Below are 57,671 nucleotides of genomic sequence, written 5' to 3'. Positions count from 1 at the left end.
GCGCTTTTATGTATTATTGAGATAGAGGTACATATAAAAAGAGTACTCATCCGTGATAGAACCATAAAAAAACCGCAACCTATGCAGAATAAGTTACGGTTTTTATTAAGCTTTTAATGCTTACACTAGATATTTTATCAATCTAATTAACTGTCTAATAAGCTTAACTGATGTCTTAATTTTTCCAAGTCTTCCGGTGTATCAACACCATGCATAGGCAAGCTGTCCGCTAGTGCAACTTGGACTTTAACCCCTTGGTGCAAGAATCTTAGCTGTTCTAACTTTTCCCAACGCTCTAATGGCGACATGGGTAAATCAGCGTATTTAGCAAGTAAGCTTGCTCGATATACATACAAGCCAATATGACGCAAAGCAGGAAAGTCTACGGGCAAATAGCCTTCTTTAGAGTCAATGCCAGCAAAACCATCGCGATCCCAAGGCATGGGGGCTCGACTAAAATACAATGCTCGTTGCATCTCGTCACAAACCACTTTAACCACGTTCGGGTTAAAAAGATCAGCAACATCATCAATCACACAAGCCACCGTTGCCATCTCTGCCTCATTGTCTTGGCTCAAAGCCATCACACTGGAATGAATCAGCTCAATTGGCAGAAAAGGTTCATCACCTTGCACATTGACAATAATCTCATTGTCTTTCCAGCCCATTTTAGCGGCCACTTCGGCAAGGCGTTCTGTGCCATTTTCATGGTCATCACGAGTCATAATGACAGAGGCGCCAAATTCTGATGCTGCTTGATAAATAACCTCATGATCTGTTGCAACGGTTACCGTCTGAGCACCAGCCTTTAAAGACAATTCATAAACCCACTGTAATACTGGCTTACCACCTAGATCCGCCATCAGTTTTTTAGGAAAACGTTGAGACGCATAACGGGCAGGAATCACTATATGAAATTCTGGTAATCCTTGTGTATTTTTAGGTGTTGTCATTATTTTTCGAACTCCGGCTTCTGCGCCAATTCATACGCTTCTTCTAAGGACATACGTGTAGATAAAATAAGGTCAGCAACTTCCCTTGCCACTCCTTCTCCCGCGGCTTTATGTAAAACAATAGAGCAATGGCGATGCAATAGAAGGTGAGCGTCTGCAGGACACAAAGCCACACCGACCTTAGGCATCACTTGCAAATCAATGACATCATCACCGACATAAGCCGCTTCGGCAGGATCCAGATTCAAACGAGTGATTAAATCGTCAAACGCTTCCGCTTTATTATGGCAACCGGGATAAAAATGATCGACTTTTAGGTCTTTCATTCGAAGTCTCAAGGGTGCGGAATCTTTGGCCGTAATCACCGCGACTTGAATCCCCCACTTAGGCAGCAATTTCATTGCAACCCCATCTTTCACATTAAAGCATTTAATATTTTCGCCCTGATCGGTATACAACAAACGACCGTCTGTCAGTACGCCATCCACATCAAACACGACAAGTTTCAGTGACTGTAATTTGGCCACTAATGAATCATCATTCTGCAATGAGGGGTAAAAGGAAAGAAAAGTCGAATCCATTATTTAGGCACTCGTGTCTAATTCTTCAAACGTTTTGACCAGTTCGTCAAGCTGCTTCATCTGCTTCAAGAAAGGCGCCAATTTGCCTAATGGTAAAGCACAAGGCCCGTCACATTTTGCACTGTCTGGTGTTGGGTGAGTTTCTAGGAATAAACTCGACAAGCCTAAAGACATTCCAGCACGAGCAAGCTCTGTTACTTGAGCACGACGGCCATCGGCAGAATCTTCACGGCCGCCTGGCCGTTGTAAGGAATGCGTCACATCAAACATCACTGGATAACCCATTTTTTTCATTTCGCCAAAACCAAGCATGTCTACAACTAAGTTGTTGTAACCCATCATGGTGCCACGCTCACACAACATCAGCTGATCATTGCCTGCTTCTTGGCATTTCGTCAGTATGTGTTTCATTTCATGAGGCGCAAGGAATTGGGCTTTTTTGATGTTAATTACCGCTCCTGTTTTCGCCATCTCAACAACCAAATCCGTTTGACGAGATAAAAAAGCGGGCAACTGAATCACATCAGCTACTTCTGCCACCGGCGCACACTGATAACCTTCGTGAACATCTGTGATAACAGGCACACCAAAAGTGTCTTTGATTTCTTGAAGAATTTTCAAACCTTCTTCCATGCCAGGCCCACGGAAAGAATTGATGGAAGATCGGTTAGCTTTATCAAACGAGCCTTTAAACACATAAGGAATGTCTAATGCCTGCGTCACTTTTACATGCTCTTCTGCTACTCGCATTGCGAGATCACGAGATTCTAGAACATTAACGCCGCTGAATAACACAAACGGCAAATGGTTGGCTACTTCAACTTTGTTGCCGATTTTAATCACTTTGGATTCTTTAGACATGGTTGCTCCATTTAAATTTCAATTCGCACACTCTAAGTCAAACAGAGCAGCAAGATAGACATCAATATTTATCGATCGTAAATTTCTAAAATACCAGACACTTTTTGATCATCGTCCACAACAATTAATAAGGTGATCTTGTCGCGTAACATTTGCTCTTCAGCTTGTACTATCATGACATTTTCATTGATGGTTTTCGGATTTGGTGTCATTAAACTTGCCATGGTTTTCTGTATCATGCCTTCACTTTCTTTCAACATAGCACGACGCAAATCACCATCGGTAAAAATCCCTAATAATTTATCTTCATCTTGAATCAAAACCACACCCATGCGGCCATGGGTCATCACAGAAATGGCTTCTTTCAACGTAGCCGTTGACGAACATACAGGTAAGTTTTCCTTATGCATTAGGTCTTTCACACGCGTCAAGAGCTTACGCCCTAAGCTTCCGCCAGGATGAAAACGTGCAAAATCTTGCGGCTGAAAATCTCGACACTCCATCAAGGCAACGGCCAAAGCATCGCCCATTGCCGTTGTCATGGTTGTTGATGTGGTTGGTGCTAGATTATTCGGGCAGGTTTCTCTATCTACCGAAATATCCAACACACAATCGCAATGCTTGGCTAAGGTGGAATCCATGTTACCGACCAAAGCAACACTTGGATTACCAAAGCTTTTCAGTGAAGGTAACAGTCTCATCAACTCTTCGGTTTCACCCGAGTAACTGATTAACACCAACACATCTTCTGGTTGAATCATACCTAAATCGCCATGAAACGCTTCTCCAGGGTGAAGAAAAAAACTAGGCGTTCCTGTAGAAGCAAAAGTCGCTGCGATTTTTTTGCCTATCAAGCCTGATTTCCCCATTCCACAGATAATGGTTCTGCCTTTACTGGCAAGAATCATACGAACGGCTTTGGCAAATTCTTCTGTAACTTGATTCGATAAATTAGTAAGAGCTTGAGCTTGAATAGATAAGGTGCGCTGAGCACTTTGGATAAGGGCGTCTGAGTGGGTATTGTTAGTCGTTAGGTCGCTCATAAAGCCTCTCTGCTCTCCATAATGAACGTAAAGTTGCGTCATTATACAGAGTAGAAAGTAAATCGCCTACCAAAGAGCAAGCTTTCACAGCTTATTCTAGCGGTAGGCGAAACACATTAGCCTAAGCAGCTAAGGAATTGACCGCTCAAGGTGCTTAAGAATGTGAAGTAAGCATCTTTACTTAGAGGAATTTCACTGCCTAGAGGGTCTAAAACAGCCGTTTTCACGTTAGTGCCATCTAGCAAGGCTTTAACAATGCCTGGGCTAAATTGTGGTTCACTAAACACGCATTGAATTTTGTTTTCTTCAATTTGATGGCGAAGTTCTGCAACTTTCTTCGCTCCTGGTTTACGCTCTGGGCTCACTGATACTTCGCCAGAATTGTTCAAACCATAATGCTCTTCGAAGTAAGTATATGCGTCATGGAAAACGATATAAGGTACTTTAGAAACCTTATCAAAAGAGTGACGTATCTCGTCATCTTTTGCAGACAAACCTTTATCGAATGCTGCTAGGTTAGCTTTGTAATATTCTGCGTTTGCTGAATCTAAGTACACCATACGCATAGTCACAGCTTCCGCCAAGACTCGTGCATTATCAGGCGACAACCAAACATGTGGATCAACACCTTCATGGCTGTGACCTTCATGACCTTCATGCTCGTCGTGGTCGTGATCGTCATGCCCATCATGATCGTGGTCGTCATGCTCATCATGGTCGTGATCGTCATGCTCATCATGGCCGTGGTCGTCATGCTCATCATGATCGTCATGACCCTCTTCACCAAAGTTATGAAGCTCCACACCTTTCAGAGCAAGCCACTCAATAGAGGACTCTTCTTTTCCTGCGTTTTTAAGCGGTTTCTCTAGAAAGTTTTCTAGTGATTCACCCACCCAAACAACAGCATCTGCATTCGAAATTTTTCTAAGGTCAGATGGTCGTAACGCGAAGTCATGAGGTGATGCCGTGCTTGATACAATTTGTTGTATGTCCGCTTTATCGCCAGCAATGGCTGCCACAATCATGGAAACAGGACTAATACTTGTAACAATGGTTGGTTTTGCTAAAGCAAGAGGAGATAAGGCAGAAACGCCTAGCGCAAAAAAGAGTTTGTTCATTATTGGGTACCGGTTAAGATGTTATAACATAACGGTACGATATTAAAAAAAGAGATTCAAGTCATTTGACTAAAATCTCTTATAAATAAACCATTTTTAAGACACTAAAAAGGACAACAGTCAAACAAGTTGCAATGCTTCCAGCTCAATTGGTCGAACCATTAAACCCGCTCTTTGCCCGACAGGTAAATTCGTATTAGGGAAGACAATCGCATCTCCGTTTTTTTCAACCTGATACTGGCTCTTTTCGGAACGAGCTAAAACATAACCTTCCTCAAATTGAGTAAAGTTTTTCACATCATCAGCAATACTTAATTCATAGCTTTCATCGTCTTTTATTAGAGCCTCAAGTACTGAAAAAACCTGCAAAGTAGACAAAGGTTTTTGCGCCAAAACACCTTCTTGTAGCAATAAAACCAAACTGCGTTCTAGATCATCAAAGCGTGACAGATCATTTTGGCCAAACGGATGAACTTTCCCAAGCTCTACGGTAAAAGCATGAGCACCATGGGCAGCATGACTATAATAAGAAAAAGTCGTGGTTGGTTGATGGGATAGCAACACAGCTTCTATTCCGCTAGACGCTAAAAAGGCCAATTGCTCTTTGTCATAAACAGCCTTTTCGACAAATGGATGCACAACAAATTTTTCATGCATAGATCCTCGGATGGCAGTGTGCAAATCATAATGCAACCGGACTTGCTCTCCTTGCTGCTCTTCCTTTTGATAAAAATCACTGACGGCCAACTCAAGTTGTTGCGCCCTATCGGCTTCAAAACCTTCGTAGTTTTGCCAAGCTCCACTAAACAACCGATTCAGGTTCACTTCACAAAAGCGTTTTGAGCAGTTGGCAGCGATAGGATTTCCGATCAACACAAGAAGTCGAATATTTAATGTTAACTGACCTTCAAGAATCGACGTAACAAGATTATTGAGTAACTCTATCGGACCTGTTTCATTACCATGAATGCCGGCAGATAAAACAAGACTTGTAGAAGACGCCTCTGTTGGCTCAAGCCTTAAAATTCCAGTGTCTTCAACAAAGGCTGTGCCACTAGGAAAGGTAAAATGAAAAGGGGAAATTTCTTTTGGATTAGCCAAGGTTAATGCCAAAAAGTCATTATTCAAAATAGTCATTTTTTCCTTAAAGCCACTCTTAAAATAAAAAATAGGAAGCTTATCATACTGTTTTTTGCGATTTTCACACGAAACATTCAAGGTTTTCATGCATAAAACAAAATAATAGGTCGCTTTATTTATACTCCACTAGGCCAGAAACGAATGACAAGAAAACAGAAATCTTTTCTTTCAAGTAAAATGCCGATACCCTCTTTATTTACAGCAATGTTTTCAACCAATCGAGTACTTTATGCCAGTGAATGACGAAGTCATTATATTAGTCGATCAACACAACAACATCATTGGTGATGTACCACGACGCAAAATGGACTTTAGCACTGACTTCCATCGCGTAACCTACATTCTTGTGTTCAATAAAGCCGGAAACCTACTTGTTCAAAAAAGAGCCGCTGACAAAGCCTTTTGCCCAAACTTTTATGGCATAACAACCGGCGGAGTTGTGGAAAAAGGCGAATCCTACATAGACTCAGCACACCGCGAATTACAAGAAGAGCTTGGCTTTGATGCGCCATTAGAAAGCCAAGGTATTTTTCTCACCCAAGGAGAAGGGTTTAACATCTGGGGTAAAATCTTCGTGTGCCACTACGATCAAGAAGAGCATGGGGAGCTAACACTCCAACAAAAAGAAGTCGCTTCAATCCATGAAATGAGTATTGATGATATTCTCACCAACCCAAATAATTTGCCTTTCACGCCTGATTCTTTGGATGCTCTACAGCATTTCACAAGCCAACTAACCCAAGCTAAATCAGATGATCCGCTTTAGTCTTTTACTTTCACTCCTTTGGCTCGCTCTTCCGTCTCTTGCTCAAGAGCGCTGGCAAAGCGATCAATACATCCAAGACAGTTTCATTAAAATTGCATTGGGACGTGAATATAAAGAAACAAAATACCCAAAACTCATACGCTGGAATCAGCCTATAAAACTGTTCTTTGAAAGCGAAAGCGGAGACAGTGAACTTCAAAAAGAGTTACTAAGTGTCCACGCCAAGCACCTTTCGTCCATCACAGGTTTATCGATTGAATTTACAGACAATCCTAAAAAAGCAAACATGTTTGCCATCTTCACTCGCTACGAAAATATGGAAAACAAGGTTCAGCAGTATATTGGCGATCCTGAAAAAATTCGCGCGGCTTTGAACGAAGCGATATGTCTCGGCACATTCAGGCGCAACTCACGTTATGAAATAACTAAAGGCATCATTATTATCCCAGTGGACTATGCACGGGAAAAAGCTCGCTTTTTAGATTGTATCGTTGAGGAAATCACCCAGTTACTCGGACTGCCCAATGATTCTGACGATGTATTTCCCTCAATTTTTAATGACATTAGTATTGATACTTACCTAAGTCCTCTCGACTATATTTTGCTAAAAGCCCTGTATTCCTCTGAACTAAAACAAGGTATGGATGAAAAGCAAACCAAAGCGGCGTTCCCGTCCGTTTTAAAGAATTTACATGCCAATAAAAACATTGAGAATGCAGCCCAACAAGTGCAACTCCACAGCCTAAAAAGATATCTAGGTGATTGATTACCCTTATAAATAGCCATTAACAAACCCTGCTATAGATCAATATTATTGGTCTTTTCAACGGGCTTCTCATAAATTGTATTTATTCCCTCTGCTTTTCCCTTATAAGTTAGGTAAAATGCGCTCAATAAAATTCACATCGGAGAGTATTAATGTTTCCAGAACTCAAAAATGACCGCTTCTTGCGCGCATTGCTCAAACAGCCAGTCGACACAACCCCTGTATGGATGATGAGACAAGCTGGACGCTATTTACCAGAATATCGAGCAAGTCGAGCAACTGCTGGAGATTTTTTGAGCTTATGTAAAAACGACGCATTTGCCTGTGAAGTGACGCTACAGCCACTTAGACGATATGAATTAGATGCCGCGATTTTATTTTCAGACATCTTAACCATCCCTGATGAAATGGGCTTAGGCTTATATTTCGAAACAGGTGAAGGCCCAAAATTCAAACATAAAATCCGTACCAAAGCAGATGTTGAAGCTTTACCAATTACAACAGCAAACGACCTCGATTATGTGATGAAAGCTGTCACCACTATTCGTCATGCGTTAAACGGCGATGTGCCACTAATAGGCTTTTCTGGCAGTCCATGGACTTTAGCAACTTATATGGTTGAAGGTGGATCAAGCAAAGATTTCCGTCACATTAAAGCCATGATGTACCAATCTCCAGAGACGCTTCATGCCCTATTAAACAAATTGGCTGAATCAGTAACAGCCTACCTAAATGGGCAGATTTTAGCTGGCGCACAAGCCCTACAAATATTTGATACTTGGGGCGGTGTTTTGAGTGGCCCGATGTACCAGCAGTTCTCATTGCTCTACATGAAGCAAATCCTAGATGGCCTTATCCATGAACATAATGGGCAAAAAATCCCAGTGATCTTGTTCACTAAAAATGGCGGCCAATGGTTAGAAAACATGGCAGCCACTGGTCCAGATGCATTAGGTTTAGATTGGACAACTGATATTTCTGAAGCTCGTGCTCGCGTTGGCGATAAAGTGGCATTACAAGGAAACATCGATCCTAGCGTGCTTTATGCAGATCAGAGTGTCATCGAGCGTGAAGTGGAAAACGTACTATCGGGATTTGGTCATGGTACTGGCCATGTATTTAATCTTGGTCACGGCATACATCAGTTCGTCAACCCTGATCACCCAAAATACCTAATTGACGCTGTGCATAAATTGGGGGAAAAGTATCATCAGCCTGAGTTTGATGACCTAGACGCGATGAATGGCCTTTAGTAAATAACACTAGAAAGAAGCTTCATAAACATCAAGTATGTAGCGCCTTTAATAAGAGAGTGGTATTTTAAATCCAAAGAATACTTTTTATTCCTATGGAGAGCAGAAATGAAATTAATTACAGCCATTATTAAACCCTTCAAACTAGATGAAGTACGTGAGGCATTATCCGAAATAGGAATTAATGGCATCACAGTAACAGAAGTGAAAGGTTTTGGTCGTCAACGAGGCCACACTGAACTTTATCGTGGCGCTGAGTATGTGGTTGATTTTTTACCTAAAGTTAAACTAGAACTTGCCATAGAAAGCGATCAAGTTGAACGCGCGATCGAAGTAATACAAAACAGCGCGAACACAGGAAAAATTGGTGACGGTAAAATTTTCGTTACCACTCTTGAGCAAGTTATCCGAATCCGTACAGGCGAAACTGGAAACGAAGCGATTTAACACTTCATTTTCAGAACCAAAAGTACGATCAGAATCGCAATAAAAAAGAGGCTTAAGCCTCTTTTTTATTGATCCGAATCCATTCTCAAAAACAGCCTCGCATTACCCTTTATCTGGAACCTTAATAGATAAAGTGCCTAGGTAACGGTTTTGACGTAATTCGATTTGACGGAAAATCGCAATAACAACAATACTGATCAACAAATATATGCCACCAGCCGCCAAGAAAATTTCCATCGGCGTATAGGTTCTTGCGATGATGGTTCTTGCCATACCGGTCAAGTCCAAAATGGTAATAGTACTTGCCAACGCACTGCCCTTTAGCATCAAGATAATCTCGTTACCGTAAGCAGGTAAAACAATACCAAAGGCCCGAGGCAAAAGAATACGACGGTACATTTGTACTTTCGTCATACCGACTACTTTACAAGCCTCAACTTCACCTTGAGGAATGGCTTGAATCGCGCCTCTGAAAATCTCTGCCGTATAAGCAGACGTATTCAAAGTGAAAGCAATAATAGCGCACCAAAAAGGTTCTCTTAGGATAGGCCAAAAGATACTTTCTCGTACTACATCAAATTGCGACGCACCGTAATAAACCAAAAAGATTTGCACCAACAAAGGCGTACCACGGAAAAAGAAGATATAAGCAAAAGGAAATGCTCTTATCCAAGCAACAGGGGAAATTCTCGCTAAAGCAATTGGCAAGGCCAATATTCCACCTAACACAACAGATAAAACCACTAACTGTAAACTAACCCAAGCGCCACTTAACAAACGGGGAAAGTATTCAACAACAACTGAAAAGTCCATTCATTATCCCCTTGTTAAACCGCGACTGGCTCGTTTTTCTAAGTAAGAAACCAAAACCATAGAAACAATGGTTAAAGCCAAATACATGAAAGCGGCCACCAAATAAAACAAAAACGCTTCTTTCGTACTGCTAACGGCAATGTTAGCTTTACGCATGATGTCATCAAGACCAACAACAGAAACAAGCGCGGTGTCTTTCAGCAAGACTAGAAATAAATTACCAATACCTGGCAAGGCAATACGCCAAACCTGCGGTAAAATAATGCGATAAAACTTACGAACAGGCCCCATACCTAAAGCAATTGCTGCTTCATGCTGCCCTTTAGGGATTGACTGTAAAGCGCCTCGGAAAACTTCTGTCGCATAAGCTCCAAAGGTTAAACCAAGTGCTGTAACACCCGCGGCAAACGCACCTACTTCAATGTATTCGTCATAGCCAAATACGCTGGCAATGGCCATCAAAACACTGGTGGCGCCAAAGTAAATAATAAGAACCGTTAATAGTTCAGGAATACCACGAATAATGGTTGTGTAGCCATGAGCAATCCATCGGAAGAGTTTAATCGAGGACAATTTGGCGGAAGCACCCAACAACCCAAGAATTAAACCGACAAACAGAGAAGACAATGCTAGCTCTAAGGTAACGACAGCACCTTGCAGCAGCTGGTCACCGAATCCATGAAGATCAATCATAGTTTTTTCTCAGAGTAAGCGAAAAAGAGGTTCCTCGGCTTTTACACACCGAGGAACTTTATATGGAGACTTAAATTAACAAGTCACCCTTAGTAGATAGAGAATGGGAAGTAACGAGCGTTGATTTTCTCGTAAGTGCCATCAGCAATCAGCTCATCAAGCGCTTTGTTCAATTTCTCTTTTAACTCAGTGTCGCCTTTACGAACAGCAATACCGATTTCGTCGTTTTTCATGAAAGAGTTGCCTTTGAACTCAAACTGAGACGCGCCTTCTGCTGTTTTCAACCAGTTGTAAGTTGGTAGTTCGTCAGACAAAACGATGTCTAAACGGCCAGAAAGAAGGTCTAGATAAACGTTATCTTGGTTATCATAGAATTTTAGATCCGCTTTACCAGTGAAGTTGTCTTCTAGGTATTGAGCACCCAAAGTTGCACGCTGCGCACCAATTGTTTTGCCAGATAGATCGCTTAGGTCAAATGTCTCACCAACACGGCCCATGAAACGCAATCCGCCAGAGTAGTATTTGTTAGTAAAATCAACGACTTTCAAGCGATCTTCAGTGATAGACATAGAAGCAATAATGGCATCAAATTTACGTACTTTTAAACCAGGAATCAGACCATCCCAGTCTTGAGTCAGGATTTCACAATCCGCTTCCATTCTTGAACATAAGGCACGCGCAATATCAACATCAAAACCTTGTGGCATGCCCGCAGCATCAATAAAGTTGAATGGTGCCCAAGCACCTTCAGTCACAAAGCGTACTTTATCTGCTGCTTGAGCAGAAATAGTAGACATTGCTGCAGTTACTAATAAAGCAGAACCTAAGACAATTTTTTTAAGTTTCATAACACTACCTTTTTGATTATTAAATTATTCACGATAACAAGAGTTAAATCTGTCCTTCCAACCCTGCTACTTCTTAAAATGCACTAGACAAAAATGCTTTGCAACGCTCTGATTTAGGCGAGCCAAACACTTCGTCAGGTGTTCCTTTTTCTTCAACAACGCCTTTATGTAAAAAGACAACATCACTTGACACTTCACGTGCGAAATTCATTTCATGGGTCACAATAAGCATTGTGCGCCCTTCTTCAGCTAGATTACGCATAACACCTAACACTTCCCCAACCAATTCAGGGTCAAGTGCGGAAGTTGGCTCATCAAACAAAATAAGCTGAGGATCCATAGCCAATGTTCTGGCAATCGCAACACGCTGTTGCTGTCCACCAGACAATTGATTTGGGTACATATTTTTCTTTTCTGCTATTCCTACTTTGCGTAACAAATGCTCCGCATATTCAGCAACTTCTTGCTTCGGACGCTTTAGAACATTCAAAGGGCCTTCCATTACATTTTGCAAAATAGTCATATGAGGCCAAAGGTTAAAGCTCTGGAAAACAAATCCGATTTGCTGGCGCATCTTGGTAAGTTGCCTCATATTATTAGCAACAAGATCCGTCTCACCTTGCACCAAGTCCAACTTACCGCCATTGAAGATTATTTCACCTTGCGTTGGGTTCTCAAGTAAGTTGATGCAACGTAAAAACGTGCTTTTACCAGAACCACTAGAGCCAAGAATTGAGATAACATCACCATCATAAGCCTTCAAAGAAATACCTTTGAGCACTTCAACATCGCCAAATGTCTTATGAATATCAATGAGTTCTAACGCTGGGGCTTTCGACATGGTTTTTTTACCTTATTTTATTAGCAGCTAACTGTCTCTAACGAGGCGTAATAAACGCATAGGCCTCTTTGTAACTCCATTTATACTGTCACGAAGAATACAAAAATCACGCCAAAAACAGTCTTAACCAGTAGTTTAAATTATTTTTTCCAAAGTTGCCTTTTTTTCCGGTCGCTCTGTAACGGAATTGAAACCTTGTTATGGGTTTTCTTACGTTCCTCTCTTGGCGTCACACCAAAAAAACTTTTATACGTCGTACTAAAATGGGGCGCTGTAGAAAACCCACACTCATTACCAATATCATTAATAGCTTTATCTGTTTGAGTTAACAACTGTTTAGCATGCTGCAAGCGCAATTCTAAATAGTAGCGAGAAGGCACAATGTCTAAATTACTTTTAAACAACCTCTCCAAGTGCCGTCTAGAAACGCCAACGTGGTAAGCAATATCATCAGAAGAAAGCGGCTCTTGAATATTGGCTTCCATCAATTGAACAGCTTCAACCAGTTTTGGCTGTCCGGTGCCGATACGCGCTTGCAAAGGAATCCTTTGCGGGTCGTCGTGTGTACGGATTCGCTCACACACAAACTGCTCAGAAATACTGCTCGCCAAACTCATACCATGCTGTTTTCCTATTAGAAACAACATCATATCCATGGCTGCTGTGCCACCACTACAGGTGTAGCGGTCTCTATCCACTTCAAACAAATGATTAGACACAATCGTCTGTGGAAACTCGTCACGGAGGTTAGCAATACTCCACCAATGAATCGTCGCTCGATAACCATCTAACAGCCCAGCTTTGGCTAGTAAATGACTTCCCGTGCAAACGCCACCGAGTCCAACATTTCTTTTTGCTTGTTTTTTTAACCAATTTTCTAAAGTTTGATTTTCGTTTTTTGACACAGGTGAAGACCCGCACACAAAAATAGCATCTAAATCACTCGGCGCATCACAAGTTAAGTAGTCCGAGACGGTTACAACCCCCGTATTTGAAGGCATTTCTCTTTCACCGTAACTAATAGTACAAAAAGAATAGAGCTCTTTTCCTGTTACCCAGTTCGCCATATGCAAGGTTTCGATTGCAGAAGAAAAACCCAGCATAGAATAATTGGGCAACAGTAAAAAACCGTATTTTAGGGGCTTTTTACTTGCCTGCATGATTTCTCTTGATGCGAATTCACTCTTGTACAAAATATTATCCTGCGAACTATAGGCAAAAAAGAAGTTTATTTCGTTTAAAATGGATAACAAAGGTTTTTTACTTCTTTCACAAGATGTAAGAGGCTTTGAAAACCACACATGGAAACAACATGTCGCTATTAAGAAAGTTACTAACTATCAAAGGTTTGGTTTTTTCATAATAATCTTATGCAGAGTCTAAGCCAAATACTTTCGCAAAATCGCATTTACAACTAGTTTTATTATGAACACCACTCACAAGGGATGAGTTCTAATGACTGACCACAAAAAAAATGAATTAATCGAACGCGTTGAAGTAGAAATAAATGAAAACTTTAGTGATGCTGAAGCAAGCAACATTATTCAGCTCGCGCACCTTTATTTCCAAGACTCTCTAACAGAAGATTTGGCAGCCGAATCCATTGAAAACCTATACGGCACAATTATCTGCCTATGGGATTTCTTGCAAAATCGCGCTCCAGACCAACCTAAAATCCGCGTTTACAACCCGAATTATGAAGAACACAGTTGGCAATCAACGCACACAGTCGTTGAAATTTTAACGCAAGACATGCCTTTCCTAGTGTCATCATTCAGCATGACACTTGTTCGCTTGGGCTACACAATACACATGACAGTGCATCCGCTTGTACCTGTCGAGCGAAACAAAAAAGGCGAACTTATCAAAATAGGATCGTCTGCCAACACCAACGACTCATTAATGCGTTTTGAAATTGGTCGTTTATCCGATACTAATGTTTTAGATCAAATCAAAGACGAGCTTACTAAAACATTTAGCGACATCACCAAAGCCGTGAATGATTGGCCGCCAATGCAAACCAAGCTTAATGACATCATCACTGAGTCAGAAGGCATTGCGCACCTAAAAGACAACACAGAACACCAAGAAAATTTAGATTTTCTTCGCTGGGTTGCCAACAACCACTTCACTTTTGTCGGCTTCCGCTCATACGACCTAGTTATAGAAAACGATGAAACGCATCTAAAGCTTGTTGATGGTTCAGGGTTGGGCACGTTCCGCGACCTGAGTGACAAGAAAGTAAAACGTGACATCGTTTTGCACGATCATCTTGCCAAACTAGCTGTCGATAATACAAACATGTTGATTTTAACTAAATCAACGGCGATCTCGACCATCCATCGCCCTGTTCATTTGGACTATTTGGGCATCAAACGCTTTGATAAGAAAGGCAATGTGATTGGCGAGTGGCGTTTCTTCGGTTTGTATTCCTCTACCGCTTACATCGCACGCCTACAAGATATTCCATTGCTGCGTAAAAAGCTGGAATTGATCATTGAAAAATCGAATGTGGATCCAAACAGCCACAAGGGCAAGAACCTCAAGCACATTCTAAATAGTTATCCTCGTGATGAAATGTTGCAAGCACCAGCGGAGCACCTTTTCAACGCGATTGAAAGCATTTTAGCTATTCAAGAACGCCGTCAATTACGCGTTTTCCTACGCAAGGATATTTATGGTCGCTTCTTAAATGCATTGGTTTATGTACCAAGAGACCGCTACAACACTGAACTCCGTATTAAAATGCAGGAAATTCTGATGAATGCATGCAACGGAACCAGTTCAGAATTCAACGTACAGTTTTCTCAGTTGGTCTTGGCACGGGTCAATTTCACAATACAAATTGCAGATCCGAAGCAAAGCCCAAAAATTGATGCAGAAGAAATCCAAAGCCGTATGCAAGATGCAATGACATCTTGGGAAGATAAGCTTCTAAATGCATTGTACAAAAGCCATGGTGAAGAAAGCGGCAACAAGCTGTACAACACTTACACGCCTTACTTACCCGTGGCTTACCGAGAAGACTTCTCTCCGAACGCTGCAGTATTAGATATTGAGCGCTTAAGTCTACTTGGAGGCGAAGGCGATATATCCACGCATCTTTACCGTCAAGTTGGCCAAGCTCAAAACAATTACTTCTTTAAAGTCTATGGCGCTGGCACAACACTGGTTCTATCCGATGTATTGCCAATTTTAGAATGCATGGGACTGCGCGTTTTGGAAGCTCGCCCTTACGAGCTAGACCAAAACGGCGATGGCAAAGCCGACACATGGGTTGTTGAATTCGCCATCTGTGTTGATGCAGATGTAAACCTTGAAAAACCAGCACAGCGCGAAGCCTTCCAAGATGCTTTCAACCAAGTATTTAGTCGTCGCGTTGAAAACGATCGCTTCAATGCCTTAGTACTTAACGCTTCTTTGACGTGGCGCCAAATTACTATGCTGCGTGCATTAACCAAATACTTGATGCAACTTCAGGTGCCTTTCTCTGGCCAATACATGCAACAAACCCTAGAGAAAAACACCAGCATCACACGTTTGCTTGTGCAGCTTTTTGAACAACGCTTTGATCCTAGCCAAACAACTAAGCGCGCTGAAAAAGTACAAAAACTGCTTGAGAAAATTGATCTTGAATTAGATCAAGTTGCAAATCTAGATGAAGATAGAATCCTGAAACATTACTTGTCCGTTCTTCAAGCAATGCTACGAACTAACTTCTATCAAGCCGATGCAGAAGGCGGAATCAAAGATTATGTGTCTTTCAAATTAGACCCTTCTCTAATTCCAGCAGTTCCTTTACCGCGTCCTAAATTTGAAATTTTCGTCTACGCTCCTTGGGTGGAAGGCGTGCATATGCGCGGCGGGAAAGTGGCTCGTGGTGGGCTTCGCTGGTCTGACCGCATGGAAGACTTTAGAACCGAAGTTCTTGGTCTTGTTAAAGCTCAAATGGTTAAGAATGCCGTCATTGTTCCTGCGGGCGCAAAAGGTGGTTTCGTTGCGAAACAATTGAAAAAGAACGCTTCCCGCGAAGAAGTTCAAGCGGAAGTAGTTCATTGTTACACCACTTTCATTAGTGGCCTGTTAGACATTACTGACAATCTAGTACAGAACGAAGTCGTTGCTCCGCTTTCTGTTGAACGTTACGACGAAGACGACCCATACTTGGTCGTCGCAGCAGACAAAGGCACAGCAACTTTCTCTGATTTAGCCAACAGCATTTCAGAAAAATACGGCTTCTGGCTAGGAGATGCATTCGCTTCTGGTGGCTCAAATGGTTACGACCACAAGAAAATGGGCATCACGGCGCGTGGCGCATGGGAATCGGTTAAACGCCAATTTAAAGAAATTGGTATCGATTGCCAAACAACCGACTTTACTGCCGTGGGCGTGGGCGATATGGCCGGTGACGTTTTTGGTAACGGTATGCTTCTATCAAAACATACTCGCTTAGTGGCTGCCTTTAACCACATGCACATCTTCATTGATCCGACGCCAGATGCGGCGTCATCCTTCGCTGAACGTGAACGCATGTTTAAATTGCCTCGTTCATCTTGGGAAGATTACAACAAAGAATTGATTTCAAAAGGCGGCGGCATCTTTAATCGCTCTGCGAAGTCGATTCCGATTAATGCAGACATTCGCAAAGCATTAGGTATCGAAGGCAATGTTAAGTCCATGGCGCCGATTGATTTAATCAATGCCATTCTTAAAGCGCCAGTTGATCTGCTTTGGAACGGCGGTATCGGTACTTACGTTAAGTCTGAAGGTGAGTCTCACGCCGATGCTGGCGACAGTGCAAACAATGGATTGCGTGTAAATGGTAAAGAGTTACGCTGCAAAATTGTTGGCGAAGGCGGCAACTTAGGCCTTACTCAACTGGGTCGTATTGAGTTCGCTCAAAACGGCGGCTTGATTAGCACAGATGCCATCGACAACTCAGCCGGTGTAGACAGCTCAGACCACGAAGTAAACATTAAGATTTTGCTGAACCGTGTTGTTGAAAACGGTGACATGACTGAGAAGCAACGCAACAGCTTGTTAGCAGAAATGACAGACGAAGTCGGTAATCTTGTTTTACGTCACAACCTTGGCCAGAGCCATGTGTTGTCGCTTGCTAATGCGCAAGCACCAGAGCGTTTAGCGGACCATTGGCGTTTGATTCAGTCTCTTGTTCGTGAAGGTCGCTTGAACCGTGAAATCGAGTTCTTACCAAGTGATGCTCAAATTAAACGACGCTTAAACAAAGGTTTAGGACTTACTCGTCCTGAAATATCCGTCTTATTGGCTTACTCAAAAATTAAGCTCTCTGAGCAATTGGTCATCGATGGTATTGGCGAAGATTCGGATTTAACGACTCAAATCAATGAGTACTTCCCGACTCAATTGACGAAGCGTTTTGGCAGCCAAATGTCTTCACACCCATTGATTCAAGAAATCATTGCTGGGCATGTAACAAACAATCTTGGCAACCGTATGGGGCCAACCTTTACGACTTACATGCAAGAAGAAACAGGCGCATCATCGTTGAATGTTGTTCGAGCTTACATGGCGGCAGAAGATATCTTCGGCATTGCAGCACTGTGGGATGCAATCAATGATTTGGACTTTGTTGTTTACAATGCCGTGTTGAATGATTTGTTGATCCAAATTCAAGGGCTCATCGAACGTGCAACATTGTGGTTGCTACGCAACACTCGCGAAAGCTTGTCTATCCAGCGCTTAAAAGACACTTATAAGCCTGGTATCGATATTATTCGAGCCAACATGCAAGCGATCTTAACGGAATCAAGCAAAGCGCACTTAGCGGATATTTCTGCCGACCTTGTTAGCAAGAATATCCCAGCGGAACTGGCAGACACCTTGTCTTCTCTTCAAGCGCTATTCTACGGCTTGGACATCATTCGTGTTGCCGCCAATACAGACACAGAAGTACTTGATGTTGCTCAAACCTATTTCGCTTTGGAAATGGACTTAGAGCTGCATTGGTTACGCCATAAAGCAAGCGAACTGCCTGCTGATGATATGTGGCAACAACGGGCGAAAGCAGGATTGGGCGACGAAGTTGACAGCAGCCTAAGAACATTAACTCAAGCCGTGATTCAATCTAGCATTGATATCAAGAAACTGGAGGAACGCTTAACTCATTGGCGTGAGTCAAATAGCGAAAATATAAACCATTACCGCGCGACTTTCGGCGAGATCAAAGCTGAAAGTGAATTAACGCTACCAATGGTAACCGTCGCTATTCGAGAGTTAAGAAATCTGATATAAATTTAACGGTGGCCGTTACCTCGGCCACCTATTTTTTTAAGAGGAATAAACAAGTGACATTACAAGTAACGAGAGCAACCTTTGATGAAGTAATGGTTCCTAACTACGCACCTTCGGCAATTATTCCAGTGCGTGGCGAAGGCTCTCGCGTATGGGACAAAGAAGGCAAAGAATACATCGATTTTGCAGGCGGCATTGCCGTTACTGCATTAGGTCATTCCCATCCAACTCTAGTCAACGTCATGCGCGAACAAGCTGGACAACTTTGGCACCTAGCCAATGTGATGACCAACGAGCCAGCATTACGATTAGCTAAAAAGCTGACTGACAAAACGTTTGCAGATCGCGTCTTTTTTGCAAACAGTGGCGCAGAAGCAAATGAAGCTGCATTTAAGCTAGCACGTCGTTACGCATTTGATCATTTCGGTCCTGAAAAGCACGAAATCATTGCTTTCAATAAGTCTTTCCATGGCCGTACTTTGTTTACCGTTTCTGTTGGCGGACAAGCAAAATACAAAGAGGGTTTTGAGCCGACACCAGGTGGCATCAAACATTGTGACTACAATGATATTGAGCAATTAAAAGCCATCATCAGTGACAAAACTTGCGCGGTTGTAATAGAGCCAATCCAAGGTGAAGGCGGCGTTATTCCTGCTGATAAAGAATTCGCTAAGCAAGTTCGTGAGCTATGTGACCAGCACAATGCTTTACTTGTTTTTGATGAAGTTCAATCTGGTGTTGGCCGTACGGGTACTTTATATGCCTACGAGCAACTAGGTGTAAAACCAGATGTACTAACGACTGCAAAAGCACTAGGCAATGGTTTCCCTGTTGGTGCTATGTTGGCAACAGAAGAAACAGCGAAAAGCTTAGCCTTCGGTACTCACGGCAGTACTTATGGTGGCAACCCAATGGCATGTTCCATTGCTGAAGCTGTGATTGATATTGTTGATACTCCTGAAGTTCTCAGTGGTATTCAAGAACGTCACGATACTTTTGTTGCAGGTCTAAAAGCCATCAACGAAAAACTTAATGTGTTTAAAGACATTCGTGGTATGGGTCTTTTGATTGGCGCTGAAGTGGTTGATTCTCTTGCTGGAAAAGCAGGGACTTTCGTAACAGCGGCCGCAGCAGAAGGTCTATTTGTTTTAGTAGCTGGACCAAATGTTTTACGTTTAGCTCCTTCTTTGGTTATCCCAAAAGAAGATATTGCAGAAGGCCTTTCTCGTTTAGAAAAAGCCATTGAAAAAGCGATTGCTAACGCATAAGACACTTAATAAAAGTGACTAAGCAGAAACAAAAAATCGAGCCTCGGCTCGATTTTTTTATGTCTAAGTTCGAATAAGACTAAAAATGGGCAAATTTGTTCCTATTGTCGTCTTTTTTGCAGATTCCTTAAAAGCCGGCTGATTGTGCTTATTCATGGACTGGTTTAAGCTCCTATAAAGCGCCATTATACATTTTCGAGTAAATCAATGGCTTACGCACTATTCACCAATATAGAGAAGCTAAACTGTGTTTCAATCTTTCTTTCCCAAACCTAAGCTCTTTTTTATAAGTTTCGCCCTTTGGGCAATTGCATGTGTTCTAGGCTGGTATCTTATTGCCCAAGACCTTGGAGCCAGTTTAAGTTTAGGCTCACTGTTCGGCATTAATTTCCCCAAAGCACTAACCGAAGGTGCGGACGCCGCAGCTCAAGCCGCTTTTGCAAGCGCACAAAGCACCGCGCTAGATATTTGGCTATATCAATACATGATTCTTTGTTACGGATTATTTGTCGGTGCTTGGACTATTTACGGCGGACAAAAGTGGGCGAAATGGTCTGTTTCTGGATCCGCATTAATTGTTTTCATCACTTGGTTTCAAGTACAAGTGAGCGTCATGCTTAACGAATGGTATGGCAGCTTTTATGACCTTATTCAAAAGGCATTGGGCGAGCCAAATAGCATTCCTTTGGCTGATTATTATGCCGAGCTGTCCACTGTAGCAGTCATCATTTTAATCGCCATCACAGTGTCTGTATTAAGTAACTTCTTCATTAGTCATTACGTTTTCCGCTGGCGTACTGCAATGACAAGTTATTACTCCTCAAAATGGGATAAAGTCCGTCACATAGAAGGGGCATCTCAGCGTATACAAGAAGACACCATGCGCTTTGCCTCTATCGTCGAAGGCTTAGGTGTTAGCTTACTTAGATCCGTTATGACTTTGATTGCCTTTTTGCCTATTTTGTGGGGATTGTCTGGCTACGTTAAAGAATTACCATTGATTGGTGAAGTGCCTCAGGCCTTGGTCTTCACTGCAATTATGTGGTCCGTTTTCGGTACACTTTTACTTGCTCTTGCTGGTATCAAACTGCCAGGACTGGAGTTCAAAAACCAGCGTGTAGAAGCCGCTTACCGAAAAGAACTCGTTTATGGAGAAGATCATGCCGACCGAGCAGATCCGATCACTTTAAACGAGCTATTCGACAACGTCCGTAAAAACTACTTCCGTCTGTATGCCAATTATCTCTACTTTAATATCGTGCGATACGGCTACTTAAACGTAGGTCAGTTTGTGCCATTGATTGTGCTTGCGCCTTCCATTATCGCGGGCGCTTTCACCCTTGGTGTGATGCAGCGAGTTATGAATGCCTTTAACCAAGTAGAAAACTCTTTCCAATATTTGATTAACTCTTGGACAACGATTGTTGAACTACTGTCTATTTATAAACGTTTAAAAGCGTTTGAAATGGCCATAAATGAAAACGAAGCCAAGCTAGATTTGGACTCTTCGACCACAGATTAATCAACAAGATTAAAAACACAAAAAATCCCTGATATGTTTCACCATAGCAGGGATTTTTTTAAGTACGTTTTGTATTCTTTGCACTTAACTCTTTAGCTGAATGATCAAACGTTGATGTTGATATTCTGCCCTAAGTTATCTGTCGTTGTATGTGATCCGCTACTTGCTGCCGGTGTTACCGACTCAACAGCTCGCTCCAACAACTCAAGGTTTTGGCTGCCTTCTTGTTGTTGAGCTCGTTTGGCTAAGCTCGCGCTGTATACTTCGCTCGCATAATCCATTCCTGGACCACCGCTTACGCCGTTTACTTCCATTTTCATCTCCTATTCACTCGAAGCCATCAGCTTACTTATGTTAGAGAAAAGATTTATATCCGCATCTAGCTGTCTAATAAATCACCAATTAAAAACAGTATAGCTTTGTAGCGTATAATTTACGACCACCTTTTTGTAACAAAACAGCGCTTCAACGAGTTCCGCTCTCTTTAAATAGAGTCATCTGTCACAAAAGAACCCCAATATTGGCTCATCAGAGTTTGCCTTTGCACCAAGGTATCGTCTTGGACCACTCGACCTTGTTGCTGAAGATTCAATCGATGCGCTCTCGCCCTGTAAAGAGTGTAAGTTTCTATCATCTTTTCTGCTTTGTCTGAATCTAACAACCCAACTTGTGAAGCCGCTTCCAATTGACGAACATTATCCGAGAAGCGCATAAGCTCTGGATATTTGTGAGACCAAGCCAACACCAAATACTGAACCATAAATTCAATATCAATAATGCCACCAGCACCTTGTTTCAGATCGAAGCCTTTGTCTTTACCACCAGTGTCTAAATGAGTCCGCATTTTTTCGCGCATTTTAATCACTTCAGCTTTGAGCTCCTGCTTATCTCGTACCGAAGAAATCACCTCTTTTCGACAAGCCTCAAACTGAGACAGCAAACCAGACTCTCCTGCTAATCCTCTCGCTCTGGTCAAAGCTTGATGTTCCCAAACCCAAGCTTCTCTTTGTTGGTACTCACGAAAAGCATCCAAAGTTGAAACTAACAAACCAGAATTACCAGAAGGTCGTAAGCGCATATCTACTTCGTATAAGCGCCCTGCTGCGGTAAAACTGGTGATCATGTGGATTAATCGCTGCCCTAGTCGTGTATAAAAGGTCAAATTATCCACACTGCGTTCACCATTGGTACTACCCGTTGATTCAGCTCCGTGGATAAACACCAAATCCAAGTCAGAATCATAACCTAGCTCCCAACCGCCAGATTTACCATAACCAATAATTGCCAATTGAGGAGCATGGGATATTTCTCCTCGGCTGACAGGATAGCCATATTTTTTTGTCATGCTATACCATGACTGCTGCAATACTTGCTCTAGCAGCACTTCAGCCAACCAAGTTAAGTGATCACTCACTTTCATAATTGGCAATATATCCGTGATATCACAAGCGGCAATACGCAAGATAATCGAGCGCCTAAACCGACGCATAGCATCCATTTGAGCTTCTTCATCATCTTCCGGTAAACGCAATAAGATCTGCTGTAACTCTTCCACTAACATGGCTTTGTCTGGCGGCGAAAACAGAGTGTTGGCATCCAGTAACTCATCCAACAAAGCAGGTGTTGTTGAAATAGCTTCGGTAAACCAAACACTTTCTCGACATAAACGAATCAGGTGCGTCATGGCCGTCTGGTTTTCACACAACAAAACCAAATAAGCGGTACGACGAAGTACCGCTTCTAAAATTGGAAAAACCCGCTCCAACACCAAATCAGGCTTGTCTTCATTTGCCAGCTGAGACATAAAAGACGCCAAAAATATCGCTAACCTTTCATGTCCAATTGGTTGCATAAAAACAACGGTTCGCGAGCCTAGAAGCTGAGCAATACGTTTAACAACAGCGTCTTTGTCTTGCCAAACAATGTGCTCTATCGCGTCTAAAATGGCTTCTGAATCTTCAGGGTGTTTTATCAACAAGCGCCACGTTTCTTGATGCTTAACCTCTTCTGTACTGTCTTCCCCGTCATCGATGAGATCCACAAAACAAGCGTGAACTTTTTTACGCACTTCCCATAAACGTTCGTCTAATGCTTGCCAAGATGGATAACCTACCATCAGCGCAATACGCAAACGGGCTTTATCACTGTCTGGCAATAGCTGAGTTTGCTCGTCATTAACTGCCTGTAAAGCATGCTCCGTTCGCCTTAGTAATACATACGCCTCTTGAAGCATATTCACTTCTTCAGCAGACAAATAATCCTGCTGAGCAAGATAAGGCAGCACTTTTAACAAAGAAGGGGTTTGTAAACCTTGATCGCGACCGCCGTGCAGAATTTGTAATGCTTGAGCAATAAACTCCACCTCGCGAATGCCGCCCTCGCCAAGCTTGATATTGTGTTCAATACCTTTACGACGAACCTCTTTTGCAATCATTTGCTTTAAATCTCGCAATGCGCCTATCGCGCCAAAATCGAGGTATTTACGGTAAACAAACGGTTTTCGTAAGGCTTCGAACTCGCGAATATCCAATTCACTGCCAGACATTACTCTGGCCTTAATCATGGCGTATCTTTCCCAATCTCGACCTTGATCTTGGTAATAGTTTTCGAGGGAATCCATATTCAACACAAGCGCCCCTGATTGTCCAAACGGACGCAAGCGCATATCGACACGGAAGACAAAACCATCAGCCGTGACTTGATCCAAATGTTGAATCAATTTCTGCCCTAGCTTTGTAAAGTACTCTTGGTGAGAAAGGCTTTTTTTACCGCCTTGTGTGTCGCCATGTTCTCGAAAGGCAAAAATAAGGTCGATGTCTGAAGATAAGTTCAGCTCATGACCACCTAATTTCCCCATCCCAATAACAATTAAGGATTGCGGCAAACCATTGCTGTCTAACGCTCTGCCATACAAGGAAAGATAGTTTTGCTCTGTCCATGCCAAGCTGGCATTCACACAAGCATCCGCCAAACCACTGAGGCGACGAGTCAATTCTGCTAACGGCAAACGTTGCTGAATATCCAAAGCAATAAGACGCACCATCCACCAATGTCGATATAGGCGTAAACGCTTTAGAAGCGAAGCTTCATCAAATTGATCAGATTCACCTTCGGGGCATGCTTCTGCTTCAAGTGCAAAAAACGCTTCTCCTGCCATTAATGCCGCTTGAGAAGGCGACTCAGGCAAGGTTTCAAGAACCAATAAATCATCAAGCCAATGGGGAAAACGCACGCATTGTTGATGTACATAATCACTCAATAGCCAAAGCGGCTCCAAAACCTTAATTTGCTCTTGGTCTAACGGTACCAAACGCGCTCTTTCTCGCGCATCTTGAATGTGCTCCAGCAAGAGCTGAGAATCACTTTGTTCGTAAAAAAATGCGTAACTTGAATTCAAATCAGGTGATATCAAAAGGCGCCCTCAGAAAATAGATCTTTCTCAAGTGAATCGTTATTGTTTTATTGATCGACGTTTAGTCTGTATGAACTTGTTTATTTAGCCATTGCCCAACTTCCAACATGGCGATGCCAACCGATGTCATGCCCATCAGTTTTTTAATCGTAAGCAGCTCTTCTTCCATAAAACATTCGTCCATTTTCCCATCCAAGCTTATCAATTGCTTTTGAAGCTCCACAGGTAAATATTTGCCAAGTTCTTCAATCGAATGACGTACTGGCTGAAGTAACGCTTCATCTTGCATAAAGTGCATGGCTTCCCAATATACGAGCCAGACTTCATACCAGTAAGAAGCCAGCTCCAAGCTAGATGCCATATTCAGAGGCTTTTCTGGAAATTCAATCTGTCCATATTTCAAGCGCACACCTTTTTGTGCCTTTGAAACGGTACTCACTTGTACAGGGATTTTCTGCGCAAGCTCAAGAGCAAAGTGATATAAGCCAGCTTCGCTTCCATCTTTGAGTTCTAGTTCCAACTCACAAATAGAATCCTCACCGTAAGGCGACGTCACCAAGCCGTGATCGCAAACCACTTCCATTGTTGAGCCTTGGGCTTCTATGTTCCAAACCTGTCGCTCAAAGTCTGTTCGATAAACTTCCACAAGCCTATTCGTCCAAGACATGTCTTTTAGCTCATCAGGAAGTGGGACTTCTGCCAATAATGAAAAATCCAGTTGGTCAGAAGGAACCTGCCATTCCCATTCACCACGAGCATGCATACCAACACGGCTGCTGCCGCGCGTTTTTACCGTTTGAATGAATTTGTTATTCACAGCACGAATGCGCATTGCGATCCCGGCTTTCATTAAATCTGCTTCTTCTGTATCGAAGTAAGCATTCATTAACGACAAGGTAGGTTGACGACTTTGCTCTTCATTGTCAGAAAGTGTACAAATTTCATCAAGAAAGTCGCTGGCAGACTTGAGATACTCAGACTGAACCATTAACTTAAGTTCTAGCTCGGTAGCCATAATAGATAAACCTCTAAGCACTTCATTGTTTATTCAACAACAAAGAAAAATATTGTTGTTGTAAGTGTACCAGATGCCTAGCTTCCAGTAGTAATATTAGGGAATCTCTCGGATTCAAGGAAATCCTTATGCCAGCACTTCCATCACTTATCAGTATGATGACGCAATTGATTGCGTCGCCCTCTATCAGCTGTAGTCAAGCAAGTTGGGATCAGTCGAATAAAGGCGTGATTCAGTTGCTCGAAAGCTGGCTTACTTCGCTCGGTTTCGCATGCGAAATCATGCCTTTGCCAGACCAGCCAAATAAATTTAACTTAATCGCGACGCTTGGCAGTGGTGATGGTGGTTTGGTGCTATCAGGCCACACAGACACAGTACCTTACGATGAAGGCCGCTGGCAGTCAGACCCTTTCGCTTTAGAAGAAAGAGACCAAAAACTATACGGCCTGGGTTCTTGCGACATGAAAGGCTTTTTCGCCATTGTGTTGGACACAGTTCAGCAAATGCAGCTTAGCGACTTGAAGCAACCGCTCATCATTCTAGCGACCGCAGACGAAGAAAGTTCCATGTCTGGCGCACGAGTTCTGGCAGAGCAAGGTTCCGTTAAAGCCCGCTACGCCTTGATTGGCGAGCCGACTTCCTTAACGCCAATTCATGCCCATAAAGGCATCATGATGAAACGCATTCAAGTAACAGGGCAAGCTGGCCACTCCTCTAATCCAGCATTAGGTAATAATGCGATGGATGCCATGCATTCCGTTATGTCTGAGCTGATGACATTTCGTAAACAACTTAAAAAACAATACCGTGACGCTAACTTCGTGATTGACTATCCGACCATGAACTTTGGCTGTATTCATGGTGGCGACAATCCAAACCGAATCTGTGGTCGTTGCGAATTAGAATTTGACCTAAGAGCTTTACCTGGCATGAGCAATCAGTCTCTCATGGCAGAAATCGCACAAATATTGCCAAGCATTGAAGAGCGAACAGGCACTACAATTCAGCTAAATAGCCTATTCCCAGATGTGCCCTCTTTTTATACTCCGATTGAATCGGATATCATAAAAGCATGTGAAGCGCTTACTAAGCGTCAAGCCAGTACCGTTGCCTTTGCAACAGAAGGTCCTTTCTTAAATCAAATGGGAATGGAAACTCTAATACTTGGGCCTGGCTCTATTGACCAAGCTCACCAACCAAACGAATTCATGGCGTTGGATCAAATTCAACCTATGCAACAGGTAATACGTGGTTTAATCGAACGTTTTTGCCTTCAATCACACGAGCAGAAAAAATGAGGAACAGCGTGCCTGACGAACTCAACTATGTAGATTGGTTCCGCCATTCATCCCCCTATATCAACGCCCATAGAGGGAAAACCTTTGTCATCTTGATTCCTGGTGAAGCGGTTGAATGCGCTCACTTCTCAAGCATCATCCACGATCTAGCCTTGCTAGACTCGCTTGGTATTCGCTTGGTTCTAGTACAAGGCGCACGCCCACAAATCAGTCGAGTACTTACTAACCGACACTTAACAAGCAAAGTAGAAGAAGACTATCGCGTCACGCCACAAGATCAGCTCCTTGATGTCATCCAAGCTTCGGCTGCCGTACGAGTGCAACTTGAAGCTCAACTATCAATGGGGCTTTCTAATACGCCTATGGACGGCGCTCGCCTCAAAGTGTGCAGCGGTAATTACGTGATTGCGAGACCTTTGGGCGTGGTTGATGGCATTGATTACGGCCATACAGGGGAAGTGCGTCGAATTGATACCGAAGCTATTTTCCGCCTTCTGGAAGATGACAACATGGTGCTGCTGCCACATCTTGGCTTTTCGCCAACAGGTGAAGTATTTAACCTAAAAAGTGAAGACGTTGCCCTTCAAGCCGCAGTTCAATTAGAGGCAGATAAGCTGATCATTTTTTCAGAAGAAGAAGGCATATTTAAAGAAGATGGCGAACTTTACTCAGAGTTACTCACCAAAGACGCAGATCTTATTCTCAAGGAAAGAACACTAAACAGTGTGACTCACGCTGCTTTAGAAGCTTGCGTTCAAGCCGTTCGCCAAGGCCTGCCAAGAGCACATTTGATTTCATACAATGAAAACGGTGGGTTATTAAGAGAACTTTTCACTCGTGAAGGTTCTGGCACCATGATAGACGAAGACAGCTACGAGCAATTACGTCCCGCCCAAATTGATGATGTTGGCGGCATGATGGCGTTACTCGCACCGCTCGAAGAAAAAGGCGTATTGGTTCGACGCTCAAGAGAGTTGCTTGAAAATGAAGTCGATCGTTTCATTGTTATTGAACGAGATGGGGCTATTGTTGCTTGCGCAGCGCTTTATCCTTTTGAGCAAGAATACGCTGGAGAATTGGCATGCTTAGCGGTTTCACCAGATTATAGAGGCTCCAACCGAGGTGAACGCTTACTTAAAGGCATTGAGAAAGCGGCTAAAGCATTGAACCTGTCGACGCTATTCTTATTAACCACAAGAACCGCTCACTGGTTTATCGAACGTGGTTTCAGTGAGACGACATTGGCGACTCTGCCGACCAAAAAACAAGCGCTGTACAATTATCAGCGTAACTCAAAGATTTTCTCTAAAGCGCTTTAGTTTTTGAGCTTTAACCAAAAAAGGAGATCTAATTGGATCTCCTTTTTTATTGGCTAATTTCTTGCCTTATTACTCGATTATCTTAAACGGAATAAACATTGGGTAACCCTGTCTAATAACTCGCATTGGAACAGAGCGACCATTCGGAATGTCTTTCGCTGTAGCAGTAAAGTCAGATACTCCTTCAACGCGTTTACCATTTAACATAGTAATCACATCACCCTGTTGAAGACCATTTCGAGCGGCTGTTCCACCTATAATCTGTTCGATTACAACACCACCTTCGATATCAAACTCTTTTGCCATATCAGCAGGCACTTCACCCACTATCATGCCAAGTCGATTTTGATCCTGTTGTGATTGCGCCAATACTTTAGGGTCACTTGGGCGTTCATCTAATGACACGTTAATAGTTTGCTCTTTACCGTCTCGGTAAACTTTCGCATCGACTTTATCGCCCGCTTTTAGCTGCCCAACCACATAAGGCAATTCGCCAGAGTGTTCAATGTTTTCGCCATTGAACATCATGATGATATCACCAGGTTTCAAGCCTGCTTTTTCCGCAGGAGAATCAGGCAATACACGACTAATCAAGGCACCGTTTGATCGATCCAAACCGAAAGATTCTGCCAAGTCATTGCTGACGTCTTGAATCAATACACCCAACCAAGCTCGAGACACTTTGCCTTCATTTTTTAGCTGATCAGCCACGGACATAGCGACTTTCGATGGAATAGCAAAAGACACACCCATAAAACCGCCAGAGCGAGTGTAAATTTGCGAGTTAATTCCGATCACTTCACCATCTAAATTGAATAAAGGACCACCAGAGTTACCTGGGTTAATAGCAACGTCTGTTTGGATAAACGGCACATAGCTATCAGAAGGTAAATTACGACCAGTCGCACTGACAATGCCCGCCGTCACTGTGTAATCAAAACCGAATGGCGAACCAATTGCCAACACCCATTGCCCCGGTTTCAACTTGTCCGAATCACCCATTTTTACAATAGGAAGATCTTCTGCATCTATCTTCAACAAAGCCAAATCGGTTCTAGGATCAGTACCAACCAACTCAGCCAAGTATTCACGGCGGTCACTTAAACGCACATGAATCACGTCCGCACCATCGATCACATGGTTATTCGTTAGAACATAACCGTCATGAGAAATAATAAAACCAGAGCCTAAAGAGCTTCTTTGTCCTTGTTGAGGCGCTTGCTGACCAAACGGCTGTTGACCAAAAAAGTGCTTAAAAAACTCATTGAGCTCTTCACTATTTGGGCCAAACTGCTGACCATTTTGATTGGCTGTTTTGGTTGTGATTGTTTGCTCTGTACTGATATTCACAACAGCCGGGGAAGCTTCGTCCACCAACTCCGTGAAGTCAGGTAGTGAAGCCGCGTGGGAAAGCATAGAAACCATCATAAAAGTACTGATGACAACCATACTAAGGTGTTTAAGCAATCTGTTCATTGATTGGTCTCCTTAAGACATACCAAGTTCATTACAGTGCCAGGTGAAGATGATTCATCACTTATGACGTTACAACCAAAGGGATTTGGTGATTTTCTTGTGATGCAATTCTGAGAATCTTAGGGTAGTAATCAAGGTTACTTTCTTCCTGTTTGGACTTACGCCTTGCTAATAACAAACCACCCGCAAAACCAATAATCGATAAAATAACCGCGACACCAGATCCGCCTCCCCATATCGAAGGCAGAACAGCACCGCTAACTAAACCAAGCAATGGGATCAAATACATCCAGACAGATGCTTGTAATAAGGTATCTTCAGGTATGCCGACAACGACTTCCTGACCAACTTCCACCATGAATGGGTCAACCGCTCGCATTCTCATACGGTTAGCCGACGACACTTGTGCAATTGCATGATGACCACACCCGTGACGAGCGCGACAAGAAGTACAGCTGCTCGTACGTATGGTTTCTACGTCAGCAAATCCATTCTCTATCGATAGGACTTTTCCAGTTTCTTCAATCATGATCTTGCCTTGGCATAAATACAGACATTAACTTTTCTATGGTTGCTTGTGGGACTTCACCAACCATAGTTAATAGATACAACTGATCTTTTATTGTAAAGCTACGTTCCCCTGCAATGGTGGCACCAGTACGGAAAATCGACATTTCTTTTTCTTTCGTTGCCGGTTCCACAAAAACAGATACGGTTGCCATTCCATCCGATAAAAGCAGCATACTTGTACCATGATTCAGCGCTCTTGCTTCAGGCCAAACCAAGGAAAACCCTGCTGGTAACCAATCAAAGCGCCATAAGTTTTTTACTCGTCTAGGCACGGCTTTTACAACAGGTTCAGAATAACTCCCTTGTTTTGGGGCAAAGTCTTCCCGTTTCAAGTCGGGAGAAAAATTCACCGAGGTAAACTGGATTCTTTCCAACAGTTTGCCATCTTCTTTCATCATGTCGTGTTTCAGTAGAAAATGGTTTTCCTCGTCTAGCCAAAACTCATGACCATAGCGATATTCATCTTTTGGTATCAATCTCACAACAACAGCGTCACGTCCCGCAATTCGGCTGACACCTTGCCCAACAAGCATTTCATAGCCCTTTATTAAGCGATCACTTTCTACGTCTTTAAAACGCTTAAAAGGTGGCACTAATGGCTGGCTCATGTTCGCTACAGACGCATTGGGATAAACACAAATGATTGTGTCATCGACTCGGAGAACTTCAACCTTATCACCATCTAAATCCACTAAACTTTCATATTCGACGCCATCCATAACCCCATGACGAACTCGCATACTGTTCATATTCATGGCTTCTAAATGGATAAAGACTCCATCGTATTTCAACCCTGCAAACGACTGAGTCATATTGCTTAATAGCTCCAGCGCAGAGGAAGATGAAAGTCCTAGAGCATGGCTGTTTTTCGGCTCGTTATGATTATTTGAAGAAAGATCATTCAAAGGCAAACCGCTAGCGGATACAACGCCAGAAATCAGTATGCATGCCAGAAATAGGATAAAGCTTCGTAATTGCAAAACCACCATAGTCACCTATTCTTCCACGGGATAGCTAACAACGCGCGCCATAGGAATCATCCCTTGCCCAACCGCCATCGCTGCTTGCTCTGCATGCTGGCGCAAGTAATGCTGCAGCCTAATATTATCGGCTGGTAAGGCTTCGTTTTTAAGCTCATCCAAAGATGCTATGGCTGTGTCTGCCACAATCGAAGGCTCCTGAACGTCAGCAACCACCGCGGTTGTATTCGCTTCGGGAGTAAGTAATAAATTGCCACCAAAAATCACCACAAAAGTCACACTCGCTGCGATCGCCACATTAGAAAACATCGTTTTCCACGTAAATGGCATGACTTTGTGAGCAGATTCTTCATTGTCCAATAATTGGTCATTCGCAACTTCTAGGTCTTTCGTGATGCTTTCTGGCACTGTTTCCAAAGAAGTAAAATGATGGCTGCTTGCATTAGACATATCTTCTTGCAATGCATCTTCAGCATCGATTTCAGCTCGAATACGAGACACCAAACTATCTTGCAATCCAATCGACACTTTGGACTCTTTATGCAAAGTCTGCTGGATCAAGTGAAAGCTCTCTAACTGTCGACTGATCTCAACATGGCTTTCGCTAAGCAAAGACTCAATATCTTGCTCTGTTGCTTCGCCATCAAACATTGCAGACAAACTAGAAGGTGAGGCTAGGGAATGATCGTTTGTCGTTGCCATGATTACTCTCCTGACCCCATCAAGGGGCGTATGTGTTTTTCAACGGCTTCTCGCGCGCGAAAAATACGTGATCGAACCGTCCCAACAGGACAGTCCATAATTAATGAAATATCTTCGTAACTTAATCCATCAAACTCTCGCAGAGTTAGTGCACTGCGCAATTCCTCTGGCAAATTTTTGATGGCTTGATGCACCGCCTTTTCAAGACGGTCAGTGTTTAAATTTGCTTCAGGTGTGTCGATATCCGCCAAGGCTTCATAGGCACAAAAAACTTCTTCATTATCAAGTTCAACATCAGATTCTGGAGGTCGACGGGAACGACTAACCAAATAGTTTTTTGCCGTGTTAACCGCTATTCGATATAACCAAGTATAAAATGCGCTTTCACCACGAAAGTTCCCAATGGCACGATAGGCCTTAATAAAACTTTCCTGAGCAACATCCAATGCTTCACTTCTATCTTGTACATAACGCCCAATCAGGCTTACAACTTTGTACTGATACTTAGCAACTAAAAGGTCAAATGCTCTCTTGTCGCCCTGCTGTACTTTCTCAACTAACGCCTGATCGGAAGACGTTTCGTGCTGCATAGGCACCTCATACTAAACTCTTATTTTTCATGTGTGCCTCTTTGTTGAATATACAGACAACAAGGAGGCTTACGAGTTCCCAATGAGAACCGCCAATTCGGTCATTTATAACCAAATGCTTCATTTTTACCAAAACTATTTAGAATAATGAAAATGGAATAGACAGAAAGTATTCACTATTACTGATCAACAATAGTAACATTCATTTCTTAATCACAATATTAGATCAATACCATGAGTCGACATTATCAACACGACATCGTCATTATTGGCGCCGGCGCGGCTGGATTAACACTCGCTTTAGAACTCGCAGATAAACACAGCGTCGCCATTTTAACAAAAACCGACATACGTGAAGGGTCAACTTTATACGCTCAAGGTGGCGTGGCGGCCGTATTATCAGATACGGACACGATTGATTCACACATCAATGACACAATCGATGCCGGTGTTGAATTGGGCGATCCAGAAGCGATTCGCTTTACTGTTGAGCACTCTAAAGAGAGTATCGACTGGTTGATTGGTCAAGGCGTTCCTTTCACTCGCTATGGCGAGGGCGATGAATACCACTTAACAAAAGAAGGTGGCCACAGCCACAGACGCATTATCCATAGCGCCGATGCAACAGGTCTAGCCATTTCAAAGACCTTAATTAAAAATGCGACGGATCACCCTAATATTGATTTTTACCCTGATCGTGTCGCTATCGATATCGTCACCACGAAAAAATTGGGACTTCCAGGTGAAAATCGCGCGGTTGGCGTTTATGCACTCAATCAAGAAGACGATGTTATTGAAGCCTTTCATGGCCAGTTCATCTCCTTAGCTTGTGGCGGCAGCAGTAAGGTCTACTTATATACAAGCAATCCAGACACAGCATCTGGCGATGGTATTGCAATGGCTTGGCGAGCAGGTTGTCGGGTGGGCAATATGGAATTCAACCAATTCCACCCTACTTGTTTGTACGACGCTAAAGCGAAAACCTTTTTAATTTCAGAAGCGGTTAGAGGAGAAGGCGGCAAGCTCTTACTTCCGGATGGCACACGTTTTATGTCGAAGTTCGACCCACGAGCAGAACTGGCTCCTCGTGACATTGTCGCTAGAGCAATCGACCATGAAATGAAGCGACTGGGTATCAATCACGTTTTATTGGATATTTCCCATAAAGACGAAGAGTTCATTAAAGAGCATTTCCCAACCATCTATAAACGCTGCTTGGAATATGGTCACGATATGACAAAAGGCCCGATTCCTGTCGTCCCCGCGGCTCACTACACTTGTGGTGGCGTTGTCGTAGACAAACACAGCGCAACAGACATAGACAACCTCTATGCTATTGGTGAAACCGCTTACACAGGGCTGCATGGTGCAAACCGACTAGCCAGTAATTCATTGTTAGAATGTATTGTATTCGCCCGATCTGCAGCAGACCACATAGCCAAACATGACAACAAACACGAGAAAATAACCATTCCAGATTGGGATGAAAGTAAGGTCACTAACTCGGACGAGGATGTGGTGATCACGCACAACTGGCAAGAGTTAAGACGTTTCATGTGGGATTATGTCGGCATAGTAAGAACAGACAAGCGCTTATTGAGAGCCAAACACAGGGTCGATCTCTTACTTTCTGAGATCCAAGAGTTTTACGCGAATTACAAGGTATCAAACGATTTGCTGGAACTGAGGAATCTTGCAATGGTAGCAGATTTGATCATTCGCTCGGCCATGTCTAGAAAGGAAAGCAGAGGATTACACTTCACATTGGATTACCCTAATAAGCAGGAACCGAGCTCTCCAACAATATTATCACCTCACAAACCAAGCTAGTCCTTCGAGAAGCTTTTCCTTGCTTCCTCACTGCGGCTCAACAAGATTTGTTGCGCCGCATAGGATTGCAGCATTCTGTACTTTTCTGCGCTCACACTATCACAGTAAACCACATGAAATTGTGGCCAAAGCCATCCCAATAACTTTGATTTTTGCTCTCGTTTAGCAATGAGCTGGAAACTATTTACTCTGACAAATAGTAACCTTACAACACGACCTCGCTTACACAAAAAAGCGCCATCAGCATCAATGCCAATTTTCGCTTTGTCTTGTTTGTGTCGATAAAGCAAGAAAGCAAAGCCCGACAAAAAAGTACCGAGCAGTAGATATGCCCGCAACAAAGCAGGCATCCAGAAGAGTTGAAAAAGTGCTGCATAGGAAAGAAACATGACGCCCCACAAGCAGCAGCTAATTTTAGAGAGGTTTATCTCAGTGGCTTTCAGGCTGTACACGGGTCACAATAATATCAACAATACGAGCCAAATCTGGATCCTGTGGCACGTCGGTTTGCATAAACCACAAGAACAAATCTTGGTCTTCACACTCTATGAGCTTATAAAAGCGCTCTTTATCTTCTTCATCTAGGGTTAAAAAAACTTCATCTAGAAAAGGCTCTAATAAAAGATCCAATTCCAACATGCCACGACGGCAATGCCATTTTAGGCGCTTAAAGCTTAATGAATCTGCAGTTTCCATCATAAAATCACCTTTCGAATACAAACTTTTGCATTATAGCCATTTCTCACACAAAAAAACGCAAACCCTTACGCTAATTAACTGAGGCAAATCAGAAAAAGTTCTAATATGACGAAAGATAAAATGGTCAAAGCCTCGAAAAACGCATATTAAATTGACTGTATTTTGTCAGTAACAATTGAAATGAAACAAAATAGTACATATATTGGCAATTTATGTATTAACGCGTCAATTGTGAGATGACCTATATTAGGTTCCACTTGGTGACTATTCACTGAGAAATTAGGTCAAATTATATAAAAACAAAGAAACTCCAAACTGGGAGAAACCTATGAAAAGCCTTACTAAAAATACTTTAGCTTACGCGGTATCCATCTCTGCAGCCATGACGGCAGCCAGCACTACCTTCGCAGAAACTCAAATCACAGTGGCCACTGTAAATAACGGTCACATGATTGAAATGCAAAAACTTACTCCAGAATTTGAAAAAGCCAACCCAGATATCAAAGTGAAATGGGTGACTTTGGAAGAAGGTGTATTACGTCAAAACGTTACTCAAGACATCGCTAACAAAAGTGGTCTTTATGATGTTATGACAATTGGTATGTACGAAGCGCCTATTTGGGGCGATCGTGGTTGGTTAACTCCTATCGATGTTAGCGGCTCTTACGATGTACAAGACATCCTGCCTTCTATCCGTCAAGGTTTATCTCACGAAGGCACCCTATACGGCGCACCATTCTACGGTGAAAGCTCTATGGTTATGTACCGTAAAGACCTAGTGAAAAATGCAGGCATGACAGTAAGTGATCGTGATAGCTGGGAGCACATCCGTGATGTTGCAGCCGCTGTACACAACCCAAGCGAAGGCGTTTACGGTATTTGTTTACGCGGTAAAGCTGGTTGGGGTGACAACATGGCACTTATGACAACTATTGCTAACTCGTTTGGTGCTCGTTGGTTCGATGAGAACTGGAAGCCACAGTTAGAATCAAAAGAATGGAAACAAGCCGTTTCTTTCTATGTTGATCTTTTGACTAAATACGGCCCTCCAGGTTCAAGCAGCAACAGCTTCAACGAAAGTTTGGCGTTGTTCAACGAAGGCAAATGCGGTATGTGGATTGACGCAACAATCGCAGCGTCTTTCGTAACTGATCCATCACAAAGTAAAGTAGCTGATCAAGTAGGTTTCGCTCAGTCTCCTATCAGCGCAACAGACAAAGGTGCTAACTGGCTTTGGTCTTGGTCTCTAGCAATCCCAGCAGCGACTAAGAAAGCAGAAGCGGCTCAAACGTTTGTTCGTTGGGCGACATCTAAAGAGTACATCCAGCTAGTTGGTGAAACAAATGGTTGGGCTGCAGTACCTACAGGTACTCGTTCTAGTACTTATGCTAATCCTAAGTTCCAAGAAGCTGCAGTTTTTGCAGATGCAGAGTTGAAAGCAATCAATTCAGCTGATCCAACTGACAGTACATTGAAACCATCTCCTTACGTTGGTGTTCAATTCGCAGCGATTCCTGAGTTCCAAGCAATTGGTACAACTGCAGGACAAATGATTTCAGGTGCTCTATCTGGCTCTATGTCAATAGATCAAGCTCTAAAATCTGCGAACATCTCTGCTGATCGTCAAATGCGTCGTGCAGGTTACTACTAGTCTAGACTGACTAAGAAATAGGGCTATTTAGCCCTATTTCTATCTAATTCCGTCCGCTTTCAGGACGAGCTTTTCTGCTTATAATAAGAGACATATAACATGAAGCGTTCAATCACTCGCTTATTAATGGCGCCGTCTGTCATCCTGCTTTTAGCTTGGATGATCATACCTTTGTCCATGACTATTTACTTTTCGACTATCGAATTTAGTGCGTATAATCCAGATCAAAATGACTTTGTTGGTTTGCTAAACTTTGAGTTTTTCATTACTGATCCAGCATTTTTACCTGCAGTAACAAATACATTAATCCTGCTGCTATCTGTTTTGTTCATTACAGTGGTATTCGGTGTCATTTTATCAGCACTGATTGACAAGCCTTTCTTTGGTCAAGGTATTGTTCGAGTATTATTAATCTCACCTTTTTTCATCATGCCAACCGTCAATGCATTGATTTGGAAAAACATGATGATGAATCCCGTGTATGGCATCTTTGCTTGGATATCCACTTCACTAGGGTTAGAGCCTATTGACTGGTTGTCTACTTATCCGCTTATGTCAATCATCATAATGGTGAGCTGGCAGTGGCTACCATTTGCTATTTTAGTTTTTGTAACGGCTCTTCAGTCACAAGACACTGAACAAAAAGAAGCGGCTCAAATGGATGGCGCAAATGGCTTTCATATATTCCGCTACCTAACCGTTCCTCACTTAGCACGCCCTATTGCGGTCGTTGTTATGATTGAGACTATTTTCCTATTAGCTGTTTTTGCTGAAATCCTTGTGTCTACAAATGGTGGACCAGGTTATGACAGCACAAACCTAACCTACTTAATTTACAATCAAGCGCTTCTACAGTTTGATGTTGCAGCAGCTTCTGCTGGTGGCCTGCTAGCGGTTGTACTAGCAAATATTGTCGCCTTCTTCTTAATTCGTGCCGTTGGCAAAAACTTAACGGTGTGAGGTAAATAACCATGACTCTTACTCAACAACGCAAACTAAAAACGATAATAACAGGGCTTTTCGCTTGGACGGTGGCATTGGTTTTATTCTTTCCAATCTTCTGGATGTTTATCACCTCTTTTAAAACAGAGCTTCAAGCGATTTCCACTCCACCGTCATTGTTCTTTGAGCCTACTTTGCAAAACTTTGTAGAAGTACAGGAACGCAGTAACTATCTACACCATGCTCTTAATTCTGTCGTGACGGCATTTGGTTCAACTATTATCGCTCTGATCATTGCGATCCCAGCAGCCTACTCAATGGCCTTTTTCCCTGGAAAGCGCACTAAAGACATTCTTTTGTGGATGCTATCTACAAAAATGCTACCAGCTGTTGGTGTATTAGTACCAATTTACATCCTTTGCCGTGACTACGGGTTATTAGACTCTCGTACTGCATTGGTGATTATCTTCACCTTGATGAACCTACCAATCATTGTGTGGATGCTGTTCTCTTACTTTAAAGACTTGCCGAAAGAGATTTTAGAAGCAGCTCGTATGGATGGCGCAACACCTTGGGATGAAATGATAAAAGTGGTTATGCCTTTATCGGTTGGTGCCATTTCATCCACTGCACTTTTATCTATCGTTCTGTGCTGGAATGAAGCCTTTTGGTCTATCACCTTAACCGCGTCAGAAGCCGCACCATTGACAGCGATGATCGCATCCTACTCAAGCCCTGAAGGTTTGTTCTGGGCGAAGCTATCTGCTGCATCAACTTTAGCGTGTGCTCCAATCGTTATATTCGGTTGGTTCTGTCAAAAACAATTAGTCCAAGGCCTTACATTCGGCGCCGTAAAATAATTATTAGGAAGTTTTCTCATGTCTTACTTAACTATTACAGATTTACAAAAACATTATGATAGCTACCACGCTCTACGTGGTATTAACCTAACCATAACTGAAGGCGAGTTCGTTGTTTTTGTTGGGCCTTCAGGTTGTGGTAAATCAACATTATTGCGTACCATCGCAGGACTTGAGTCCAGCTCTGGCGGTACGATTGAGCTAGATAATCGTGACATCACTGAATTAGCGTCATCAAAACGTGATTTAGCAATGGTGTTCCAGTCTTACGCTCTATACCCACACATGACAGTGGCAGACAACCTATCTTTTGCTCTACGTCTTGCAAAAATCCCAGACGATGAGATCCAAGAGAAAGTGCGCTCTGTATCTGCTTCATTGCAACTTGATCCATTACTAGATCGTAAACCAAAAGAACTGTCTGGTGGTCAGCGTCAACGTGTTGCTATTGGTCGTGCGATTGTGCGTCAACCTAAAGTCTTCTTATTCGATGAGCCTCTATCTAACCTTGACGCAGCACTTCGTGTACAAATGCGTCTTGAGTTAGCTCGTCTACATAAAAAACTTGGTACAACCATGATTTATGTAACCCACGACCAAGTAGAAGCGATGACACTAGCAGACCGGGTTGTTATCTTGAATGCTGGTCAAATCGAGCAAGTAGGCACGCCACTAGAATTGTACCGTCAGCCAAACAGCCGCTTTGTTGCTGAATTTATTGGTACGCCAAAAATGAATCTTATCCCAACAGATAAAGCGACATTAGAAGGTGACAACCTAGCCATTGGTTTACTTGGCAAGCACATTGACTTCCCTGCTAAACGCCTAAAAGAATCTCTATCTGCTTCCACTATTCTTGGCATCCGTCCAGAGCACATGCAACTGGTTGAGCAAGATGGTGATATCACAGGTCGCATCGAGTTAATCGAGCATTTGGGCTCAGAAGCTTATGCACACATTCAGCTGTCCAATAACCAAACAATTATTGTAAAAGCGGCTGCACGTAGTGAATTGCAAGATGGCCAAGAAGTTAATATCAAAATCGATATTGATGAAGTCATTTTATTCAATGAAAACGATCGTGTGATTTCGGTGATTCCTGAGGAAGCGTAACATGTCAAATCATCTTCAAGCTTCACTTAACCAAGACCAACTTTCTGTTCAAAACTATCAGAAAGATGCTGTTCAGGCTGGAGTCGTACATTTGGGCGTGGGTGCATTTCACCGCGCCCATCAAGCAGTCTATTTTGATCGTCTGTTAGCAAATGAAGACGAACAAAACTGGGGAATCATTGGCGTCAATATTCGCCCACAAGACAGCCAAGCTTTTTCACGCTTCATTGAACAAGATGGCGAATACGTTTTAAAAACCATGGCAGCAGATGGCGAAACAAATTACGAACACATTCGCTCTCTGATCAAACAAATTGATGGTGCACAAGCTCCAGACGATGTTGATAATGCGCTTGCAGATGCTAGCATTCAGCTTGTTACTTCAACAGTAACAGAAGGTGGTTATTACCTTGATGAAAACCGCAAGTTAATGCTCGACCACCCAGCTATTAAAGGAGACATAGAAGGTGCGAGAAACACTCTTTATGCTTTCTTGTACGCTGGCCTGAAGAAACGCAGTGAAACATCCAAAGCAAAAATCACACTATTATGCTGTGACAACCTTCGCCACAACGGTGAATTATTGCAAGCTGGATTAATGCAGTTCCTAGAAGCCAAGCAAGACATTGAACTGGCTAACTGGATCAAGCAAAACGTGTCTTTTCCTTGCTCTATGGTAGACCGCATTACACCAAAACCAAGTCAGCAACATGTCGATGACGTTCAGTCTCGCTTCGGTGTTGATGACCAAATGACGGTTATGGGTGAAGATTTCATCCAGTGGGTTGTGGAAGACAATTTTGCCGGTAAAAAGCCATCTCTTGATAAAGTTGGTGTTCAATTTGTTCAAGACGTTGTGCCATTCGAAGAAGCTAAGATTCGTATTTTGAATGCAGGCCATACTTGTGTCACTTATCAAGCGGCGCTAAAAGGTCTGACTTACTTTGATGAAGCAATGCGTGATGAAGAACTACACCAGTACTTCAAAGACTTCATTTTACAAGATTCGATTCCAGCCATTGGTGACTCTGTCGTGGATTTACCAGCTTACTTAGACATCATTGCAAAACGCTTTAGCAACGCCAATATTGGTGACACGGTTGAACGTATCTGTAGTGATGGTTATGCCAAATTTCCGATTTTTGTTTTCCCGACATTGGAAGGCACATACCGTAAAGGCAGAACGCCAAGTAAGACAATTCAAGGCATCGCTAGCTGGTTTACATTTATTCAGTTAACGAATGAAGGTAAAATAAAGACTCAATATCATGAACCAAGCAAAGCCGAAGTAGCTGCTTTTACTAACACTGCAGAAGGAATCAACGCTTTTGTCACAGACAGTTTTTTGTGGGGCAATGTACCGACAGAATTCCCTGAGTTTGTAACTCAATTGACTCAAGCTATTCACGCCAATATGGAAAAGTACGCTTAGGTAGGTAGCTACTACCTAGCTTAAGAAGCAAACTTTGGCCAGCCTATGTTTCATAGGCTTTTGCTTCTTGAGCCTCTTAATTAAAAATAAGAAAAAATGGCAAGGTAAAATAGAGTCTCCACTCTGTATCTTGTTTTGTTAATACGGGAAAGTACTATGACCACTACAGCCAAACGCCTCACACCAGAATATGAGCTTGTCGACGACAACGAAACCATTCGCTATCAAGAACATGGATATCCATGCGACCTTATTCGCTGGCACGCCCATGACGATTACGAGCTTCATTTTATTGTAGCGACATCAGGTAAAGTATTTATTGGTGACTTTATTGGTAACTACTCTCCCGGACAACTGATCTTAACAGGGCCAAGACTTCCCCATAATTGGATCTGCCAAAACGACCAAGAAAGCGTCGAAACTCGAGATATGCTGATTCGTTTTGATCATGAATCTTTTTCAAATGGTATGAAAATTATCCCTGAGCTCGCTGAAATTATTCCTATGCTTGCTAAGGCAAAATCGGGCATCGAGTTTTTTGACCTAGACCCGGAGTATCTAAAAGAGATTTTTAGAAAAGTACGTGATACCAGTGGTTTATCTCGCTTAATGGTCGCTTTGCCTTTATTACAAAAACTGGCAAAAACACCAAATTACCGCTTACTTTCTACAGTACAAATTGACTTAAAATCCAATGAAACATTGCAACGTAAAATCAATACTGTTGTAGATTATGTCTCACAAAATTACAGCCAAGACATCACGCTCTCCAGCGTAGCTAGCTTAATTGGTATGTCAGATAGCCATTTTTCACGCTTCTTTAAAAAAGCGACTGGCAACCGTTTTATCGAATTCGTAAATCGCGTTCGAATCAGTCGTGCATGCAGCCTGCTAACAGAAACTGACCAACAAATTGCGACCATCTGCTTCCAAGTAGGCTTTAACAACGTGGCTAATTTCAACCGACGTTTTCACGAACTAAAAGGCGTCACACCAAGAGATTTCCGCTCTCAAAGCAACATTCGCATCGATGGTTTAGCAACCGTTACACATTGATTCCTAAACAAATATTCACAAAAAAACGCCGCTTAATATTAAGCGGCGTTTTTGTTTTCACATACTAAAAGAGACGCTAAATAGACGATAACGTCATGAGCTCCGTATTAAGCATATGAGTCGATTGATAAAGCTTTTGGAATAAAGCGTACTTCTTCTGATAATACTCAGCCGTTGTTGCATCAGGCTCATGAGTTTCTAGAACTTCTGGCATAGTGCAATATTCTTTTATAAGCCACTCGATATCTTTCCCTTGGCTTTGCTGCTCGCCCAATAATGCCAACCTTGCGGCTCCCAAACCAGGACCCACATCGCCACCATCACGGTAAATTAATCGCTTCTCAAGAACATTCGCTATAATTTGACGCCACATAGCAGAACGCGCACCTCCTCCAATGAGTGATAACTCACTCACTTTACTGCCCGCACTCATTAACGCATTTTGGCAATCCAGCAGAGAAAACGCCACACCTTCTAAAATCGCTAACGTCATTTCCTCTCTACTTGAGGAGTTAACAAGTCCAACAAATTGGCCGTTTGCCAGAGGATCATTATGAGGCGTACGTTCACCATTTAGATAAGGAAGAAACACAACATTGGTTTTCTGTACATCAGACTCTTCTAAAGAATCTAACAACTCTGGAACGGTTTTATCCACCAGCTTGGCAAACCAAGCCAATGAGTTCGCCGCACTTAATGTCACTCCCATTTGATGCCAACGATTCGGTAAAGCATGGCAAAACGCATGTACTGTGTTTTGGGGGTTGGCTTTGTGGGATTCGCTTACTGTGAAATATACGCCAGATGTTCCTAAAGAGATAAAACCTTGCTCTGGGTTCGTGACCCCCATACCAACGGCTCCAGCAGCATTATCCCCAGCCCCAGCAACCAGCGGTAACTTAGGCAAACCTAGTTCATTGGCGACATCAGTGGATAACTCTCCTACGAGAGCACAACCTTCATAAACCTTTGGCATGTTGCTTTGAGTTAAACCTGTTACTGCTAACAACACATCATCCCATTGACGAGTCTCTGGATTGAGCCATAAGGTACCTGCTGCGTCTGAGCAATCAGAAGACATAAAGCCAGTTAGCTGGTATGCAATGTAATCTTTAGGTAACAATACGAACGCAAGCTTTTCAAAAATATCTGGCTCATTCTCTTGCACCCAACGTATCTTAGGTGCAGTAAAGCCGGACATAGCAAGATTTCCGGAGCGTTCAATTAAGTCTGGATATTCTTCCATTAAAGCCTGACATTGTGCCTGACTTCGACCGTCGTTCCACAAGATACAAGGGCGCAAAACATTGCCATCTTTATCCAATAAAGTGGCGCCATGCATTTGTCCAGATAAACCTACCGCTTTCAGCTTAGCCAAATCAAAGCGCTGCTGTAATTGCGCAATAACATCAACACACGCTTGCCACCAAGATAAAGGGTCTTGCTCTGACCAAGTTGGAAAAGGTGAGCTAGTCGATAAAGAAGCAGACTCCTGCGCTAATACATTTCCTTTTTCGTCAATTATGACGCCTTTTAAACCCGAAGTTCCAAGATCAAGACCTAAATACATACCTATACTCATCTCATTAAAGATACTAAGTGAAACTGACGCGACAACTGGGCTGTGGATATTCGACCAATAAGCGTGCCATCATAATGAAATCATTCTTTCATACCTATTGAAAATACAGAAATAGCCATTACTGATACATTACCGAATTAATCTGCTGCAACTCTACTTTTGGAAATCATGATATGACTTCATTTAACGACACAATGACATCCCTATTACAAAATAAAGAGGTTATTGCTCAACAAAAGATTGGAGTGCTTAAAGCAGCGGGACCAGATGCAAAGAAATTCTTACAAGGTCAAATTACCTGCGACATCAATAAGCTCACTCAAACTGATGCACTCTATGGTGCAATATGCAGCATCAAAGGACGGATTATCACTAATTTCTATCTCGTCCAAAACAACGACGACGTGCTGATGCTAATGAGTGCGGACCTAGTAGAAAAGACATTACTACATTTAAAAAAGTACGCTGTTTTCTTTAAGGCTGAATTGTCAGATGAAAGTGAACATTTTCACTTGTATTCAAGATTAACAACGGCTTCTGTTGAATCCGCACCAGAAACACTTACAGAGAAACTGCCCGCTATTACAAATGATAATGGAATCAAGCTAACAGTTAGCCAGTATCCAATTACCGTTCAATGGCTACTTACCGACTCAAGCAACAAAATAGAAGAGCAAAACCAAGAACTCGCAGCGCTCGAAATACTGTCTGCTCGTCCAGTGATCAACCTAGAACAAAGTGAAACCATCTTGCCACAATGGTTAAACATGCAAAGAACCGGCGGTATTAGCTTCACAAAAGGTTGTTATACAGGACAAGAAATTGTCGCGAGAATGCAATATAGAGGGAAATCCAAAAAACAGCTCGCACTTTTTCAGTCGGAAATCCCAATGGAAACAAACCAAGACATTCTAGATAAAGAAGGCAAAAACGTTGGGCAAGTCATCAAAGCTGCGGCTTTATCAAATGGATATTTAGCACAAGCTATTATCAATACTGACCCAAGTGAAATCGATGGTTTCTTAATAGATAACCAAACCATCAATCACCTATCCTTGCCTTATTCCATCGACAGCGCCAACTAATCAAAAAGGCAATTCAACTTGTCCTGTTTCAGCCAATTCAATGGGGTTTAAAGCCCATTGAATTGGCGTTTTTCCTTGCTCACTTAAATAATGATTCGCCTTAGAAAAGTGCTGGCACCCGAAGAAACCACGATAAGCCGATAAAGGCGAAGGATGAACCGTTTCTAAAACACAGTGTTTATCACGATCAATTTCTTTGCCTTTTTTCTGTGCGTAAGCGCCCCACAACATAAACACTACACCTTGGTGTTGTTCATTTATCAAAGCAATGATCTTATCCGTAAAGGCTTCCCAACCTTTATTTTGGTGAGAGCCCGCTTTGCCTGCTTCGACTGTCAAAACACTGTTTAACAGCAAAACGCCCTGCTCTGCCCATTGCTCCAAATAACCATGAGTTGCAGGGGGAATACCTAAATCCGTTTCAAGCTCTTTGTACATATTCACCAAAGAAGGCGGCACCTTAACACCGGGTTTCACAGAAAAAGATAAGCCATGAGCCTGCCCTTCGCCATGATAAGGATCTTGACCAAGTAGCACGACTTTTACCTTATGAAAAGGCGTAGATTTTAACGCAGAAAAGTATTGGTTCTCATCAGGGTAAATCGTGCTCGCGGCTTTCTCTGCTGATAAAAAAGCCAATAAGGATTGCATATAATCCTGATTTAACTCGTCTGCCAAATCTTCATGCCAGCTTTTTACTGTTGCTGTGTTCTCATTCATTTAATCTGCTTCATTTTTTCTTAGTGGTTAAAAGTGTTTAGCTCTGGCGACGTCTTAAATTCAAAGTACTGCTTCAATGCCATTTTATCTTCTGAATCAATTAAGTGCTTTAAAAACAGCCAAGCCATTTCTCGTAAAGCGTAACACTGTTTATAGGTACGAATGGCTAATCTTGCTTCTTGCAAGGGCAAACTCGCCTGATACGTTGATAACAGAATTTCTATTTGCTCATCGTTTAAATTATGGGATTTCGCCACAATGGCAAGGTCAAATAAAGGATCGCCAACGCCAGCGTATTCCCAGTCAATCAACCACAAGACATTATCGTCCATTAAAATATTTTTAGGGTTTAAATCATTATGACAAAGCGCAAAAGGCAACAAGAACTGAGGCTGAGTTAATCCCTGAAAACAATCTAAAAGGTATTCATATTCACGACTAAGTAACTCGTCATTTAACACAAAACCCTGAATTTGCTTCAGGTAATGATCTATCACATCAAGCACATTGTATTCATGATCAACCACAGCAAGTTTATGGGTTTTAGCAAGCGCCTGAGCAATACGCTTCACATCCTCATTTTTATGATTTACCGACCAATCCATTGTCGGTTGTGAGGCAAACTCACAAACAATCCCTCCTTCATCATTTGTCCAAACAACTTCTGGTGATAACCCCATAGAAGCCGCTTGTTTAAGTGCACTGATTTCAGCCTTACGATTCACAAAAAAAGCATCGCAGTCGATGCACGGAATGCGTAATACAAAGCAAGGAACCTGCTCCACTTTCAGTAAATACACCTTATTTGAAAAGCCTTCAGTCAATAAAGTGGCTTCGATTTGAGAAAGGTTTGGCAATAGCTTGCCTATTTCCACAAAATATTCAGATAGTGCGTTCATTTATAATGATTTTATTGCCAGAATTGTATGTGGCTGTCAGAATGAACAACTGAACCATTCGAGTCAATAGACAAAATTGAAGCAGATAGATGAATAAACACGAAGACATTATTCGTAAGATACAAGAACGCCTAAGCACCTTAAGCAAATCTGAGCGAAAAGTAGCTGAAGCGATTCTTGCCGACCCAAAAACCACCATACATTCTAGTATCGCAAAACTTGCAGCACGGGCTGAAGTCAGTGAGCCTACAGTGAATCGATTTTGTCGTAGCTTGATTGGTAGCGGCTTCCCTGATTTCAAAGTATCCCTTGCTCAAAGCTTGGCTACGGGTACGCCTTATGTGAATTTAAACGTAGAACCAGATGACGCTCCTGGCGCAGTCACTACGAAAATTTTTGAAGCGGCAAAAAGCAACCTAACTCGAGCACAAGAAATTCTTCCTGAGTCTTTAATTAGTCGTGCTGTCGACGTACTAGCTCAAGCTCGTCGCATTGAGTTTTACGGCTTAGGCGCTTCTGGACCTGTTGCTCAAGATGCTCACCACAAGTTTTTCCGCTTAAACATGCCAGTTGTTGCTTACACAGACATTTTAGTACAACGCATGGCGGCAGCAGGCACTCACCCAGGTGATGCAGTTGTTATTATTTCTTATACAGGCCGAACCTTGCCATTGATTGAAACAGCGCGCGTTGCAAGAGAAACCGGCGCATCTGTTATCGGCATTACCAATCCAAACTCTCCTCTCACAGAACACTGCTCTATCGTGTTACCAATCGAGGAAACAGAAGACACGGATATTTATACACCAATGAGTTCTCGTATTGTCTATCTTACCTTGATAGACGCACTCGCAACTGGTGTTCTATTGAAACGTGGCCCTGAATTTAATGCGCACTTGAAAAAGCTTAAACAAAGCGTTCAAGACACTCGCTTGCCAAAGATAGACAACAAATAAACCACTCAAATGATGGTTAAACGAAAAGGAAGAGTGCTTTGCATTCTTCCTTTTTTGCGTCATGGACAAATATTTTTGGCTGCTTATCTTGTTCGATTTAAAGAACTTTTCGAGCATTACATACAACTCAAAGCAATTTGCCCGACTTTTTTACAACTTTGTCAGAGGATTTTGAAAGATTATCCTACCTCAGCCACCTAGAATCACGGCTCGTCTTGAAATGAGTCCAAAACAATTCACAGTTTTTACAAGGCTATGATGATTTGGACATTAAAAATCAATGACTCTCAGAATAAAGATAACGCCATACCACTCTTTAGGGTGAGGTCCGAGTGGCATCTTTTATCCACCGTGTTAAGTACGCACTAGTGACTTACACCATAAAGTGACCTGATGTGTCACGTCGTCATTCACAGACCATTTCATCCACACATTTTCAATAAAGGAAAATAACAATGATAGAAAGCAGCTACGCGATCAGTTTTACATTCCTAGCTTATTTAGTCGTTATGCTAGGCATTGGACTGTACGCTTATAAACTCACCTCCAGCTCAGAAGACTACTTTCTAGGTGGAAGATCATTGGGCCCTTGGCCTACAGCACTTTCAGCAGGCGCATCAGACATGAGCGGTTGGCTTTTGCTTGGTTTACCTGGCTACGCCTATGCAGCAGGTTTGGAGTCTATTTGGATCGCTGGCGGCTTACTTGTTGGTACATGGCTAAACTGGTTGTTGTGTGCAAAACGCTTACGCACATACAGTATTAAAGCCAATAACGCTCTGACATTACCCGACTTTCTATCCACTCGTTTCAATGATAAATCGAAACTAATTCAGACCATTTCTGCTTTATTCATTTTGCTTTTCTTCTTGTTCTACACAAGCTCTGGCTTAGTGGCAGGCGGTAAGTTATTTGAAACTGTATTTGGCTTAGATTACACATACGCTGTGGTTATCGGCACAGTTTGCGTGGTTTCCTACACATTATTTGGCGGCTTCTTAGCTGTTGCTTGGACAGATTTAGTTCAAGGCTTGATGATGAGCGCCGCTTTGGTGATTGTTCCTATCATTGCGCTTGATGGGAGCTGGTCACAACTTTCAGATACATTAATGACAAAGAACCCAGAGCTACTAAACATCTGGACTAATGTCAGCGGCGAACCTTTAAGCGCTATTGCTATTATCTCTCTTGTTGCATGGGGATTAGGTTACTTTGGGCAGCCACATATTTTGGCTCGATTTAAAGCATCTCGCTCTAACAAAGACGTGAAAACCGCTCGCTATATTGCTGTTTCTTGGACGTTGATTTCCATGATTGGCGCTTTGTTAATTGGTCTGGTTGGCATCTCTTATGTTGACACTAACCTAGCTGGCAACTTAGCAGACTCTGAAAAAATCTTTATGATTTTAGTGAATGCTATTTTCCACCCTATTGTTGCAGGCATCTTATTAGCCGCTATCTTAGCTGCCATTATGAGTACAGCTGATTCACAACTATTAGTGTCCTCTTCAGCACTGGCAGAAGATTTCTACAAACAACTTTTCAATAAAGACGCAACACAGGAGCAAATCGTAAAAGTTGGCCGCCTCGCTGTTGTTATGATTTCTGTGGTTGCGCTGTTCCTTGCATTAAACCCTGAAAGCTCGGTTCTTGGTCTGGTTTCTTACGCTTGGGCTGGTTTTGGTGCGGCATTTGGCCCTGCAATTTTATTAAGTCTATTCTGGCGTAACATGAACAGAAATGGCGCACTTGCCGGTATTATCATTGGCGGTGTTACTGTTGTCGTATGGAAGCAACTGTCTGGTGGTATTTTCGATTTATACGAAATCCTTCCAGGCTTTATCTTATCAAGCCTTGCAATAATCATTGTCAGCATTGCTACTGGCACACCAGAAGAGTCAGTGACAGAAACGTTTGATGATTACGAAGAAGCACTTAAGACAATGGATTAATCTATTCTCTTAAGACAATTAATTTGCTCTTTAGATTCAAAAGCCCGAACCAAATAATTGGTTCGGGCTTTTTTTATAGGCAAAAAAAAGGGGCTTAAATAAGCCCCAAAACACCAGTTTACTAACAAGACGTTAGTAATCAGAGGAAACATTAATCATTGAATAAGCTACAAGCACCTTGCTCAGCACCACTCACTAGAATACGTTGCGCGCTGAACAACTCACGCCCCATACCTTGGTGAGAGTCAGACAAGTCTTGTGTTGCTGCCACTCGATTGTTCAGTTCTTCATCAGAAATCAGTACGGATAAAGTGCCTTCATTAGCATCCAAACGAACCAAATCACCGTCTTGGATCTTCGCGATCAAACCGCCAGCCAATGCTTCTGGCGTTAAATGAATAGCAGCTGGTACTTTACCGGAAGCACCTGACATTCGACCATCAGTCACTAAAGCAACCTTGTAACCTTGGTCTTGTAAATTCCCTAAGAAAGGCGTCAACTTATGCAATTCTGGCATGCCCAACGCTTTCGGGCCTTGGAAACGTACAACAGCCACACAATCGCGTTTTAGCTGGCCACTGCCAATCGCTTCTGCTAATTCATTTTGACTATGAAAAACAGCCGCTGGCGCTTCAATTACTCGGTTCTCTTCTTTAACAGCTGACACCTTAATAACTGAACGACCAAGATTACCTTTTAATAAAGACAAGCCACCTTCGGCACTAAATGGATTTTCAATCGGACGAATAACTTCTTCGTCCAAGCTACTTTCTGGCCCTTCGCGCCACACCAATTCTTCACCATCCAAAAATGGTTCCTTGGTGTAATGAGACAAACCTTTACCTACGATGGTATTCACATCTTCATGCAACAAACCACCTTTCAATAGTTGTTTCACAAGGTAAGCCATACCGCCAGCTGCGTGGAAATGGTTAATGTCAGCCAAGCCATTAGGGTAAATACGTGTCATTAATGGCACAACTTTCGATAATGCTGAAAAATCATCCCAAGTGACGATAATGCCTGCCGCGCGCGCATAAGCAACAATGTGCATTGTATGGTTGGTTGAGCCGCCTGTTGCTAATAAGCCAACAATGGAGTTCACGATACTGCGCTCATCAATAACTTCGTACAAAGGACGGTAATCTCGACCTAATGCCGTAATCTTAGTTGAAAGCTGCGAAGCGTATTTTGTCAAAGCAGGACGCAAAGGATTATCTGGGTTCACAAAAGAAGAACCTGGCAGTTGTAGCCCCATCATTTCAACAAGTAACTGATTTGAGTTCGCTGTACCGTAAAAAGTACAAGTACCTGCACTGTGATAAGAAGAGGACTCAGCTTCTAGTAGCTCATCTCTTGTCGCCTGACCTTGAGCGTATCTTTGACGAACCGCCGCTTTCTCAGCATTGGTAATACCTGATGGCATTGGGCCAGCAGGAATAAATAAAGAAGGGAGATGACCAAAACGCAAAGCCGCAATTAATAAACCTGGAACAATTTTGTCACAAATACCTAGATACACAGCAGCATCAAACATATTGTGGGATAGAGCAATAGCTGCACCCTGAGCAATGTTGTCGCGACTAAAAAGGCTCAGCTCCATGCCATCTTGCCCTTGAGTCACACCATCACACATAGCTGGAACACCGCCAGCGAATTGTGCAATCGACCCCATTTCTTGAACCGCTGCTTTAATCTGACTTGGATAAGCTTCATAAGGCTGGTGAGCGGAAAGCATGTCATTATATGAAGAAACAATGCCTATATTAGCCGCTTCCATTAATGTTAATTTCTGCTTTTCCTGAGGCTGACACGCTGCGAAGCCATGAGCTAAATTACCACATGACAATTTTCCACGATGCGGGCCTTGTTCTTCAGCCTTTTTCATGTCCGTAAGATATTGTTTACGCAGTGTTTTACTTCGCTCAATGATGTCGTTAGTTACCTTCGCAACAATCGGATTCATGCCTCTCTCCGTTTTTGAATTCATTTATTTTTGTGATCATCTGTTCTGACTAGTTTCGTAATATTACTACATTTTTAGCAATAGTTACCTATAAATTTATCAAAAACCCAGATTTAAACGAAAAATATGTAATTTTTTTACATAAATAGATCTAATAGTCGTTATTTCGGCTAAAATATCTCAGCAATTGCAATGCTTTTGTAATACAATTAAAGGTAATATGGTTAACAAGCCATGGTATGATTAAAATATAGTCAAGCTGAGAAGGATTTGTTACTAATCCTTGCGTAAAAATTTACTTCTGTAGTATTTTTACATCAAAGAACAAGACCAAACACTGAACGCTCAAGTTTGAATATTCAGTAATTTCCGCACTATTTTAGAGGTAAGTATGACAATTAAGGTAGCTATCAACGGTTATGGCCGTATCGGACGCAACACTCTTCGAGCTTTATATGAGTCTGGTAAACGTGATCAAATTGAGATTGTTGCGATCAACGATCTTGGCGATTCAAAAACCAATGCTCACCTGACAAAATACGACACAGTTCATGGCCGTTTCAGCGAAGAAGTTACTTTTGACGACGAAGCTTTGTATGTAAACAAAGATAAAATCCGCACATTTTCTGAGCGTAACCCTGCAGACCTTCCTTGGGCTGAGTTGGGTGTTGATGTTGTATACGAATGTACTGGTTTCTTTACAACGAAAGAAAAAGCAAGTGCTCACATCAGCGCTGGTGCTAAAAAAGTTATCATTTCAGCACCAGGTAAAGAAGTTGACGCTACTGTTGTGTACGGTGTTAACCAAAACGTACTAACATCTGATATGACTGTTATTTCTAACGCTTCTTGTACTACAAACTGTCTAGCACCTGTTGCTAAGCCACTAAGCGACAAGTTAGGTATTGAAAGCGGTTTGATGACAACTATCCACGCTTACACAAACGATCAGCGTCTATCTGACGTATATCACGAAGACCTTTACCGTGCTCGTGCTGCTGCAATGAACATGATTCCAAGTAAAACAGGTGCTGCTGCCGCTGTAGGTCTTGTTGTTCCTGAGCTAGTTGGTAAATTCGACGGTATGGCTGTACGCGTTCCAACAATCAACGTATCTCTTGTTGATTTAACCTTCTTGGCGCCACGCGAAACGTCTGTAGAAGAAGTAAACGGCATCATTGAAGATGCAATCAAAGCGGATCCTGTTCTTGCTCAAGTATTGCAAGTTAATCATGATCCTCTTGTTTCTTCTGACTTTAACCACAGCACATTCACATCTAACTTTGATGCAACACAAACGCGTGTTCAAGGTAAGCTAGTGAAGATTATGGCTTGGTATGACAACGAGTGGGGCTTCTCAAACCGCATGCTCGACAACACTATTGCATTGATGAATGCAAAATAGTTGATATAACACAAAGGCTGCTTTAGCAGCCTTTGTCGTTTCATATACTTCTCTTCAAGTTTATAACCTTTGGTAAATAAAATGACTCGCAGAACAAAAATTGTTGCAACTTTAGGTCCAGCTTCTAGTTCACCAGAAATGATCGAAAAATTGATCTTAGCTGGTGCAAACGTTTTCCGTCTTAACTTCTCTCATGGTCAACCGGAAGACCATATCAACCGAGCTGAAGTTGTTCGAGCTATGGCGAAAAAGAACAACCGCCACATCGCTATTCTTGGAGACCTACAAGGACCAAAAATACGTATTGCTCGCTTCAAAAATACTAAAGTTGAACTCAAGGATGGCGCACAATTTATTCTAGACGTTGGCTTTGATAAAAATGCTGGCGATGAAAACCGAGTTGGTATCGACTACCCTCAACTTGCAGAAGACTCTGAACCAGGTAACGTCTTGCTTCTTGATGATGGCCGAGTGGTACTTGAAGTTATTGAAGTAAAAGGCACTGAGGTTATTACTAAAGTACTTGTTGGTGGACCATTGTCTAACAACAAAGGCATTAACCGCCAAGGTGGTGGTTTATCTGCTGCCGCTCTGACTGAAAAAGATAAAGAAGACATCATCACTGCTGCAGCATTAAAAGCAGACTATTTAGCTGTTTCCTTCCCTCGAAGCGCTGCAGATCTACACGAAGCACGTTCATTGGCAGAAGCTGCAGGCTTAAAAGCTGGCATCGTTTCTAAAGTAGAACGAGCTGAAGCCGTTGCAGATAATGAAACTCTAGATGACATCATTCTTGCTTCTGACGCTGTTATGGTTGCTCGTGGTGATTTGGGTGTTGAAATTGGTGATGCCGAACTGATTGGCGTTCAAAAACACATGATCAAACGCTGCCGTCAATTAAACCGTCCAGTTATCACTGCAACGCAAATGATGGAAACCATGATTACAAGTGCAATGCCTACGCGTGCAGAAGTATTTGACGTAGCCAATGCCGTTCTTGATGGTACAGACGCCGTTATGTTGTCTGCAGAAACGGCAGCTGGTGCATACCCAGTTGAAGTAATTCAAACAATGAATCGCGTTTGTTTAGGTGCTGAGAAGCAACCTGCAATCAGCCGTTCTAGCCATCGTCTAGATGTTACTTTTACAGATGTTGATGAAACCATTGCAATGTCAGCTATGTATGCAGCTAACCATTTAGAAGGTGTAAAAGCCATCATCAGCTTAACTGAATCAGGTACAACTCCACTTCTAATGTCTCGTATTAGTTCTGGCTTGCCTATTTATGCACTTTCTCCAAACCAAGAAACACTTAATAAAGTAAACCTTTATCGTGGTGTAACACCTGTGTCTTTCTCTTCTCAAGAGTTTAACGTAGATACTATCGTTGCAGGTTTGGTTGACCATGTTAAATCGCTAAACTTGATTAAAGACGGCGACCTAGTTATCGTGACAAAAGGCGATCACCTGGTTAGCTACGGTACAACTAATATGATGAAAGTCGTGAAAGTTGGTGATGTAAAAGAATAATCAAGTGAAGGGTTAAACAGTGCAACTGCAACAAAAAACCATCACAACACCAGAGCGTAAAAACGTCGCTCTGGTGGCTCATGACAATATGAAGCCAGCACTCATTGATTGGGCTGAGAAACACAAAGACAAGCTAATCAAACATAATCTATTAGCAACAGGCACCACTGGGAATTTAATGCAAAAGCAATTAAATGTTCCGGTTCAATCTCTTATTAGCGGCCCTCTTGGTGGGGATCAGCAATTAGGAGGCTTGATAGCTGAAGGAAAAATTGATGTGCTGATTTTCTTTTGGGACCCTTTCGAGCCAATGCCTCATGATCCAGATATTAAGGCCTTGCTTCGAGTTGCTGCGGTTTGGAATATTCCAATTGCATGTAGCGTAGCTTCAGCTAACTTTCTTGTATCGTCACCTTTATTCGAAAGTGAGTTTGAACGACAAGTTCCCGATTACGACAAATATCTTCAAGAGCGACTTTAAGTCGCTCTTCTTTTTTATACCCTCCTCAATACTCGCGGTTTGACTCAAAATCGGCTATATTAGCGGCCATTATTATTTGATGAAATTTTCATCTAAAGACAAATAAGTTCAACGTACCTCCCCTCTCAAACACCACGTTGGATACCATCGACAGGAGAAATATTTTGCAAGCTGAAGTTGCCCTTATAATGGGATCAAAAAGTGATTGGGCCACAATGGAAGGCGCCGCTGAAATCATGGACCTTCTTGGCGTTAGTTATCATGTAGAAGTAGTTTCTGCTCACCGAACTCCCGCTAAACTTGCTGAGTTTTCAGAAAATGCTATCAAAAATGGCTTCAAAGTCATCATTGGTGGTGCGGGTGGCGCAGCTCACCTACCTGGCATGGTTGCCGCGCACACGAGCCTTCCAGTCTTAGGCGTGCCAGTGCAAAGCAAAGCACTAAACGGTATGGATAGCCTATTATCTATAGCCCAAATGCCTAAAGGTGTTGCTGTAGGAACATTAGCAATTGGAAGCGCTGGAGCCTTCAATGCTGGCTTGCTGGCCTGTCAAATTCTTGCTACATCAAACCCTAAGTTATCAGCAAGAATAGAGAAATTCAGAGCAGATCAAACCAATACAGTTTTAGCGAACCCGGACCCAAGAGAGGCTTAATATATGTCAGTTTTATGGGTATTAGGAGCAGGTCAATTAGGCGCTATGCTAAAACAAGCTGGCACTCCTCTTGGTGTCGATGTTCGTCCTGTAGATATTGAATCAACAGAAACACTGCCTTTGCAAGAAAGCGACATAGTAACAGCAGAAAGAGAAGAATGGCCTGAAACTGTTGCCACTAAACAACTTGCAACGCATAACAATTTTATTAACCTAACTACATTCCCTCAGTTAGCAGACCGTTTAACACAAAAGCAATGGCTAGATCGCCTCGATCTTGCCACAGCGCCATGGTTTCCAGTAGAAAGTGATTCAACAGCTAAATACGCATATAAAACCCTTGGCGATAGAGTGTTGATGAAGCAACGTCGTGGCGGATATGACGGCAAAGGGCAATATTGGTTAAAACAATCCGAATCAACAGAAATACCGGAAGACTGGAAAGGTTGTGCTATCGCAGAGCAGGCAATCAATTTTGATGAAGAAGTGTCTATTGTTGGTGTAAGAGGCAAAAATGGAGAAAAGCATTTTTACCCTTTAACGCTTAACCTACATATTAATGGTATTTTGTATGCCTCAATTTCTCCTCTGGAACGGCTAAAACCACTTCAAACTAAAGCAGAAGAAATGCTTAGTAAGCTAATGGATACATTAGATTATGTAGGTGTAATGGCAATGGAGTGTTTCCGTGTTGGGGATGAATTACTCATCAATGAGCTTGCGCCTAGAGTTCATAACAGCGGACATTGGACTCAAGCAGGAGCAAGTGTTAATCAGTTTGAAAACCACGTTAGAGCAGTTACTGGCTTGCCTCTGGCTCAGGCAGAAGTTAAAAGCCAAAGTATGATGGTTAATTTAATCGGTGTAGACCTCAACTATGAGTGGTTAAAAATAAAAAGCTTAGAACTTTACTGGTATAAAAAAGAAGTAAGGCCTGGTCGAAAAGTCGGCCATTTGAACTTCTGTTCCAATGAACTCGCTATTTTACGTAGCGCTCTGACAGAGTTAAATTTACCCTCCCCTTACCCTGAAGCAATCTCATGGCTTGAAGATAACCTGCCTAAATAAATATCAGCCGCTGATGCAATCATCAGCGGCTTTTTTTATGTTTAATGAAAGGAATTATCCAAAATATTGGAGGCTACAAGCGAAAAAGACATAAAAAAGGAAAAAATAATGATTTTAAACTTGTTAAGTTTATAAAAGACCTTATCCTAAATGTATTAGCTGAAAACAGCATAACAACAATAATACAGTTAAATAAGGCACCATCAATGAATCATATTGAACTCGACAGTTATGATTGGCGATTACTTCAAGCCCTTCAGCAAAATGCTCGACTATCCAATGTCGCATTATCAGAGCAAGTTAACCTATCCCCATCTCAATGTTCGCGACGACTCCAAAGGTTAGAGCAGCACAACATAATCGAATCCTACTTTACTCAATTAAATGCCAATGAGCTAGGCTACAAAGTTACCGCTTTTATCTATGTCACCTTAGATAAAAACATAAAAAACAGTGACTCAGAATTTAAAAGTACTATTGCTAACATGCCACAAATACTTGAATGCTACTCAATAAGTGGGGACAGTGATTACTGGCTAAAAGTCATTAGTGAAGACTTACCTTCTTTATCAGTATTCTTAAACGGGTCCATATCCATACTATCAAGTGTCAAAGGTATCACCTCGACTGTAGTACTGGATAAAATAAAACAAGTACCATCCATTCCTCTCCCTAATTAAATGTCTCAGATCCATAAGGTGATCGCCATAATTGCGCTTATTTACCCAAGCCTAGAAAGTATTTAATACATAGTAATATATTGGGAATAATCACTTGAACAGGAAGAAAAGCAGCGAATTCTATCTGGTATGCTAGGTGATTATTAATGAAAACTTGCACTAACGCATCGAACTAACTAACTAACTAACTAACTAACTAAAATATAGCGTTGTAGAATTTTATTTGCACTAATACATCGAGTCACAGGGCAAGCGAGTTAGTAGAACATCTTAGTGGCCATTTACGCAGACGCGTTGAAGCACGAAACAGGCGCAAGTAAATGATCACTAAGACGCTCTTATTTCTAATCTGATCTGTTCCTATCTCTGTTCCTATCAGACCTTCCATTTCTTACAGACGAAAAAAAGCCCCGACAGCTTAGCTATCAAGGCTTCTCTTAATTATAAGCTTGACGACGACCTACTCTCACATGGGATCTCCCACACTACCATCGGCGATGGCGCTTTTCACTTCTGAGTTCGGGATGGGATCAGGTGGTTCAACGCCTCTATGATCGTCA

General features: G+C 42.3%; 50 protein-coding genes and 1 rRNA gene. 25 read left to right on the top strand and 26 right to left on the bottom strand.

Annotated elements, in window-relative coordinates:
• Nucleotides 1-146: 146 nt before the first annotated feature.
• The 6 genes from kdsB to astE form a co-directional block, all read right to left on the bottom strand.
• Complete coding sequence (gene kdsB / locus ACMUMQ_RS14510) at nucleotides 147-953, bottom strand: 3-deoxy-manno-octulosonate cytidylyltransferase (RefSeq protein ID WP_414682674.1); 807 nt, start codon at nucleotides 951-953, stop codon at nucleotides 147-149.
• Complete coding sequence (locus tag ACMUMQ_RS14505) at nucleotides 953-1,534, bottom strand: KdsC family phosphatase (protein ID WP_414682673.1); 582 nt, start codon at nucleotides 1,532-1,534, stop codon at nucleotides 953-955. Before ACMUMQ_RS14505 ends, kdsB begins: the two co-directional genes overlap by 1 nt.
• Before the next feature lie 3 nt (nucleotides 1,535-1,537).
• Nucleotides 1,538-2,395 (bottom strand): 3-deoxy-8-phosphooctulonate synthase, encoded by an 858-nt coding sequence (gene kdsA, locus ACMUMQ_RS14500; protein ID WP_414682672.1) that lies wholly within the window; start codon nucleotides 2,393-2,395, stop codon nucleotides 1,538-1,540.
• A 68-nt stretch (nucleotides 2,396-2,463) separates the two neighbouring features.
• Entirely contained in the window at nucleotides 2,464-3,438 is a 975-nt protein-coding gene (locus ACMUMQ_RS14495) for a KpsF/GutQ family sugar-phosphate isomerase (RefSeq protein WP_414682671.1), read from the bottom strand.
• A gap of 116 nt (nucleotides 3,439-3,554) precedes the next feature.
• On the bottom strand, nucleotides 3,555-4,556 hold the full coding sequence (gene znuA / locus ACMUMQ_RS14490) for a zinc ABC transporter substrate-binding protein ZnuA (RefSeq protein ID WP_414682670.1): 1,002 nt from the start codon (nucleotides 4,554-4,556) through the stop codon (nucleotides 3,555-3,557).
• 120 nt (nucleotides 4,557-4,676) lie between these two features.
• Complete coding sequence (gene astE / locus ACMUMQ_RS14485; RefSeq protein ID WP_414682669.1) at nucleotides 4,677-5,693, bottom strand: succinylglutamate desuccinylase; 1,017 nt, start codon at nucleotides 5,691-5,693, stop codon at nucleotides 4,677-4,679.
• 232 nt (nucleotides 5,694-5,925) lie between these two features.
• Here astE and ACMUMQ_RS14480 point away from each other — a divergent pair, with 232 nt between their 5' ends.
• The 4 genes from ACMUMQ_RS14480 (at nucleotide 5,926) to glnK (ending at nucleotide 8,928) form a co-directional block, all read left to right on the top strand.
• On the top strand, nucleotides 5,926-6,462 hold the full coding sequence (locus ACMUMQ_RS14480; RefSeq protein ID WP_414682668.1) for an NUDIX hydrolase: 537 nt from the start codon (nucleotides 5,926-5,928) through the stop codon (nucleotides 6,460-6,462).
• Entirely contained in the window at nucleotides 6,449-7,228 is a 780-nt protein-coding gene (locus ACMUMQ_RS14475) for a DUF2927 domain-containing protein (protein WP_414682667.1), read from the top strand. Before ACMUMQ_RS14480 ends, ACMUMQ_RS14475 begins: the two co-directional genes overlap by 14 nt.
• A gap of 152 nt (nucleotides 7,229-7,380) precedes the next feature.
• The gene (gene hemE, locus ACMUMQ_RS14470; protein ID WP_414682666.1) at nucleotides 7,381-8,481 is read left to right on the top strand and encodes a uroporphyrinogen decarboxylase; all 1,101 of its coding nucleotides are present in this window, start codon (nucleotides 7,381-7,383) and stop codon (nucleotides 8,479-8,481) included.
• Between the two features lie 108 nt (nucleotides 8,482-8,589).
• Nucleotides 8,590-8,928, top strand: a complete 339-nt coding sequence (gene glnK / locus ACMUMQ_RS14465; protein WP_414682665.1) for a P-II family nitrogen regulator — start codon at nucleotides 8,590-8,592, stop codon at nucleotides 8,926-8,928.
• A gap of 102 nt (nucleotides 8,929-9,030) precedes the next feature.
• Here the strand turns inward: glnK and ACMUMQ_RS14460 are convergent, their stop codons facing one another.
• The 5 genes from ACMUMQ_RS14460 to ACMUMQ_RS14440 form a co-directional block, all read right to left on the bottom strand.
• Complete coding sequence (locus ACMUMQ_RS14460) at nucleotides 9,031-9,741, bottom strand: ABC transporter permease (RefSeq protein WP_414682664.1); 711 nt, start codon at nucleotides 9,739-9,741, stop codon at nucleotides 9,031-9,033.
• Nucleotides 9,742-9,744: 3 nt separating this feature from the next.
• Nucleotides 9,745-10,434 (bottom strand): ABC transporter permease, encoded by a 690-nt coding sequence (locus ACMUMQ_RS14455; protein ID WP_347984591.1) that lies wholly within the window; start codon nucleotides 10,432-10,434, stop codon nucleotides 9,745-9,747.
• Between the two features lie 89 nt (nucleotides 10,435-10,523).
• Complete coding sequence (locus ACMUMQ_RS14450; RefSeq protein WP_414682663.1) at nucleotides 10,524-11,282, bottom strand: transporter substrate-binding domain-containing protein; 759 nt, start codon at nucleotides 11,280-11,282, stop codon at nucleotides 10,524-10,526.
• 73 nt (nucleotides 11,283-11,355) lie between these two features.
• Nucleotides 11,356-12,123 (bottom strand): ABC transporter ATP-binding protein, encoded by a 768-nt coding sequence (locus ACMUMQ_RS14445; protein WP_317002875.1) that lies wholly within the window; start codon nucleotides 12,121-12,123, stop codon nucleotides 11,356-11,358.
• Between the two features lie 140 nt (nucleotides 12,124-12,263).
• Nucleotides 12,264-13,283: a GlxA family transcriptional regulator gene (locus ACMUMQ_RS14440; protein ID WP_414682719.1), complete on the bottom strand. Its 1,020-nt coding sequence runs from the start codon at nucleotides 13,281-13,283 to the stop codon at nucleotides 12,264-12,266.
• A gap of 295 nt (nucleotides 13,284-13,578) precedes the next feature.
• Here ACMUMQ_RS14440 and ACMUMQ_RS14435 point away from each other — a divergent pair, with 295 nt between their 5' ends.
• From ACMUMQ_RS14435 to sbmA, 3 genes are all read left to right on the top strand, one after another.
• Nucleotides 13,579-18,396, top strand: coding sequence for an NAD-glutamate dehydrogenase (locus ACMUMQ_RS14435; protein ID WP_414682662.1), 4,818 nt, complete (start codon nucleotides 13,579-13,581; stop codon nucleotides 18,394-18,396).
• 53 nt (nucleotides 18,397-18,449) lie between these two features.
• Nucleotides 18,450-19,664 (top strand): aspartate aminotransferase family protein, encoded by a 1,215-nt coding sequence (locus ACMUMQ_RS14430; protein WP_414682661.1) that lies wholly within the window; start codon nucleotides 18,450-18,452, stop codon nucleotides 19,662-19,664.
• 247 nt (nucleotides 19,665-19,911) lie between these two features.
• Complete coding sequence (sbmA, locus tag ACMUMQ_RS14425; RefSeq protein ID WP_414682660.1) at nucleotides 19,912-21,186, top strand: peptide antibiotic transporter SbmA; 1,275 nt, start codon at nucleotides 19,912-19,914, stop codon at nucleotides 21,184-21,186.
• A 104-nt stretch (nucleotides 21,187-21,290) separates the two neighbouring features.
• Here sbmA and ACMUMQ_RS14420 read toward each other — a convergent pair whose 3' ends face one another.
• The 3 genes from ACMUMQ_RS14420 to ACMUMQ_RS14410 form a co-directional block, all read right to left on the bottom strand.
• Nucleotides 21,291-21,500 (bottom strand): hypothetical protein, encoded by a 210-nt coding sequence (locus tag ACMUMQ_RS14420; protein ID WP_414682659.1) that lies wholly within the window; start codon nucleotides 21,498-21,500, stop codon nucleotides 21,291-21,293.
• A gap of 170 nt (nucleotides 21,501-21,670) precedes the next feature.
• The gene (gene glnE / locus ACMUMQ_RS14415; RefSeq protein ID WP_414682658.1) at nucleotides 21,671-24,598 is read right to left on the bottom strand and encodes a bifunctional [glutamate--ammonia ligase]-adenylyl-L-tyrosine phosphorylase/[glutamate--ammonia-ligase] adenylyltransferase; all 2,928 of its coding nucleotides are present in this window, start codon (nucleotides 24,596-24,598) and stop codon (nucleotides 21,671-21,673) included.
• Nucleotides 24,599-24,659: 61 nt separating this feature from the next.
• A complete protein-coding gene (locus ACMUMQ_RS14410) occupies nucleotides 24,660-25,613 on the bottom strand; it encodes a CYTH domain-containing protein (RefSeq protein WP_414682657.1) in 954 nt (317 codons plus the stop codon).
• Between the two features lie 128 nt (nucleotides 25,614-25,741).
• On the opposite strand from ACMUMQ_RS14410, the gene argE reads away from it, so the two are divergent.
• Both argE and argA read left to right on the top strand, forming a co-directional pair.
• Entirely contained in the window at nucleotides 25,742-26,911 is a 1,170-nt protein-coding gene (argE, locus tag ACMUMQ_RS14405) for an acetylornithine deacetylase (protein WP_414682656.1), read from the top strand.
• A complete protein-coding gene (argA, locus tag ACMUMQ_RS14400; RefSeq protein WP_414682655.1) occupies nucleotides 26,908-28,230 on the top strand; it encodes an amino-acid N-acetyltransferase in 1,323 nt (440 codons plus the stop codon). Before argE ends, argA begins: the two co-directional genes overlap by 4 nt.
• A gap of 69 nt (nucleotides 28,231-28,299) precedes the next feature.
• Here the strand turns inward: argA and ACMUMQ_RS14395 are convergent, their stop codons facing one another.
• The 5 genes from ACMUMQ_RS14395 to rpoE all read right to left on the bottom strand — a co-directional run bounded on the left by ACMUMQ_RS14395 (nucleotide 28,300) and on the right by rpoE (nucleotide 32,548).
• Entirely contained in the window at nucleotides 28,300-29,706 is a 1,407-nt protein-coding gene (locus ACMUMQ_RS14395) for a DegQ family serine endoprotease (RefSeq protein WP_414682654.1), read from the bottom strand.
• Nucleotides 29,707-29,767: 61 nt separating this feature from the next.
• A complete protein-coding gene (locus tag ACMUMQ_RS14390; protein ID WP_317004872.1) occupies nucleotides 29,768-30,235 on the bottom strand; it encodes a SoxR reducing system RseC family protein in 468 nt (155 codons plus the stop codon).
• Entirely contained in the window at nucleotides 30,228-31,265 is a 1,038-nt protein-coding gene (locus ACMUMQ_RS14385) for a MucB/RseB family sigma factor regulatory protein (protein ID WP_414682718.1), read from the bottom strand. Before ACMUMQ_RS14385 ends, ACMUMQ_RS14390 begins: the two co-directional genes overlap by 8 nt.
• 6 nt (nucleotides 31,266-31,271) lie before the next feature.
• Nucleotides 31,272-31,958, bottom strand: coding sequence for an RseA family anti-sigma factor (locus tag ACMUMQ_RS14380; RefSeq protein WP_414682653.1), 687 nt, complete (start codon nucleotides 31,956-31,958; stop codon nucleotides 31,272-31,274).
• A 2-nt stretch (nucleotides 31,959-31,960) separates the two neighbouring features.
• Complete coding sequence (gene rpoE, locus ACMUMQ_RS14375; RefSeq protein ID WP_414682652.1) at nucleotides 31,961-32,548, bottom strand: RNA polymerase sigma factor RpoE; 588 nt, start codon at nucleotides 32,546-32,548, stop codon at nucleotides 31,961-31,963.
• Between the two features lie 234 nt (nucleotides 32,549-32,782).
• Here rpoE and nadB point away from each other — a divergent pair, with 234 nt between their 5' ends.
• Nucleotides 32,783-34,378 carry an L-aspartate oxidase gene (gene nadB, locus ACMUMQ_RS14370; protein WP_414682651.1) on the top strand — a complete coding sequence of 532 codons (1,596 nt, stop codon included), beginning with the start codon at nucleotides 32,783-32,785 and terminating at the stop codon, nucleotides 34,376-34,378.
• Here nadB and ACMUMQ_RS14365 read toward each other — a convergent pair.
• Both ACMUMQ_RS14365 and ACMUMQ_RS14360 read right to left on the bottom strand, forming a co-directional pair.
• On the bottom strand, nucleotides 34,375-34,767 hold the full coding sequence (locus tag ACMUMQ_RS14365) for a hypothetical protein (protein ID WP_414682650.1): 393 nt from the start codon (nucleotides 34,765-34,767) through the stop codon (nucleotides 34,375-34,377). The genes nadB and ACMUMQ_RS14365 overlap by 4 nt on opposite strands.
• Before the next feature lie 40 nt (nucleotides 34,768-34,807).
• Nucleotides 34,808-35,077, bottom strand: a complete 270-nt coding sequence (locus ACMUMQ_RS14360; protein ID WP_414682649.1) for an FAD assembly factor SdhE — start codon at nucleotides 35,075-35,077, stop codon at nucleotides 34,808-34,810.
• A gap of 328 nt (nucleotides 35,078-35,405) precedes the next feature.
• Between ACMUMQ_RS14360 and ACMUMQ_RS14355 the strand changes: the two genes are divergently transcribed.
• From ACMUMQ_RS14355 to ACMUMQ_RS14330, 6 genes are all read left to right on the top strand, one after another.
• Nucleotides 35,406-36,728 (top strand): ABC transporter substrate-binding protein, encoded by a 1,323-nt coding sequence (locus ACMUMQ_RS14355; protein WP_414682648.1) that lies wholly within the window; start codon nucleotides 35,406-35,408, stop codon nucleotides 36,726-36,728.
• A 99-nt stretch (nucleotides 36,729-36,827) separates the two neighbouring features.
• On the top strand, nucleotides 36,828-37,688 hold the full coding sequence (locus ACMUMQ_RS14350; RefSeq protein WP_347984573.1) for a carbohydrate ABC transporter permease: 861 nt from the start codon (nucleotides 36,828-36,830) through the stop codon (nucleotides 37,686-37,688).
• An 11-nt stretch (nucleotides 37,689-37,699) separates the two neighbouring features.
• Nucleotides 37,700-38,530, top strand: a complete 831-nt coding sequence (locus ACMUMQ_RS14345; RefSeq protein WP_414682647.1) for a carbohydrate ABC transporter permease — start codon at nucleotides 37,700-37,702, stop codon at nucleotides 38,528-38,530.
• Nucleotides 38,531-38,548: 18 nt separating this feature from the next.
• On the top strand, nucleotides 38,549-39,643 hold the full coding sequence (locus ACMUMQ_RS14340) for an ABC transporter ATP-binding protein (protein ID WP_414682646.1): 1,095 nt from the start codon (nucleotides 38,549-38,551) through the stop codon (nucleotides 39,641-39,643).
• 1 nt (nucleotide 39,644) lies between these two features.
• A complete protein-coding gene (locus ACMUMQ_RS14335; RefSeq protein ID WP_414682645.1) occupies nucleotides 39,645-41,075 on the top strand; it encodes a mannitol dehydrogenase family protein in 1,431 nt (476 codons plus the stop codon).
• A gap of 156 nt (nucleotides 41,076-41,231) precedes the next feature.
• Nucleotides 41,232-42,131, top strand: coding sequence for an AraC family transcriptional regulator (locus tag ACMUMQ_RS14330; RefSeq protein ID WP_414682644.1), 900 nt, complete (start codon nucleotides 41,232-41,234; stop codon nucleotides 42,129-42,131).
• A gap of 76 nt (nucleotides 42,132-42,207) precedes the next feature.
• On the opposite strand, the gene xylB is transcribed toward ACMUMQ_RS14330, so the two are convergent.
• Nucleotides 42,208-43,701 carry a xylulokinase gene (gene xylB / locus ACMUMQ_RS14325; protein WP_414682643.1) on the bottom strand — a complete coding sequence of 498 codons (1,494 nt, stop codon included), beginning with the start codon at nucleotides 43,699-43,701 and terminating at the stop codon, nucleotides 42,208-42,210.
• Nucleotides 43,702-43,886: 185 nt separating this feature from the next.
• Between xylB and ygfZ the strand changes: the two genes are divergently transcribed.
• Nucleotides 43,887-44,798, top strand: coding sequence for a CAF17-like 4Fe-4S cluster assembly/insertion protein YgfZ (gene ygfZ, locus ACMUMQ_RS14320; RefSeq protein ID WP_414682642.1), 912 nt, complete (start codon nucleotides 43,887-43,889; stop codon nucleotides 44,796-44,798).
• Here ygfZ and ung read toward each other — a convergent pair whose 3' ends face one another.
• The gene (ung, locus tag ACMUMQ_RS14315; protein WP_414682641.1) at nucleotides 44,799-45,518 is read right to left on the bottom strand and encodes a uracil-DNA glycosylase; all 720 of its coding nucleotides are present in this window, start codon (nucleotides 45,516-45,518) and stop codon (nucleotides 44,799-44,801) included. It abuts the gene before it with no gap.
• A gap of 20 nt (nucleotides 45,519-45,538) precedes the next feature.
• Nucleotides 45,539-46,417, bottom strand: coding sequence for a phosphotransferase (locus tag ACMUMQ_RS14310; protein ID WP_414682640.1), 879 nt, complete (start codon nucleotides 46,415-46,417; stop codon nucleotides 45,539-45,541).
• Between the two features lie 89 nt (nucleotides 46,418-46,506).
• Between ACMUMQ_RS14310 and ACMUMQ_RS14305 the strand changes: the two genes are divergently transcribed.
• Together ACMUMQ_RS14305 and putP are read left to right on the top strand one after the other, a co-directional pair.
• Nucleotides 46,507-47,373, top strand: coding sequence for a transcriptional regulator HexR (locus tag ACMUMQ_RS14305; RefSeq protein WP_414682639.1), 867 nt, complete (start codon nucleotides 46,507-46,509; stop codon nucleotides 47,371-47,373).
• A gap of 455 nt (nucleotides 47,374-47,828) precedes the next feature.
• Complete coding sequence (gene putP / locus ACMUMQ_RS14300) at nucleotides 47,829-49,325, top strand: sodium/proline symporter PutP (RefSeq protein WP_414682638.1); 1,497 nt, start codon at nucleotides 47,829-47,831, stop codon at nucleotides 49,323-49,325.
• Nucleotides 49,326-49,476: 151 nt separating this feature from the next.
• Here the strand turns inward: putP and edd are convergent, their stop codons facing one another.
• Nucleotides 49,477-51,291: a phosphogluconate dehydratase gene (edd, locus tag ACMUMQ_RS14295; protein ID WP_414682637.1), complete on the bottom strand. Its 1,815-nt coding sequence runs from the start codon at nucleotides 51,289-51,291 to the stop codon at nucleotides 49,477-49,479.
• 391 nt (nucleotides 51,292-51,682) lie between these two features.
• Between edd and gap the strand changes: the two genes are divergently transcribed.
• The 6 genes from gap (at nucleotide 51,683) to ACMUMQ_RS14265 (ending at nucleotide 57,111) form a co-directional block, all read left to right on the top strand.
• Entirely contained in the window at nucleotides 51,683-52,696 is a 1,014-nt protein-coding gene (gene gap, locus ACMUMQ_RS14290) for a type I glyceraldehyde-3-phosphate dehydrogenase (RefSeq protein ID WP_414682636.1), read from the top strand.
• 81 nt (nucleotides 52,697-52,777) lie between these two features.
• Entirely contained in the window at nucleotides 52,778-54,226 is a 1,449-nt protein-coding gene (gene pyk, locus ACMUMQ_RS14285) for a pyruvate kinase (protein ID WP_414682635.1), read from the top strand.
• Between the two features lie 25 nt (nucleotides 54,227-54,251).
• Nucleotides 54,252-54,707, top strand: coding sequence for a methylglyoxal synthase (locus tag ACMUMQ_RS14280; protein WP_414682717.1), 456 nt, complete (start codon nucleotides 54,252-54,254; stop codon nucleotides 54,705-54,707).
• A 164-nt stretch (nucleotides 54,708-54,871) separates the two neighbouring features.
• A complete protein-coding gene (gene purE / locus ACMUMQ_RS14275; protein WP_414682634.1) occupies nucleotides 54,872-55,363 on the top strand; it encodes a 5-(carboxyamino)imidazole ribonucleotide mutase in 492 nt (163 codons plus the stop codon).
• 3 nt (nucleotides 55,364-55,366) lie between these two features.
• Nucleotides 55,367-56,431: a 5-(carboxyamino)imidazole ribonucleotide synthase gene (gene purK / locus ACMUMQ_RS14270; protein ID WP_414682633.1), complete on the top strand. Its 1,065-nt coding sequence runs from the start codon at nucleotides 55,367-55,369 to the stop codon at nucleotides 56,429-56,431.
• A gap of 44 nt (nucleotides 56,432-56,475) precedes the next feature.
• The gene (locus tag ACMUMQ_RS14265; protein WP_414682632.1) at nucleotides 56,476-57,111 is read left to right on the top strand and encodes an Lrp/AsnC family transcriptional regulator; all 636 of its coding nucleotides are present in this window, start codon (nucleotides 56,476-56,478) and stop codon (nucleotides 57,109-57,111) included.
• Nucleotides 57,112-57,558: 447 nt separating this feature from the next.
• On the opposite strand, the gene rrf is transcribed toward ACMUMQ_RS14265, so the two are convergent.
• Nucleotides 57,559-57,671 (bottom strand): 5S ribosomal RNA (gene rrf, locus ACMUMQ_RS14260); the annotation flags it as partial.

The sequence above is a fragment of the Marinomonas algae genome (genome assembly GCF_047525555.1).
GTDB lineage: Bacteria > Pseudomonadota > Gammaproteobacteria > Pseudomonadales > Marinomonadaceae > Marinomonas.
Note: the sequence above shows the minus strand (reverse complement) of the source record. Positions and strands in the feature narration are given on the sequence as shown.

Excerpts from the sequence above, each read along its gene's own strand:
- kdsB (WP_414682674.1), bottom strand. The coding sequence starts at position 953 with ATGACAACACCTAAAAATACACAAGGATTACCAGAATTTCATATAGTG.
- ACMUMQ_RS14505 (WP_414682673.1), bottom strand. The coding sequence starts at position 1,534 with ATGGATTCGACTTTTCTTTCCTTTTACCCCTCATTGCAGAATGATGAT.
- kdsA (WP_414682672.1), bottom strand. The coding sequence starts at position 2,395 with ATGTCTAAAGAATCCAAAGTGATTAAAATCGGCAACAAAGTTGAAGTA.
- ACMUMQ_RS14495 (WP_414682671.1), bottom strand. The coding sequence starts at position 3,438 with ATGAGCGACCTAACGACTAACAATACCCACTCAGACGCCCTTATCCAA.
- znuA (WP_414682670.1), bottom strand. The coding sequence starts at position 4,556 with ATGAACAAACTCTTTTTTGCGCTAGGCGTTTCTGCCTTATCTCCTCTT.
- astE (WP_414682669.1), bottom strand. The coding sequence starts at position 5,693 with ATGACTATTTTGAATAATGACTTTTTGGCATTAACCTTGGCTAATCCA.
- ACMUMQ_RS14480 (WP_414682668.1), top strand. The coding sequence starts at position 5,926 with ATGCCAGTGAATGACGAAGTCATTATATTAGTCGATCAACACAACAAC.
- ACMUMQ_RS14475 (WP_414682667.1), top strand. The coding sequence starts at position 6,449 with ATGATCCGCTTTAGTCTTTTACTTTCACTCCTTTGGCTCGCTCTTCCG.
- hemE (WP_414682666.1), top strand. The coding sequence starts at position 7,381 with ATGTTTCCAGAACTCAAAAATGACCGCTTCTTGCGCGCATTGCTCAAA.
- glnK (WP_414682665.1), top strand. The coding sequence starts at position 8,590 with ATGAAATTAATTACAGCCATTATTAAACCCTTCAAACTAGATGAAGTA.
- ACMUMQ_RS14460 (WP_414682664.1), bottom strand. The coding sequence starts at position 9,741 with ATGGACTTTTCAGTTGTTGTTGAATACTTTCCCCGTTTGTTAAGTGGC.
- ACMUMQ_RS14455 (WP_347984591.1), bottom strand. The coding sequence starts at position 10,434 with ATGATTGATCTTCATGGATTCGGTGACCAGCTGCTGCAAGGTGCTGTC.
- ACMUMQ_RS14450 (WP_414682663.1), bottom strand. The coding sequence starts at position 11,282 with ATGAAACTTAAAAAAATTGTCTTAGGTTCTGCTTTATTAGTAACTGCA.
- ACMUMQ_RS14445 (WP_317002875.1), bottom strand. The coding sequence starts at position 12,123 with ATGTCGAAAGCCCCAGCGTTAGAACTCATTGATATTCATAAGACATTT.
- ACMUMQ_RS14440 (WP_414682719.1), bottom strand. The coding sequence starts at position 13,283 with ATGCAGGCAAGTAAAAAGCCCCTAAAATACGGTTTTTTACTGTTGCCC.
- ACMUMQ_RS14435 (WP_414682662.1), top strand. The coding sequence starts at position 13,579 with ATGACTGACCACAAAAAAAATGAATTAATCGAACGCGTTGAAGTAGAA.
- ACMUMQ_RS14420 (WP_414682659.1), bottom strand. The coding sequence starts at position 21,500 with ATGGAAGTAAACGGCGTAAGCGGTGGTCCAGGAATGGATTATGCGAGC.
- ACMUMQ_RS14410 (WP_414682657.1), bottom strand. The coding sequence starts at position 25,613 with ATGGCTACCGAGCTAGAACTTAAGTTAATGGTTCAGTCTGAGTATCTC.
- argE (WP_414682656.1), top strand. The coding sequence starts at position 25,742 with ATGCCAGCACTTCCATCACTTATCAGTATGATGACGCAATTGATTGCG.
- argA (WP_414682655.1), top strand. The coding sequence starts at position 26,908 with ATGAGGAACAGCGTGCCTGACGAACTCAACTATGTAGATTGGTTCCGC.
- ACMUMQ_RS14395 (WP_414682654.1), bottom strand. The coding sequence starts at position 29,706 with ATGAACAGATTGCTTAAACACCTTAGTATGGTTGTCATCAGTACTTTT.
- ACMUMQ_RS14390 (WP_317004872.1), bottom strand. The coding sequence starts at position 30,235 with ATGATTGAAGAAACTGGAAAAGTCCTATCGATAGAGAATGGATTTGCT.
- ACMUMQ_RS14385 (WP_414682718.1), bottom strand. The coding sequence starts at position 31,265 with ATGGTGGTTTTGCAATTACGAAGCTTTATCCTATTTCTGGCATGCATA.
- ACMUMQ_RS14380 (WP_414682653.1), bottom strand. The coding sequence starts at position 31,958 with ATGGCAACGACAAACGATCATTCCCTAGCCTCACCTTCTAGTTTGTCT.
- rpoE (WP_414682652.1), bottom strand. The coding sequence starts at position 32,548 with ATGCAGCACGAAACGTCTTCCGATCAGGCGTTAGTTGAGAAAGTACAG.
- nadB (WP_414682651.1), top strand. The coding sequence starts at position 32,783 with ATGAGTCGACATTATCAACACGACATCGTCATTATTGGCGCCGGCGCG.
- ACMUMQ_RS14365 (WP_414682650.1), bottom strand. The coding sequence starts at position 34,767 with ATGTTTCTTTCCTATGCAGCACTTTTTCAACTCTTCTGGATGCCTGCT.
- ACMUMQ_RS14360 (WP_414682649.1), bottom strand. The coding sequence starts at position 35,077 with ATGATGGAAACTGCAGATTCATTAAGCTTTAAGCGCCTAAAATGGCAT.
- ACMUMQ_RS14355 (WP_414682648.1), top strand. The coding sequence starts at position 35,406 with ATGAAAAGCCTTACTAAAAATACTTTAGCTTACGCGGTATCCATCTCT.
- ACMUMQ_RS14350 (WP_347984573.1), top strand. The coding sequence starts at position 36,828 with ATGAAGCGTTCAATCACTCGCTTATTAATGGCGCCGTCTGTCATCCTG.
- ACMUMQ_RS14345 (WP_414682647.1), top strand. The coding sequence starts at position 37,700 with ATGACTCTTACTCAACAACGCAAACTAAAAACGATAATAACAGGGCTT.
- ACMUMQ_RS14340 (WP_414682646.1), top strand. The coding sequence starts at position 38,549 with ATGTCTTACTTAACTATTACAGATTTACAAAAACATTATGATAGCTAC.
- ACMUMQ_RS14335 (WP_414682645.1), top strand. The coding sequence starts at position 39,645 with ATGTCAAATCATCTTCAAGCTTCACTTAACCAAGACCAACTTTCTGTT.
- ACMUMQ_RS14330 (WP_414682644.1), top strand. The coding sequence starts at position 41,232 with ATGACCACTACAGCCAAACGCCTCACACCAGAATATGAGCTTGTCGAC.
- xylB (WP_414682643.1), bottom strand. The coding sequence starts at position 43,701 with ATGTATTTAGGTCTTGATCTTGGAACTTCGGGTTTAAAAGGCGTCATA.
- ygfZ (WP_414682642.1), top strand. The coding sequence starts at position 43,887 with ATGACTTCATTTAACGACACAATGACATCCCTATTACAAAATAAAGAG.
- ung (WP_414682641.1), bottom strand. The coding sequence starts at position 45,518 with ATGAATGAGAACACAGCAACAGTAAAAAGCTGGCATGAAGATTTGGCA.
- ACMUMQ_RS14310 (WP_414682640.1), bottom strand. The coding sequence starts at position 46,417 with ATGAACGCACTATCTGAATATTTTGTGGAAATAGGCAAGCTATTGCCA.
- ACMUMQ_RS14305 (WP_414682639.1), top strand. The coding sequence starts at position 46,507 with ATGAATAAACACGAAGACATTATTCGTAAGATACAAGAACGCCTAAGC.
- putP (WP_414682638.1), top strand. The coding sequence starts at position 47,829 with ATGATAGAAAGCAGCTACGCGATCAGTTTTACATTCCTAGCTTATTTA.
- edd (WP_414682637.1), bottom strand. The coding sequence starts at position 51,291 with ATGAATCCGATTGTTGCGAAGGTAACTAACGACATCATTGAGCGAAGT.
- gap (WP_414682636.1), top strand. The coding sequence starts at position 51,683 with ATGACAATTAAGGTAGCTATCAACGGTTATGGCCGTATCGGACGCAAC.
- pyk (WP_414682635.1), top strand. The coding sequence starts at position 52,778 with ATGACTCGCAGAACAAAAATTGTTGCAACTTTAGGTCCAGCTTCTAGT.
- purK (WP_414682633.1), top strand. The coding sequence starts at position 55,367 with ATGTCAGTTTTATGGGTATTAGGAGCAGGTCAATTAGGCGCTATGCTA.
- ACMUMQ_RS14265 (WP_414682632.1), top strand. The coding sequence starts at position 56,476 with ATGAAAGGAATTATCCAAAATATTGGAGGCTACAAGCGAAAAAGACAT.